Raw genomic sequence first — 40,607 nt, 5'->3', positions numbered from 1 at the left:
TCCTTCGAATCGGACGAAGCTTGCCTGTCAGGAATCAACCCGGTCTGAATTGTCAGGACTCAGCCCGGTTCATACCCTCGTGGACCCCCACCCCCAACCCCTCCCCGCAAGGGGGAGGGGAGCGCACCGTCGGCGTGCGAATTCGGTTGCCACGCTACGCACTCGGGCGAGTTGGGCCTCCCCCATACACCAACGGCCGGGATCGCTCCCGGCCGCCGCAACAAACATCACGCCCGCCTCACCTCAGCCGAGGTTGAGCTCCTTGAAGAAGTCGTTGCCCTTGTCGTCGATGATGATGAAGGCGGGGAAGTCGACGACCTCGATGCGCCAGATGGCTTCCATGCCCAGCTCGGGATATTCGACGACCTCGACCTTCTTGATGCAGTGCTCGGCGAGGTTCGCCGCCGCGCCGCCGATCGAGCCGAGATAGAAGCCGCCGTGCTTCTTGCAGGCCTCGCGCACGGCCGGCGCGCGGTTGCCCTTGGCGACCATCACCATCGAGCCGCCGGCCGCCTGGAACTGGTCAACGAAGGAATCCATGCGGCCCGCGGTGGTCGGGCCGAACGCGCCGGAGGCGTAGCCGTCCGGAGTCTTGGCCGGACCGGCGTAATACACCGGATGGTTCTTGAAGTAGTCCGGCAGCGGCTCGCCACGGTCGAGGCGCTCGCGCAGCTTGGCATGGGCGGCATCGCGCGCCACGATCATGGTGCCGGTCAGGGACAACCGCGTCTTGATCGGGTTCTTCGACAGAGTGGCGAGGATGTCCTTCATCGGCTGGTTGAGGTCGATCTTGACGACCTCGCCGCCGAGCGCCTGCTCGACCTCCGGCAAATACTGCGCCGGATGATGCTCGAGCTCCTCGAGATAGACGCCGTCCTTGGTGATCTTGCCGAGCACCTGGCGGTCGGCCGAGCAGGACACGCCGAGACCGATCGGCAAGCTCGCGCCGTGACGCGGCATGCGGATGACGCGGACGTCGTGGCAGAAATACTTGCCGCCGAACTGCGCGCCGACGCCGAGCGACTGCGTCATCTTGTGGATTTCCTGCTCCATCTCGAGATCGCGGAAGGCGTTGCCGTCCGGGGAGCCCTGCGTCGGCAGCGCGTCGAGATAACGGGCGGAGGCGAGCTTCACCGTCTTCATGCACAATTCAGCCGAGGTGCCGCCGATCACGATGGCGAGGTGATAGGGCGGGCATGCCGCGGTGCCGAGCGTCAGGATCTTCTCCTTCAGGAACGCCAGCAGCCGGTCCTTGGTCAGCACCGAGGGCGTCGCCTGGAACAGGAAACTCTTGTTGGCCGAGCCGCCGCCCTTGGCCATGAACATGAACTTGTAGGCGTCCTCGCCCTCGGCGTAGATCTCGGTCTGCGCCGGCATGTTGTTGGCGGTGTTCTTCTCTTCATACATCGACAGCGGCGCGACCTGCGAGTAGCGCAGGTTCCGGCGCAAGTATGCGTCGCGCGCGCCTTGGCTCAGCGCGGCCTCGTCGTCACCGTCGGTGATGACGTTGCAGCCCTTCTTGCCCATGATGATCGCGGTGCCAGTATCCTGGCACATCGGCAGCACGCCGCCGGCGGAGATGTTGGCATTCTTCAGGAAGTCGAGCGCGACGAACTTGTCGTTCGGGCTGGCCTCCGGATCCTCCAGGATGCTGCGCAGCTGCTTCAGATGGCCGGGGCGCAGGAAATGGTTGATCTCGCCGAACGCGGCCTCGGACAGCGTCCGCAACGCGTCGCGCGACACCACCAGCATGTCGCGGCCCAAGACCTTCTCGACCCGCACGCCCTCGGCCGTGATCTTCTTGTAGGGCGTGGTGTCCGGACCCAGCGGAAACAGCGGCGTGTGCTTGTAGGGCGGGACGGGCTTGGACTGGTCGGGGAAGGCGGTGGGCGCGTTCATGGAAGACTCGTGGGTTGAAGGGCCGGAAAACGCCTGTCCGAGGCACCCGGCGATAGAGCCGTTCTAAGCCCTTTTTGGGGAAAAGAAAGCGGCCGGACTGCGGATGGCGCCCATGCGGCTGGTCCGCAGCGGGGGGTGGTCCAGCGAGCCCAGGCGGGGGGCTTGACAAGGCTGATAGCCTGCAAGGCGAGAGCTGATCGAGACACGCTTCGACATCACATCGCGGAGGATCACCATGGCGACTTTTGTCCTCATTCCCGGCGGCTGGCGCGGCGGCTGGTGGTATGCCCCGCTCGCGGCGCGTCTCTGCCAGGCCGGTCATGCAGCCCATGCGATCACCCTGAGCGGGCTCGAGGAGACGCCTGCCCCGGGCGCGCACATCAACCTCGAGACACATATCGCTGACGTGCTGGAGTTGTTGGCGGTCAAAGATCTCTCAGGTGTCATTCTCTGCGCGCACAGCTATGGCGGCATGGTGGCCTCGGGAGTCGCGGATCGCGCGCCAGAGCGGCTTGCCGCGCTGATCTACCTGGATGCGTTCGCGTCGGACGATGGTCAGGCCTGGTGGGACCTTGCCGGGGACGACTATCGACGGCTGGTGATCGCGCAGGCCGGACATGACGGGCTCACGGTGCTGCCGCGCGACGGTGTCGATCCCCGGTGCCGGCCGCATCCGCTCGGCACTTTCGTGCAGCGGCTTCGTCTGACGCGCCCTCATCCCGAGCTGCCGCGCGTCTTCGTCTACGCGACCGGTTGGAGCGCGACACCGTTTACGGCGCAGTACGAGCGTCTGCGCAGTGATCCCGCCTGGACCGTGCGCACCGTCGCCTGCGCCCACGACGTGGTGAATTTGGCGCCTGATGAAACGTTCGAGGTGCTGATCGAGACAGCCCGGCAGATCGCCTCGGCGTGAAGCCGCCGCGGTTCGACGCCGTCACGAGCGAACGGCGAAATGAATTGAACCAGGGCAGCACCCTGCTAAACCTAAAGCTGTTGATCCATCCATTTGCGCCTGAGGTATCATGAAAAAGGGTCTGTTCGTTGCAGTCACTTTCGTCCTAAGCCTCGCGACCATGCTCCCCGGCAGCGCCGGTGCGGTCGGTCCAGGTTATTTGTGCGGCGGCCTTAACGGCAACACCTGCAATTTCGGCCTGTTCTGCGACCTCCCGGCCGACCATTGTGGCCAGGGGTTCGTCCTAAGGGGCGTTTGCCGGGTGAAGCCGCGGGCCTGCCCTCGCATCTACAGGCCGGTCTGCGGCTGCAATTACCAAACCTATAATAGCGACTGTCAACGCCTGGCCGCCGGCGTAGAGCTGATGCGTCAGGGCCGCTGCTTATTCCAATAGACCGATCGCGCCGCTTTCGCCGACATCTGACTGCGTCTCTCGACTCGTGTCACACGCGCGATGATCTTGTGCGGAGGCAGCGCATCGGCGCTTGCGTGATCTCCTCACGCCGGGTTCAATGGCGCGGGGGGAATTCGAAATGTGTTCGTATCATTGCTCGTTCGGCCGGGCGGTCCTGTTCGCCATCGTGTTTGCTCTGGGCGCGGCTCTGCTGCCGCAGTCCGCGCGCGCCGATCGCTGTGACGACCTCGCCAAGGAATTGAGGAACGGCATCGACGGCATCAAGATCGGACAGACCGCGGCGGGCACGGTCTATCTCGCCCATCCCAAGGCGCGCGAGCTCACGCTCGGCTGCTCGTCTAAGAACTTCAGCAATCAATTGTTCGGAAAAACCGACCGCAAGCCGCCGCCGGCCTTCATCGACCTGATGGCGAGCGCGGCGGCGATCGTGTTCACCTTGCCGAAGGACGACATGCAGCGCGGCGTCACACGCTGTTACCGCCGGCTCGGGATCTTCCGCGGCGACGACGTCGCCAGCCGCTACCGCCGGCTCGACATGCGTTGCGCCCGGACCAAGACCGAGTCCTCGATCACGATCAGCCGCAGCAAGGACCAATAGGCCGGGGTGACGCGATAGCCCTGTCGTTTCTGCGCCGGCGGCAGCGACCCGTTCACTATTCGCCGCGCCACCGACAGTTGCTGACAATTCGAGCGATCTGGTTGACGAAGTTTTCGTCAGGGATGGCCACGCTCATCGCAACACCAAGCGAGGAGCTGGACCATGTCCGTTTCGAGCGTTTCGTCGTCATCGCCGCCGCCCTCACCGCCGCCGGTCTCGACCGAGACGACCAAGCCGCAGACCCAAGACACGCAGACCCGGAATCAGACGCAGCAGAGCCAGGCCTTCAAGCCCGACAAGACCGGCGACGAAGCGGCCGCGGAGAAGCAAGCCTCCCGTCCGCCGCTGCCGCCCGGCCAGGGCACCCGCGTCGACATTCTCGCCTGACGATCCCACACCCTCAGGCCAACTTCGTATAGCGGCGGCGCCTCAGGCATCCGCCGCTATACGTGTGATGGCATCGCCGATCCGACTCCACCCCTGTCCCATGATGTCGAACTGAAACTTGTTGCCCGGGAAGACGAAGCCGTCATGGACCATCCGCAGATGCGTGCCGCCCTCGACCGGCGTCAACGTCCAGGTCACGACGCTGTCGAGCCGTAAGCCGTAGGCCGGGTTGGAGTCCGAACCGCCCTTCCAGGAATAGCTGAGCAGATGCGGCGGCTCACAGGCGAGCACCTCGCAATGAACGACGCCATCCCAGTCGCCCACCGGCTTGGTGCGGAAGGTGAAGCGATGCCCGGTGGCCGCGACGAAGTCGTTCGGCATCAACCATTTCGCGATCAGGTCGCTCGTGGTCAGCGTGCGCCAGATCTTGTCGGGCGAATGGGGCAGATGCTTCTCCACCACGATCGCATGCGTCTCACCCATCACGCGGTCTCCTTCAACAGTGCCTCGAGGCCGGCAATACGCTCATGCCAGAATGCGCGGTAATGACCGAGCCAGTCGACCAGCGGCGCCAGCCCTTTTGGCGCGACGCTATAATAGTTGTGGCGGCCGTCGCGCCGTTCGCTGACCAGCCCGGCGTCGCGCAGCGCCTTGAGATGCTGTGAGATCGCCGGCTGCGACACGCGCGAGCCCTGCACCAGGCCGGTGGCCGCCACCTCCCCCTCTCGCGCGATGCGCTCGAACACGGCCCGCCGCGTCGGGTCGGCAAGCGTCTTCATGACGGATGTCAGCTGGGCTTCGACGATCATGCCAGATATATAAGCCAATGCTTATACATCGTCAAGCGCGGCGCCGCGAAGCCTCGCCTTCACGCATCCAGCGCCTTGTAGTGGCGGAAGATGCCGTCCTCGTTGAAGGCGATGCGGCGCTCGCTGGCGAGATAGGCTGAGATGTTCGGCCGGCTGGCGACGCGGTCATGCAGCGCGACGAGGCTCGGGATGTTGCGCTCGAACGCCATCATGCGCTTCGGGAACGCGTAGCGCAGGCCGGCGACGATCTGGAACAGCGATAGGTCGACATAAGTGAGCCTGCGCCCGGTGACGTAGGCGCCACCGCTTTTCGACAGGAGCTGCTCGAAATAGCCGAGGAATTTCGGCACCCGCTCGCCCCAGAATTCGGCGGTGCGCTTCCTGGCCGGCGCACGTTGGTCCTCGTAGTACAGCGTCGGCCCCAGCGGATGATGCGTGTCGTGGATCTCGACGACGAAGTCGGTCACGGTGAGCTGCAATTGATGCACCCAGAGCTGGCCGGCTTCGGCCTTGGGCGCAAGGCCATGGCGGCTGCCGAGAAACAGCAGGATGTTGGCGGTCTGGCCGATGACGCGGCGGCCCGCTCTCAGGAACGGTGGCGCGAAGGGCGGCGTGTCGCTGTCCGCCTCCATCATCGCCGTCATCGCACCGATGCCGTCCTCGCGCGCGACGTCGCGATAGGCGGCGCCCGCCTCCTCCAGCGCGAGACGCACATATTCGCCGCGGCCCTGGATCATGGGCCAATAGTACAGCTCGTAACGCATGGGCCATCCTCGCAGTGATGCGCCCACACGTTCGGCTCGGACGACGCAACGGACGCAGTGTTAGTTCGCCGCGAAGCAGTATAGCAGCCCGTCACCGCCCGTGCGCTTCAGATCGGCCTGGGAACAGCCGCCATCGGGCCCGCGAGAGATGGGAATTGTTCCACAAGCAAAGGCGCCGCGGATTGCTCCGCGGCGCCTGATGAGGGTCTCAAGTCAGGCTCAGCTGACCTGCTGGATTCCCGATAGCTGCCAATCGGCGCCGGCGTGGCGCAGGAAGGTCCAGATCTCGGTGACCTCCTGCGGCTGGTCGGAGCCGTCGACCACCCGGCCCGAGGCGCGCTCGATGGTCTTGTCGGCCAAAGTGAAGCGCATCGCGACCGTGGCGTAGTCCGCGCCATTCTCGCGCCAGGCTTCGGCGAGGTCACCCTGCAGCAGCTTCACGGCGCTGACCTTGTTGACCACGCCGCGGGCCTGGTTCTGCTCGAGATCGCGCTCGAAATACGAGGCCATCTCCGGCGTCGACAGCAGCCGCAGGCGGCCGACATCCTCGTTCGACCAGGCGGACTGGATCTCGCCGAGCAGCCGCTCGAACGCCTCGTAGTCGGCGGGCAGGATCTGCAGCGGCGGCGTGTTGCTGCCACCGCCGAAGCCACCGAAACCACCAAGGCCGCTCAGGCCCGAGCGGAGGCTCGGCTGGCCGTCGGTGGGCGACGGCGCCGGGCCGGCGGCATAGGCCGGCTGGTTGCGGCGCTGCCACCAGGCCATCGCCATGCGCACCAGGAACACCACCAGCAGGACCTGGAGGATCAGACCGATGATCGAGGCGAAGCCGCCGAGGCCGGAGAAGAGCCCGCCGCCGAACAGCATGCCGAACAGGCCGGCACCGAGGAAGCCGGCAGCGAGGCCGCCGAGCAGGCCACCCGCGCGGCCACCGAACAGCCCGCCACGCGCGGGCGCGGCCGTGTTGAAGCCGCCGGGCTGGCCCGGCTGGGTGATGGTGCGGTTGAACTGCGACGCCGATCCCGGCGCCGTCGAGGTGGGAGGTGGCGCGGAGAAGGTGCGCGTGCCGCGGGAGCCCGAGCTGGAGCCGCCGCCGATCCGGGCGTCGGCCGCCGAGACGGCGAGCACCGTCGGCAGCGCCAGTGAAAGGGCCACGGCCATCGCCTTGAGGAGGCCGCTTTTGCGCTGCATGAAGCTCATCTGTGTTTCCCATAACTCCCCGGAATGGGGATGCCCGTAAGATGGGCACAACCGGCGAAAAGGGAAGGCGGCACGAGGCCGCGCGGCTGCGGCGCTGGGTCGCGGGATGAAGGCGCTCGGCCGCCTTGCCAAGGAACTTCCCAAGGAACTTCCCAAGGAACTCCGGTAACCTATTGCGGCGCCATGGTTTCCTTGACCGCCGCCACGAGCTGGCTGAGCGTGAAGGGCTTTGGCAGGAACGCGAACTGCTGGTTCTCCGGCAGGCTCTTCTCGAACGCATCCTCGGCATAGCCCGAGACGAAGATGATCTTGATCTCCGGATTGCGCTCGCGCATCGCTTTAAGCAGCGTCGGCCCGTCCATCTCCGGCATCACCACGTCGGACACCACGAGATCGAGCACGCCATCGCACTCCTCCAGCGCCTCCATCGCCTCGACGCCATTCGACGCCTCGATGACGCTGTAGCCGCGCGAGCGCAGGCCGCGCGCGTTCAGCGCCCGCAGGCCCTCCTCGTCCTCGACCAGCAGGATGGTGCCCTGCCCGGTCAGGTCGGCGCGCGGCTTCGACGCTTCCGCTGCGGCCGGCTCCTTGGCGGCGCCGTTGACCGCGTGCGGCTCGGCCTGGACCTCCGGAACGACGATGTGCCGCGGCAGGAAGATCTGGAACGAGGTCCCCTTGCCGACCTCGCTGTCGACATAGATGAAGCCGCCGGTCTGCTTGATGATGCCGTAAACGGTCGACAGCCCGAGGCCGGTGCCCTTGCCAACCTCCTTGGTCGAGAAGAACGGCTCGAAGATCTTTTCGCGGATCTCGGCCGGAATGCCGGTGCCGGTGTCGCTGATCTCGATGCGGACGTAGTCGGCGACCGGCATGCCCTTGTAGGCGGCCTGCGCGACCTCGTCGGCCGAGACGTTGGCGGTGCGCACCGAGAGCTTGCCGCCGTCGGGCATCGCATCGCGGGCATTGACCGCGAGATTGACGACCACCTGCTCGAACTGCGAGACGTCGACCTTGACCGGCCACAGGTCGCGGCCATGCACGAGGTCGAGCTTGACCTTCTCGCCGATCAGCCGGCGCAGCAGCATCGTCAGGTCGGACAGCGCGTCGCCGAGGTCGAGCACCTGCGGCCGCAGGGTCTGGCGGCGCGAGAACGCCAGCAGCTGCCGCACCAGGGTGGCGGCGCGGGTCGCGTTCTGCTTGATCTGCATGATGTCCTGGAACGACGGGTCGGTCGGCTTGTGCGCGTTCAGCAGGAAATCGTTGGCCATCATGATGGCCGAGAGCACGTTGTTGAAGTCGTGGGCGATGCCGCCGGCGAGCTGGCCGACCATCTCCATCTTCTGCGACTGGTTGATCTGGTTCTCCAGCGCGCGGCGCTCGGTGGTCTCGAGCAGATAGACGATCGCTGCTTCCGTCTCGCGCTCGTCCTCGTCGACGGCGGTGACGAAGAACTGGCCGAAGCGCTCCTTCGCGCCCTCCAGCATCACCTCGACCGGCGGAATGTCCGCCTGCCCTTCCGAGGCCTGGTTGATCGCAGCGATCAGGAGATGCCGGTCGCGCTGGCTGACGGTGCGGAAGATCGATTTCGCCGCGGCCACATCGCCGCTGACGCTCTGCGCCAGCTTGGCATAGCGCGCATTGGCCCTTACGACGGCGCCGCCGCGGTCGACGGTCGCGATCGCCATCGGCGTGTGGTCGAAGAAGCGCATGAAGCGCACCTCGGCGGCGCGCTCCGGATCCGAGCGCTCGTCGCGGGCGCGGCTGATGACCAGGGTGCGCGACGACCCGGGCTTGCCGTCGGCGCCGAAGGCGAGCTTGTGATAGAGCCGCGCCGGCATGGTCTTGCCGCCGCGCATCTTCAGGTCGATGTCGAACACCTCGGTGCGGACCTCGCCGGGCACCGCGACGATCGAGGTCAGCAAGGACGCGCCGTCGCCAGAGACGACGTCGGCGAGCTTCAGGCCGCCGGAGCCGATCTCGGCGAGATCGTAGTCGAGCCAGTTGGCGAGCGTGGCGTTGACGTAGACGAGGCTGCCTTCGGGATTGACTGAGAAGAAGCCGCACGGCGCATGGTCGAGATATTCGATCGCATGCTGCAGCTCCTGGAACACGTCCTCCTGGCGCTCGCGATCCCTGGTGATGTCGGCGATCGACCACACCGCGTAGCGGGCATGGCGCTTGGTCTGGCCGAGCGGGCGCACGCGCATCCGCAGCCAGCGCCCCTGCGCGCCTTCGGCCGCAGTGATGCGTACCTCCTCCTGCTGCCGCTTGCCCTCGCGCGCCGCCTTGAGCAGGCGGAACACCGCTTCGGAGACATCGGGATTGCCGATGAAGACACGCTCGACGGGACGCGCTTCCTGCGCGGTCGCCGCTCCCGTCATGTTGAGATAGGCGGCGTTGGCGTAGACGACATGGCCGCGCGGATCGGTCACCGCGAGGCCATCGAAGGCGTGATCGGCGATCGCGCCCATCACCGGATCGTCGGTCGCCTTGTCGGCGAAGCGGACGATGCCGGCGGCGAACGCGAACAGATTGAACAGGCCGACGGTGGCAAGCAGCGACAGCAGCCCGAGAATGTAGGGCTGCGCCTGGGCGCGGCCGATCGTCATCAACGCGATCGCGACCGCGACGAGACCGAACGCCACCAGCAGGATCAGCAGAATGCTGCCGCTGCGGCGCGGCCGCTCCGGCAGGCCCACCTGATCCTGTAACCCATCGTTGTCGGAATCGGCGCTCATGGCTCGGGGACGCGACCTGTCGGCTGGGAGCCCCAGCCCGTTCGCGCGGCTCCCCCTTCCACCTGCCTGAATCGACGGGTCAAGCGCAAGCCCGTCAAGCCGATATTCCATGATTTATCCGTATTTTGCGGTCCGTCCGGGGACCGAATCGGTTGTCATCGCGGGCGCCCCGAGAGGTTGCGCCGCAGCCCCATCACGTAGCCGATGATCTCAGCGACGGCGTGATAATGTTCCACCGGGATCTCCTCGTCGATCTCGACCGTGGCGTAGAGCGCGCGCGCCAGCGGCACGTTCTCGACGATCGGGATGTCGTGCGCCTTGGCGACCTCCCGGATCTTGAAGGCGATGTTGTCGACGCCCTTGGCGACGCAGACCGGGGCCGACATGCCGCGCTCGTAGGACAGCGCGACCGAGTAGTGGGTCGGGTTGGTGATGATCACGGAGGCCTTTGGAACCGCAGCCATCATGCGCTTCTTCATGCGCTGCTGCCGGATCTGCCGGATGCGTCCCTTGACGTGCGGGTCGCCTTCCGACTGCTTGAACTCCTCCTTCATCTCCTGCACCGACATCTTCTGCCGCTCGTACCATTGCCGATACTGGAACAGGTAGTCGCCGATCGCGACCAGGGCGAGCAGCGCGACCACCGAGCCCATCAGATGCGTGGTCAGCGACATCGTAACGCCGAGCAGCTCGCTGACGTCCATGTGCAGCAGCGATTCGAGGCGCAGCCGCTCCGGCCACAGGATCATGACCATGACCGTGCCGAGCAGCACGAGCTTGAAGAGACCCTTGGCGAAGTTGGCCGCGGCCTGCTTGCCGAACAGGCGTTTGGCGCCGGCCAGCGGCGAGATCTTGCTCAGGCTCGGCTTCATCGGCTCGCCCGACCAGACCAGGCGATGCTGCATCATGTTGCCGGCGATCGCCGCCAGCATCACCATCAGGATCGGCACGCCGATCGCCGCGATCACGGCGAACGACAGGCTGCGCGCCAGCGCCAGCAGGCCGGCGCCGTCGGTGTGGATCATCCAGGAATTGGCGATCAGGTTGCGCATCGGCACCAGCACCGCGGTGCCGATCGAGCCCGAGAAGGTCGACATCACCAAGGTCGCGGAGGCGATCACGAACCAGGTGTTGAGCTCCTGACTCTTGACGACGTCGCCGCGCTCGAGCGCCTGGTCCAGCCGCTTTTGCGTCGGGTCTTCTGTTTTGTCTTCGGAATCGGCCTCATCGGACATCGATCGGCCCCCTCACCGCGGCATCATCTCGTGCATGACGCCTTCGAAATAGCCGAGAAACGTTCCCATCATCGCGGTCAGGACCAGCGCGAAGATCAGGAAGCCGATCAGGATCGAGAGCGGCGCACCGACGAAATAGACCTGCATCTGCGGCATCAGCCGCGCCAGCACGCCGAGCCCGATGTTGAAGACCAGCCCGAACACCAGGAACGGCGCCGATAATTGCAGGCCGATCTTGAACGCCGTGGCAAAGGCCTTGGTCGCCAGCGAGGCGACGTCGCCGCTCGGGATCAATTCGCCCGGCGCGAAGATCTTGTAGCTGTCGCTGAGCGCCGCGATCACCAGGTGATGGCTGTCGGTCGAGAACAGCAGGGTCACGCCGAGCATGGTGAGGAAGTTGCCGATCAGGACGCCCTGCTGGCCCTGCGTCGGATCGACCGCGGTGACGAAACCGAGCCCCATCTGCTGCGCGATCACGGAGCCCGCGACCTGCAGCGCCGACAGCGTCACCCGCGCCGTCGCGCCGAGCACGATGCCGATCACGATCTCGTGCACCATCATCACCAAGAGCGGCGACAACGCCTGCAGGTCGACCTGATAGGCCTGACGGTGCAGCGGCAGCACGATCATCGTGAGCAGCAGCGCGGTCGCGAGCTTGATGCGGACGGGGATGTTGACCTCGCCGAGGCCCGGCAGCAGCATCACCATCGCGCCGACGCGCGCGAAGGCCAGCATGAACACGGCGGCCAGCGCCGGAAGGAAGGAAATATCGATGCGCATCGTCCGCCGTCACGGCCCTTTCGACCGCATGCTGGTGCGGCACGACGGTCTTTGAAGAGACAGCCTGCGACGAGACAGCTTGCGAAGAGTTCGCCCGAAAGGCCGCCAGCTCACGGCCGAAAGCAGCAGCGCCCCCCGCACTGCTCCTCGCGACCGCTCGCAGCGCCCTCACGCAGGCTAGCCCTGCTGCCCCGGACATTGCCTCATCCGCCGATGATTCGCGACGAGATCCGCATCATGTGCGAATGCAGCGCATCGGCCATGAACGGCAGCGCCAGCAGCAGCGTCACGAAGATCGCAATGATCTTCGGCACGAACACCAGAGTCTGCTCCTGGATCTGCGTCAGCGCCTGAAACAGGGAGACGACCACGCCGACGACGAGGCCGACCACCATCAGCGGCGAGGAGACCAGCACGATGGTCCAGATCGCATCGCGCGCCACATCGAGCGTTTCAGCTCCCGTCATGTCCTGTCGTTCCTCACTGTCGATCGGTTCCGGTCCGGCACCCGCCTCATCGCGCATCGCGCGCAGTCGCGGCAGACGGCAAATCCTGATGCGTTACGAGTTGCGCCTAGATCGTCATCTTCATCACGTCTTCATAGGCCTGGATCACGCGGTCGCGCACCGACACCAGCGTCGACACCGCGACATCGGTTTCGGCGACCGCCGTGACGACATCCATGACGTTCGCCTTGCCCGCGGCCATCGCGACCGCCTGACTGTCCGACTTGCGTCCGGCCTCCATCACGCTGCCGATCGCATCCTTCAGCACCGCGCTGAATGACGGACCACCCTTGTCGGCGCCGTTGCCGCTGCCTAGCACGTCGCGCACGCGCCCGAGGCTGCCGAAGGCACCGCTCGAGCCGCCGGCGTCGAGCACGCGGGCGGAATTCGCATAGGCATTAGCTGCGGAGATTGGGGAGGCCATGACTTTCGTTCCTGTCCTAGGTCTTCAGAATGTCGAGTGTGCGTTGGATCATGCGGCGCGTGGCGCCGATGATGTTCAAATTCGCCTCGTAAGACCGCTGTGCATCGCGCATGTCGGTCATCTCGATGAGCGGATTGACGTTGGGGTACTTGACATTGCCGGACGCGTCCGCGGCCGGGTTACTGGGGTCGTATTTGACGCGGAACGACGATTGATCGGGCACCACCTTGCCGAGTGCCACCACCTTGGCGTCAAGCGCACGGTCGAGCGCCGAGGTGAATGTCGGGACCTTGCGGCGATACGGATCGCCACCCGCTTTGGCGGCGGTCGAATCGGCATTGGCGATGTTCTCGGAAATGACGCGCATACGCCCCGCCTGCGCACGCAGGCCGGAGGTCGCAATGCTCATCGAGCGCAGGAAATCGCTGGAGTCGTTTGCCATGCTTGTCGGTCTCCGTCCTCAACTCCGGCTCAGGCCTTGCCGATCGCCGTCTTCAACAGATGCAGGCTCTTGCCGTACAACGAGGTTGCCGCGGCATAGTCCATCTGGTTGGCGGAGACCTTCAGCATCTCCTCTTCGAGGCTCACCGCGTTGCCGGCGGGCCTCGTCTGAAATCCGGCCTTGCGGTTCTGGTCGAAGCTCGCGCTCTCGCCCGACGACGGTGCGATGTGCGCGGTGCTGGTCCGGGTCAGCGACAGCGGCGCAAAGCCGCCGACCGCCTGGCCGGTTGAATCGAACTTCGGCTCAACCAGATCCTTCGGCTTGAAGTTGGGCGTATCCGAATTGGACACGTTCTCCGACAGCACGCGCTGGCGCTCCTGGTGCCATTGCATCTTGGTCCGCAACGCCGACAACACGGGGAGATCGTTGATGGACATGGCGCTGCTCGGTTATGTCCGGCTACCGGACGGTTTGGGTAGGTAGAAATTGCCGTGCATATGGTTAACAAGGAGTTAAGAAACGGTGCGATGCCCACCGGGACATTCCCGGGGTTTTGACGATTTCTTAGGAAAGTGCCGGGGTCCCAGCCGACCGATGCATCATTACGGGACGGCGCGGCTCGCCAAGAAGTCGTTTTGGCCCGGCCGATTCATGGGTTATTAAGAGGCCGAGCGGCAGTTCCTGCCGTCATGCGTTAACAGGTTGGTTCCGGTTCTGAAGCTCCGTTCGCTGCCGGCGATGCGTTGGACAGACGAGAGACTTCGAAAGGACGCGGTATTTGCCGGGGACAGAGATGCAGGCACTGACGTTCTTTTTTGCATTCGTGGCGGTGCTGGCGCTGATCGGCCTCGCCGCGTGGCTGGTCCGTCGATTCGCGGGCAATCGTCTCGGCACCAACCCGAATCGCGGCCGCATGCCCCGGCTTGCCGTGATCGATGCCGCCGCCGTCGATGGCCGCCGCCGTCTCGTGCTCGTGCGCCGTGACAACATAGAGCATCTTTTGATGATCGGCGGGCCGACCGACATCGTGGTCGAATCCAACATCGTGCGCGCCATGCCGGCGCGCGAGCAATTGCCGCAGCGGCCGGGCATCAATGAAGAACGGCCAGCGGCGCGCATCGCGCCGCTGCCGGATGCGCCGTCCTGGGCCGACAACGAGCCGAAGACCGAGGCTGCCGAGCCGCAGATGCCGGAGCCGCCGCAGCGCCCGATGCGGCCGTCGTTCATCGATGAGGTTCGCCGCACGGGGCCGGCTGCTGCTGAGCGGCGTGAGCCGGCACCGGCGTTCCCGCCGGAATCACCGCTCCCTCCGCGCCGTCCCGATCCCCGCCAGGACCTCCGGGCGGACGTCCGTGGAGAGCCGCGCGGCGGCGACGAAGCCCGCCCGGAGCCGCGCCCCGAGCGGGCGCCCCGCGGTGAACCGGTGATGCCGCGCCCGCTGCGCCCCGCCGAGCCGCAACGGCCGGCCGAGGCGCCGCGCCCCTCCGAGGGGCCCCGGCTGCCGCCGGTGCGGAGCGCTGAACGCGCTGCCGAGCGCGTCGAACGCGTGGCGGCGCCGCCGCTGCCGCCGATTGCGCAGATGCCACCGCCACCGCCACCGCCGCCGGTTGCGCCGCCGCCCGTAGCGGCCGATCAGAGCGCCGAAGCCAATCTGGCCGAGATGGCGCAACGGCTCGAGGCCGCGCTGCGGCGTCCATCGGCCGATCCGTCGGCTGCTCCAGCCTCGGGTCCCCGGGCGGCCGCACGCAGCGAGCCGGCTCCGGCGCAAGCCGCGCCGGTCAAGACCAGCTTCGAGAATCTGGAGGACGAGATGGCCTCGCTGCTCGGACGTCCGAAGTCGTCTCAGTGAGATCGCTGCTTCCCCCGCGTAGAGTTGTCTTCATCGCTGTTCTGACTGCCGCCGGTTTACTGGCGGGACGAGCTGCTGCGCAGGACATCAGCATCAATCTCGGCGCCGGCGGTGGCGGCGTCACCGAACGCGCGGTCCAACTGATCGCGCTGCTCACGGTGCTGTCGATCGCGCCGTCGATCCTGATCATGATGACGTCGTTCACGCGCATCGTGGTCGTGCTGTCGCTGCTACGCACGGCGATGGGCACTGCGACCGCCCCGCCCAACTCGGTCATCATCGCGCTTGCGATGTTCCTCACGGCGTTCGTGATGGGCCCGGTGCTGCAGAAATCCTATGATGACGGCATCCGGCCCCTGGTGGAAAACCAGATCGGCGTCGAGGACGCGCTGCAGCGCGCCTCGGTGCCGCTGCGCGGCTTCATGCAGAAGAACGTGCGCGAGAAGGACCTGAAGCTGTTCATGGACCTCTCCGGCGAGCCGCCGCCGGCGACGCCCGACGACCTGTCGCTGCGCATCCTGGTGCCGGCCTTCATGATCTCCGAGCTCAAGCGCGCCTTCGAGATCGGTTTCCTGCTGTTCCTGCCCTTCCTGATCATCGACCTCGTGGTCGCCTCGGTCTTGATGTCGATGGGCATGATGATGCTGCCGCCGGTCGTGGTGTCGCTGCCGTTCAAGCTGATCTTCTTCGTGCTGGTCGACGGCTGGTCGCTGGTGGCCGGCAGCCTGGTGCAGAGCTACGGCGGGTAGGTTTCACCTGTCATGATGCGCGAGAGGCAGTAGGCTCGTGTCTCCCATTGACGCGTACCCTCGATCAGTTCGCCCGGATTGGGCTTGCGACGGGGCGCGATGTGGAGGAGCCGCGCAACTCGACGCGAGCTCGCTGTATGATGTGCCAGCCACCGCTCAAACCAAGCGCGGCCATGATCGCCGCCACAATGAGATCCGGCCACGCCGTGCCGGTGCCGAACACACCGGCTGCGGCCGCGAGTACGGCGATGTTGCCGAGCGCATCGTTCCGGGAGCAGATCCAGACCGACCTCATATTCGCGTCGCCGACGCGGAAACGGTAGAGCATGACGGCCACGCCTGCATTGGCGACAAGAGCGAGCATGCCGACGACCCCCATCGTCCTCGCCTCCGGGAGGGTGCCTGCAATTGCGTGCCAGACAGTGGAGGCAAGGACAAGGACGCCAAGCAGGACGAGCGACCAGCCCTTCAGAAGGGCGGCGCGTGCTCGCCAGGTCAACGCGAGTCCCGCCACTCCGAGGCTGATCGCATAGTTGGCCGTATCACCGAGGAAGTCGATTGCGTCCGCCTGCAGCGAGGCCGACCCGGCCGCCACGCCTGCTGCGATCTCGGCCAAAAACATGGCTCCATTGATGGCCAACGCAATCCAGAGCGCACGACGCCAGCGGGGGCTGTCCAGTTCCCTCGGAGGGGAAGACGAACAGCAGTCATCATGACAACCAGCCATATCGTCGCCTCTTACAAGATGATGCGACGTCCTATATGGACCCTGTAGCCACTACAGGGTCAAGCCATGTCACGACTGACCATCGGAGACCTCGCGAAGCGGACCGGCACCAAGGTCGAAACGATCCGGTATTATGAGCGGATCGGTCTGCTACCGGTTCCGGCGAGAACCGAGGGCAACTACCGAGCCTATGACAACGACCAACTGGGGCGACTGAGCTTCATTCGGCGTGCCCGCGATTTGGGCTTCTCCATCGACCAAGTCCGTGACCTGCTGGATCTCGCCGATCAGCGAGACCGCTCGTGCGAAGCGGTTGACGTCATCGCAGGCCAACACCTGGCAGAGATCGAACGCAAGATCTCAGACCTCGTGGCGCTGCGTGACGAACTTGCCGATGTCATAGGGCGCTGCAAGCACGGCACCGTTGCCGACTGCCGCATCATCGAAGCGCTTGCGCCGCATCGCTCTGACTGAACGAACAAGACAATTACCGATCCACTGGCTTCGCAAAGCAGTCTCGAACTTTCGTCTTGGCGCGCTTCGGACGGATTCAGAATCGCTCACCCCACGACATCGTACTGCTTGCTCAGCTCGTCGCTGATCTTCACCAGCGTCGACATGCTCTCCGGATAGCCGGGGCGCGTCGCCGTGCCGGGATCGGCCTTGGCGCAGAGCTCCCATTTGGTGCCCCAGCGGAGCACCGAGATCGCCATGCCGTCGCGACAACCGACCCGCGCCTTCAGCTCCGCCTTGGCCATCGCGATGAGCTCGGCTTCGGTCTTGGTCGGCTTCGTCATGTCGCCAGGTCCTCCGGCTCCACGCCTTGACGCACGACGTCATCGACCCGCGATCGCCTGCTTGACGCCCTGGATGCGCGGCAAGGCGCCGGTCGCCTCCGACGGGGCCTTCGCAGCATCCTTGGCGCCGTCCGGTCCTTTGCCGGTGGCATCCGGGAAGCGCGCCCGCATGTCGCGCAGGAAGCCGTCGAGCGTATCGACACTCGACGCCATCTTCGCGATCTGGGCAAACTCGGCGCTGGAGCCGCTCGCCGGCTTGCTGGCGACGTCGAATGCGATCTTGTCGGCCTCGCCGGTCATCAGCGGCGCATATTTCTCGCGGAAGCGGGCGAGGCCGATGGCGTCGTCGGCGAGCGCATAGCCGACCACGGCGCGCAGGATGTCGCCGCGCTCAGCCGGATTGAGCGGGCGGAAATCGCGCCAGCGATCGCCGTAATAGAGCTCGATCTGCTCGGACGCCTCGCGCCAGCGCCGCGACGCCCAGTAGATGTCGGAGCGCAGCCGGATCGCCTCGCGGCCGCTGATGTTGCTGATGATGTCCAGTCCGAGGTCGTAACGCCCGATGTCGCTGTTGGCGCGGGCTTCCAGCAGCAGCCGCTGCTGGCGCAGCTCGCCCGCGAGATCGGCGATGCGCGTGGTGCGCAGCGCCTCGATGGCGCGTTCAGGCTTGCGGTTGGTGAGATAGACCATGGCGAGACGCGCGGCGACCTGGGCGCGCGCCGCGCCTTCGAGGCGGTGGTCGACCTGGTATTGCAGAAGCTCGGCGGCCTGATCGAGCAGATCGATGCCGACCAAGCGGTCGGCGAGCTTGCGGATCATCTCGTCGCCGCGGCGGCCGATCGGCGTCAGCTCGCGAAACCCGTAGAAGATGCTGAGCGCATCGACCGGTGGCAGCTCGTCGGCCTTGCCGTTCAGGAACAACTGCGAGAACAGGCGGGAGGCTGCATCCTGGGCCTGCCGCGCCAAATCGGAGTTGGGCATCAGGCGGGTGGCCTGACGCGCGGCCTCGAGCGAGTCCGCATAGCGCCCCGCCTCCTCGTAGAGCTGCGCCATCATCTGCAACGTCTGCACCTCGATGGCGTCGCCGCGCCAGATCGCCTGCAAGGTCTCCAGCTCCTTCAGCGCGTCCGGCGGCTTGATCTCGCCGCGCTTCTGCAGAAGCTTGATCTCCAGCAGCTTGGCCTCCGCGGCCGCAAGGCGGTCGTCGGAATTGACGGCGAAGCGATAGTCGTCGAGCGCATCCTTCTCCTGCGCCATCGCCTCGGCGAGCCGGCCGCGCAGCACGGCGATGTCGGGCTTCATGTCCGCGGGCACGCCGATCACGTCGAGCTCGGCGCGCCGCTTGGCGGCGCCGGCGAAATCCTTGATCTCGAGCGCCGACTTCATCGCATCCGCGATCACGACGCGCTGCAGGTCGAGCGGCAGCGAGGCGATGGCGAATTCGACGTTCTTCAGCTTCTCGCGCGCGTCGGCAAACTTGCCCTGGCGGGCGAAGGCGAGGCCCTTCCACATCTGCGAATCGAAATTATTGCCGATCGACGGAGTGGCGAGATCCTTGAGTCCCTGGTCCGGCCGGCCCATCAGGATGCTCGCCACCGCGTGGATCATCAGCATGGCGGTCTCGTCGGTGCGCGGGTCGGCGTCGGAGATCATCAGATTGGTGACGCCGCGCGCTTCCGGATACATCGCTCGCGCCATGTAGAAGCGCGCCAGCGCCAGCCGCGTCTGCGCCCGCCGCTCCGGCTCGGCGTTCGCCGCGGCCTTGATCAGCAGATCCTCGCGCGGCACGAACGGCTGGGTCTGGTTCTGCTGCCATTCGTCGATGTCGAACATCGGCCGTACGGCGGTCGGCGCCCGCTCCGGCGAGAAGCCGATCGACGACAGGGTCAGCCCGCCCGGCCGGCCCAGGATCACCTTGTCAGGCGCGATCTCTACGGCGACGTCATCCGAATTCGGACGCACCGCGATGCCGTGGATCGAATCGAGCAGCGACAGGTCGACGAAATCCTGGCGCTTGATGAAGCCGCGGATCGGCGGCGGCGCCGTCACGACCAGCAGCGTGTCGCCGGCATCCGGGTCGGTCAGCCGGTGCAGCATGCCAGCTCCGGGATTGGCGAGCGGCACCATGACATTGGCGAGCGCGGGATCGGTGACGTTGCGCATCACCATCAGCGGCTGCTGATTGGTCAGGCCCTTGTCGGCGAATGACAGGGTCCAGCTGCGCCCGCCATCGTCGCTGCCGAGCGAATGCATCTGCGGGCGGTTGAGGCGGATCCGGATCGCCTGCCCCTTGTCGAGCGGCGTCCTGTTGACCTCGCCGATGATCGCGCCGCCCTTGGCGCGGATGGGCTCGACGTCGACGGGCTTGGTCGAATCGAACACCATCCATACCGTGTCGCCGCGGCGGAACAGCGCCGCCGGCGTGACCTGGCCGAAGCCGAAGGTGAGCCGCAGGCCCTCACTGTCGCGCAGGGCCTCCAGGGTGGCGGCTCCATTAGCTGCCTTCTCGGCCGGCTTGGTTTCGGCGGCCTTGGTTTCGGCAGACTTGATCTCGGCAGACTTGATCTCGGCAGACTTGGTCTCGATAGGCTTGGCGGCTTCGGCTTTGCCCGCCTCCGACTTCATCGCCTCGGACTTCGCTGGCTCGGATTTGGCTGCTTCGGATTTGACAGCTTCAGGCGCAGCAGCTTCAGGCTTGGGGGCCTCGGGCGCGGCTTCGGCCTTCGCGGCGGCCGGCGCGGCAGCAGCCGCTGCCGACGGCGCAGGCTCGGCTGCGAGCTCGGTGGCTGGCGCCGCGACCGCAGGCGCCGGCTTGGTCTCCGTCTTTATCTCCTTGGCGATGGTGTCGGAGGTCGGCGGCACGATCTCGGGCTGCGCAGCCTGCTTCGGCTTGTCGCCATTGGGTTTGCTGCCGCTGGGCTTCTCGGCCGCGGCCGCCTTGGCGCCCGGCAGCGTGTCCGAGGAGACTGCGGAGACCTTCTTGTCCGGCTGCTGATAGGCGACGTCGATGTTGTAGTTCTTCTCCTCGCGGAAGGCGCGAACGTCGACCTCGCCGACCAGGCCGAGCTCGACGACGGTCCTGCTGCCGTCGATGCGCTGGTTGATCGCGGCGACGTTCGGCGGCGCGACGAGCTTGGCGTCGGCGAGATCGAAGGACAGCGGCGCGGTGAAGAACAGCGAGAGCTTCTGGTCGTTGAGCACCGAGGAGATGCCGACACCGTCGGGGATCTCGAACACGAAGCGCACGAAGGTGGGCTGCACCAGCGCGCGCACGCGGATCGGCGGCCGCTTCTTCGATTCCGCCTCGGCGCGCTGCAGCCGCAGCGCCCGTTCGGCGGCGCGCGCTCGCTCGGCGAGCTCGCGCACGACCTCGGCCGGCAGCGGCGGCGGCGGGCCGGTCCAGCTGTCGGGCAACAGATCGATGAAGACGCGTTCGCCCGCGGTCATGGTGTTGACGCGGACCTTGCGCGACAGCGAGAGCCGCAGCGCCGAGCCGTCGGGGTCGCCGCGGGCCGATGAGATGTAGTCGGGCGCCGCATCCACCCAGCGGTCGATCGGAATGGTGGCGGCGCGATCGAACCTGATCAGCAGAATCGAGCCGGCGGTAGTGACGTCGGCGCTGATGTCCTCGGAGAATTTCAGCACCAGCCGCGCATAGCCGTCCTGAGCCGACAGGCTGGCCTCGCCCGGCACCGGCGCAGCGCCTGCCGCGACCGTGGACAGCACCAGGCCGATGACGATGGCCGACAGCAGCGCAAGGCCAGCGCGCGCCCGTGCGCGGGCCTTCGACCGCAATCCAATGGGAGTCGTGCGCGCCATGGTCACAAGCTTCCGGTTCGACATCCGCAACTTGACGGATACGCCTGCCCCGCCACGCCGGAAATCTAGGTGCCGGCGTTTAAGGGCGCATTAAACATGCGGCTCAATTGCTCTTCACAGGCACGATCTTGCCTTCGATCTTCGGCAGCTCGGCGCTGGTCTCGGGCCTGTCGGCGCCGGCCCGGCGCGCCAGCTCGACGGTGAGCCGTTCGGCCGCCTCCGGCGTCATCAGTCCGAGAATGTCGGACATCTTGCGTGGCGCGATCTGCGAGGCGATCTCGATCAGCACCGACATCTCGAGCCGGTCGAACACCTTGGCGGCATCCTTCGGCTTCATGCCCTCGTACATCGTGACGATGCTCTTGAAGCGGGCGTTGTCGGCCTCGGTCTTGGCGGCCTGCGCGCCGGAGATGCGGCCCTCGATCGCCTTCATCTCCTCGGTCTTGGACTGGATGCGCTGCTCGGCGGCGCGCAACAGGCTCTCGCGGATGTCGATCTCGCGCGCACGCGCGTCAAGCTCCTGGCGACGCGACTGCAGCCGCTCGAGGATCGCCTTCTCCGCCGGCGACACCTGCTGCTGGTTCTCCTCGGGCTTGATCACCACGCCCTCGGGCTTGGTGTCCGGAGCGGCGGGCTTGGGCGCCTCCTCCTTCTTCTCCTTCGGCGCGCCATGCGTGGAGCCGGTGACGATGTCATTGTCCTCGCGGCCCGGATAGCCCAGGTTCTCCTGGGCCCATGACCGCTTGGTCGGGTGAGGATCATAGTCGAAAACGTAGCCGCCATCGATCACGAGGCCGGCCACCTTCAGGACCGCAAGACAGGCCACCGCGATCAGGACGACGGGAATGACGCGGATGTTACGAAACGCATTCATGCGGCAAGGCCACCAGTCCTTCGACGTTCGGAGAATGCCTGGGCCGCGGCGGCAACCGCCTTGGCACCGGAGACGCGCACCGGCTCGGTCGTGATCGCCGGCACCGGCGCAGGTGCAGGCTCCGGCGCGGCTTCAGGCGAGGTGATGGGTCGCGCGGCGCTGGCGATGCGCGACAGCCGGCGCACCACGCCGTCGCTCTCGGCGAGCTGCTTGCGCAACTGGTCGGACATCTGCGTCGCGGCGGCGAGCTGATTGCCGAGATTGTCGTTGACGTCGCGCACGGCGAGCTTGAGGCCGCCGATCGCCCGCTCGGCGATCTCGGTCGCGGTGATCAGCTCCGCGATCACGGCTTTGAGCGAATGCTCATCCGCCTTCAGCCGCTTCAGCCTGGAATTCAGCAGCATGCAATAGCCGATGGTCAGCACCAAAAGGACCGCCACCAGGCTTTCGATGATCAATCCGAGGGAGTGGTTCATTGGGCCTCCATCAACTTGTTCTGGCCTTCGGAGCCTTCGAACATCGCAAGGGTCGTATTCGGCTTGCGCAAATTCTTGGTGACACGGATCGCGACGCGGTCGCCGACCCGGCCCATCCGCCCCTCCGTCAGCATGGTGCTGCCGCAGCGGACCGCGACCAGCGCATCGGGACGGATGTCGAGCGGCAGGGTGTCGCCGACCTTCAGCTTCATGAGCTGCTTCAGCGGCACGTCGGCCTCGTAGAGCACGGCGTCGACGGCGATCTCGGCCTTGGTGATCTCGGTGGCGAAGTGGCCTTCCCAGACGGGATCGCGGCCGAACTTCTCACCCATGAACATCTGCAACAGCACCGGCCGGATCGGCTCGATCGTCGCATAGGGCAGCAGCAGCTCGATGTTGCCGCCGCGATCTTCCATGTCGATCCGCAGCTTCACCAGGATCGCGGCGTTGGCGGGCCGGCTGATCGCGGCGAAGCGCGGATTGGTCTCGAGCCGGTCGATGGTGAAGCGCACCGGCGACAGCGGCCGGAACGCCTGCTCGGCATCGCTCAGCACTACCTCGATCAGGCGCTTGACCAAGTTGGTCTCGATCGTCGTGTAGGGGCGGCCCTCGACGCGGAGCTGGGTGTTGCCGCGGCGGCCGCCGAGCAGCACGTCGATGATCGAATAGATCAGGGTCGAGTCGACGGTGGCGAGCCCGAAATTCTCCCACTCCTCCGCCTTGAACACGCTGAGCACGGCGGGCAGCGGGATCGAGTTCATGTAGTCGCCGAAGCGCACCGAGGTGATGCGGTCGAGCGAGACTTCGACGTTGTCGGAGGTGAAGTTGCGCAAGGAGGTCGTCATCAGCCGCACCAGACGGTCGAAGACGATTTCGAGCATCGGCAGACGCTCGTAGGAAACCATCGCCGAATCGATGATGGCGCGAATGCCGGAATGGTCGTCGAGGCTGACCTCACCGGCGGTGAAGCCGAGGAGATTGTCGATCTCCTCCTGCGACAGCACTCGCTCGCCGCCGTTCTTGGTGGCGCCGAAATCGCGGCTGCCGTCCTCGACCATCGCGGCCCATTGCAGGGCCATCGATTCGGTGAGTTCATTGGCTGCTGCGGCTTCCGCGGCCTCTGTGGGATCCTCCGAGTCGAGCGAGGCTTCCCATTGCGCGGCTATCGCATCTTGGTCGACTTGATCGTTGCCCGCCATGATCGTTGAGCTTCTTTGCCTTACTGGACCACGATTTCCTTGAACAACACCGCGTTGACCTGGTTCGGCGCCAGCGCGACGTTGACCCGCTTGGTGAGCTCCTCCTTGAGCCTGAACAGGCCCGCCGAGCCGTTGAGGTCGCTCGGCCGGAGCTCGCGCAGATAGGTCTGGAAGATGTCGGTGACGCGCGGCAGCGTCGGCTTGATCGTCTCGACCTGCTTCTCCTCCTTCACCTCCAGCACGATCTTCACTTTCAGATATTGGACGCGATCGCCGGGATTGCCGACCAGGTTGACGAGAAGGTCCGGCACCTCGACGAAGGCCGGCGGCTTCGGCGGCGGCGCCGCCTCGGCGTGATGCTCGTCGTTCTTGTGGCTGAAGAAGAAGAAATAGGCCGCACCACCGACGCCGAGCAGCGCCAGCGCGCCGACGACCATGATGATCAGCTTGAGCTTGCTCTTCGGCGAGCCTGCTTGCTCCTCGCCTTCGCCTGCTCCGGCGTCGTTCTCGGCCATGGCTTTCGGATCCTTCCGGAAAATCGAGCCGATGCCGCCAGAAAGCTTAATGACGCGAAACCAACGCTCCCAGCGCATCTGCGCTTTGTTGAGGGAACGCTACGGTAACAATGGTTAACGGAAGCTTTCTTTTGCCGAGGCGGTGGGAAAAACTTGCCGGGCAATTATGGTTAGCGAGACGTTGTTGCCGGGCGTTCTGAACCCGGGCTTAAATCCAAATCGTTGATTTATCGATAGATTCAGATTTGGCACGGCTTTCGCTGTACCCCTTGCGAACCCGCCGGCTTGGGAGAGCTGAACGGTTCGTTGAAGACCCGGTCGAGACCGCCTTGGGAGAGGTGCCGCGAACGGGATTCGTTAAGAGGGGAGATCGACCGGTGGAGAATGCGCTTCTCATCGGATTGTCGCGGCAGATGGTGCTGGAGCGGCAGCTCGACGTCGTTGCCAACAACGTCGCCAACGTCAACACCAACGGCTTCAAGGCCGATCAGCAGCTGTTCGAGGAGTATCTCTCCTCCGGCGCGCATGAAGACAATTTTCCGGGCGCCGCCCGCAGGGTGTCCTATGTCCAGGACCGCGGCACCTATCGCGACTTCTCGCAGGGCTCGATGCAGCGCACCGGCAACGCGCTCGACGTCGCCGTCACGGGCGACGGCTTCCTGACGGTGCAGACCGCGGCCGGCGAGCGCTACACCCGCGACGGCAACCTGCACATGAACAATCTCGGCCAGCTCGTCACCTCCGCCGGTGACCTAGTGCTCGGCACCGGCGGTCCGATCGTGTTTCAGCCGACCGACCACGACATCAACATCTCGCCCGACGGCACCGTGACGGTGGTCGAGGGCGTCAACCGCACCGACTCGATCCGCGGCAAGCTGCGCATCGTCAACTTCGCCGACCCGCAGGCCGCGCAGAAGCAGGGCAACAACCTCTACGCCGCCGCCGCCGGCGCCATCCCGCAGCAGGACACCAAGTCGACCATCCAGCAGGGCTACATCGAGAAGTCGAACGTCAGCGCGGTCGGCGAGATGAGCAAGATGGTCGAAGTGATGCGCGCCTACACCCAGGTCGCCAACATGCTGCAGGTCCAGAGCGACCTGCGCAAGAACGCGATCGAGAAACTCGCCGACGTTCCGGCCTGACAGATCTTGAAGGAGACGTGACATGCAGGCGCTTCACACCGCTGCGACCGGAATGGCGGCACAGGAACTCAACGTTCAGGTGATCTCCAACAACATCGCCAACCTGCGCACCACCGGCTTCAAGAAGCAGACGGTGGCGTTCCAGGACCTGATCTACGAGCATATGCGCCGCGTCGGCGCGCAGTCCTCCGACCAGGGCACGATCCTGCCCGTCGGCATCGACATCGGCGGCGGCGTCAAGACCGTCGGCACGCCGCGCTCGATGACGCAGGGCACGCTGTCGCAGACCGGCAACGATCTCGACCTCGCGATCTCGGGCGAGGGCTTCTTCAAGGTGCTGATGCCCGACGGCACCTTCCAATACACCCGCGACGGCACCTTCCAGATGGACAATCAGGGCCGCATCGTCACCGCGCAGGGCAACCCGGTGCAGCCGACGATCACGATCCCGCAGAACGCCTCGGGCATCACCGTCAACGCGCAGGGCCAGGTCTCCGTGACGCTGCCGGGCTCGACCACCTCGAACATCATCGGCCAGCTCCAGGTCACCCGTTTCATCAACAAGGCCGGCCTGCAGCCGGTCGGCAACAACCAGTTCACCGACACGCCGTCGTCGGGCGCACCGCAGGACGGCGTCGCCAACCAGGATGGCCTCGGCAGCATCACCCAGGGCAGCCTGGAGCAGGCCAACGTCGATGTCGTCAGCGAGATGAGCGAGCTGATCGCCGCCCAGCGCGCCTATGAGATGAACGCCAAGGTCATTTCGGCCGCCGACCAGATGCTGCAATCGACCACTGCGCTGTTCCGCTGAGGTTCGAAGGGAGATCGCCATCATGACCCGCACCGTCCGTCCCTTCCTGCTCGCAGCCGCCCTGCTCGCCTCGACCGCGCTGTCGGCGCTGGCCGGCGAGGCCGACGACCAGATCAAGGCGCCCGTGCTGCGCTCCACCGTCAACGTCACCGGCGACATCGTGCGCGTCGGCGACCTGATCGACAATGCGGGCGTCGCGGCCAATATCGCCGTCTACCGCGCGCCCGATCTCGGCACGACCGGCGTGCTGCCGGCCGCGCAGGTGATCGCGACCCTGCGCACCCACCAGGTCATCGGCGTCGAGGTCCGCGACATCAAGGAGGTTGCGGTCACGCGGCTGGCCCGCGCCATCGACGCCAAGGAGATCAGCACGGCAGTGGCCCAGGCGCTCGATCACCGCAACGGACTTGGCGATGCCGCGAACCTCAGCATCAGCTTCGACCAGCCGGTGCAGGATCTCAAATTCGAGGCCTCGACGTCAGGCACGCTGGCGCCGACCAGCGCCCGCTTCGACCCCCGCAGCGGCCGCTTCGACATCACCTTCGAGCTCGGCCATGCCAATGGCGCGAGCCCGACCAAGCTGCGCTACACCGGCACGGCGATCGAGACCGTCGAGGCCGTGGTGCTGACCCGCAACATCGATCGCAACGAGATGATCCGCTCAGGCGACCTGCAGACCGAGCGGCGGCCGCGCGCCGAGCTCGGCGGCGGCGAGCCTGCCTCGCGCGAGCTCGCAGTGGGCATGCAGATGCGCCGCGCGGTGCGCGCGGGTCAGGCGCTGAAGACCACCGACCTCGCCAAGCCCGACCTCGTGCAGCGCGACCAGGCGGTCACGCTGATCTACCAGACCGCCGGCATCTATCTCACCACGCGCGGCAAGGCGCTGGAGTCGGGCACCGAAGGCGACGTCGTCAGCGTGCTCAATCTGCAGTCCAAGCGCACCGTGACCGGCCGCGTCTCGGGTCGCGGCCAGGTCTCCGTCGACATCGCCGTCGCCAAGCCGGCGCAGACCTCCGAAGCCGACATCGCCGCGCCCGTCGCCGTCGCCAGCCGCCTTCCCACCTCCGCCACCCCGAAAGCCGAGTAAGTTTCATGTCGAAGTTCAAGTTTGATGATCGGGGCGTCTCGAGCCTGCGCCGGGTCGCGCTGATCTCGGTCTCCTTCGCGGTGCTGTCGATCGCCGGCGGATGCTCCTCGATCGACCGTCTCAGCCAGATCGGCGAGCGGCCGAAGCTGACGGAGATCGACAACCCGACCACGCAGCCGGGCTACAAGCCGGTGCAGATGCCGATGCCCAAGCCCGAGACGGTGTCCTACGCGCCGAACTCGCTGTGGCGCAACGGCTCGCGCGCCTTCTTCAAGGACCAGCGCGCCCGTCAGGTCGGCGACCTCCTGACCGTCACGGTCAGCATCTCCGACAAGGCCAATTTCGCCAACGAGACCCAGCGCAGCCGCACCAACAAGGAGGATTCGGGCATCACCGACTTCATCGGCGCGAAGACGCTCGGCGTGCAGGCGCAGAAGGTGCTGCCCGGCCGCATCCTGACCGCCGACGGCACCTCGTCCTCCGACGGCAAGGGCACCATCCAGCGCTCGGAATCCCTGACCACCAGCGTCGCCGCGGTGGTGACGCAGGTGCTGCCGAACGGCAACCTCGTCGTCGAAGGCAAGCAGGAGATCCGGGTCAACTACGAGATCCGCGAGCTGATCGTGGCCGGCATCGTGCGGCCCGAGGACATCCAGAGCGACAACACCATCGACTCCACCAAGATCGCCCAGGCCCGTATCTCCTACGGCGGCCGCGGCCAGATCTCCGACGTCCAGCAGCCGCGCTACGGCCAGCAGGTGATGGACATCCTGCTGCCGTTCTGAGGCGAAGATCACATCGAAAGGCCGGGCGGATCCAACCACGCCCGGTCGCCGCGAAAGCTCCGACCTGAATGTCTTGGGTCGGCAATCGGACAAGGATGAAGAGACACGATGAAAATCCCTCCCCGGAGGGTCAGACAAGGACTTGGCCGAGCGCGACACTGGTCATGAGATGATCCGCAGCCGCCGCCCTTTTCTGAAAGCGAGCTCCCACATTGCCCAATGCGAACCTAGGCGCAGCGGGCGATGTATACACGGCCTCCGGTAGCTCCCCTGCCGGAGGCCGTGTTCGTTTACTTGCCTAGACAAGTGTCGTTCACTTGGCGATCAACTGAGAGCCTGCTCAGCATTTTCCCTGTTGCAGAACGTACCAAAAATGGTACATTTCAATGAAACGGCTACCGGCGTTCTTCTACGCGCTGCCATCCGGCCGCGAACCCGTCCGGGACTGGCTCAAGGAATTGCCTGCCGAGGATCGTCGGATCCTCGGCGAGGATATCAAGGATGTCGAGTTTGCTTGGCCGATCGGGCTTCCTCTGTGTCGGCCATTGAGTCATGGACTGTGGGAGGTTCGCAGCAGCCTCACGCAGGGCCGGATCGCCCGTGTGATCTTTTGCTTGCGAGACGGCCGGATGATCCTGCTCCATGCCTTCATCAAGAAGAGTCAGAAGACTCCGGCATCCGATATCGAATTGGCCGTCAAACGCATGAGAGACATTTCGTGATGCGCGCACCTAAGACTGCCGGCAAGGTCGGCTCTGCCTTCGACGACTTTCTGAAGGAGGACGGTCTCTACGAGACCGTGACGGCGCGCGCGATCAAGCGCGTGCTGGTACGGCAGCTCGAGGAGCTAATGAAGCGCGAGGCGATCTCCAAGACCGAGCTGGCGGCCCGCATGGAGACCAGCCGCGCCCAGCTCGACCGGCTGCTCGATCCCGACAATGAATCCGTCACGCTCGGCACGCTGGCGCGCGCCGCCAGAGCCGTAGGCCGTCATCTGCGCATGGAGCTCGTCTAGCTGGAGCGGAGCAACGCCCCGCTCAGAGATCGGCAGGTCTTCCTCGACGCGGGATCACATGAACGTCGCCTCGACCACACCGAGGCCGTCCAGCTCCATCCGTACCCGGTCGCCCGCGCTCAACCATATCGTCTTGACCAGGCTGCCGGTCAGGACGAGCTGTCCGGCCTCGAGCCCGTCACCACCGGCGGCGAGATGATTGGCAAGCCAGGCCAGCGCGTGGACCGGATGTCCCAGCACATCCGCACCGGTGCCCTCGCCGACCAGGGTGCCGTTGACGATGGCACGGCCCTGCACCGCGGCCAAGTCCGCTACGGCAGCGCGCGGGAGCGCCGGGCCGAGGACGCAGCCGGCAGCAAAGAAATCGTCGGCGACGAGCGTCGGCGCCCCCAGCGTCTGCCATTGCACATAACGATCGTCGACGATCTCGATCGCCGCATGACAGTCGCCGATCGCCTCGACGACACGATCCATGGTGAACGGCGCGTCCAACGGCAGCAGGTCGTGCTTGAGCCGCACGGCGATCTCGCATTCGACGCCCACGCGGACGAAGTCGGCCGTGCGCAATCCGACCCCCGTCTGGTGAACGCCGCGCGCGAACACCCCGCCGGAACAGGGATGCGGAATGCCAAGATAGTCCTGCATCACCTTGCTGGTGCAGCCGATCTTGTAGCCGGCGAAGTCACCGGCCTGTTCGGCGAGCAGCCAATGGACTTCACGCTGGATCTCGTAGCCGGCAGCTTCATCCTTCGGCTGAAGCTGCGGCGGCAGAGCGCCCAAGGGCGCCCGCCGCTTGCGGGCATCTACAATCAGTTGCGCAGCGGCAAGGATCTCGTCTGCTCCCATGGCCCTTCAACTCCCCTGGCCCGCGGCCCGAACCGGCATCGCAGGATTTATGGTGAACGGATTGTTTATTAACGAGATTTTGGCTCCCATCTCAGCTTCATCAACAATTTGAGACGGCGCGGCCACGGGCGCAAGCAGCACTTTCAACCGACCAGCCGCCCATAACCAGTACCTCGCTCATCGGAATTGCCGTCTCTGCGCCGATATCCCGGACGTGGGTATGGCAGAGCGCGATGGCGAGGCCATGTGAGGCCATGTCAGGACCAGCCGAGCGGCGCTTCGCGCGCTGACGCTCAACTCGCCTCGCCCGTTGCGGCCATCGAGCTCTCGTCACGTGTCGTGAGCCAGGGCAGCTCGAACTGGCAGGTCAGCCCGCTCTCGGCAAATGTGCGCTGCAGATGCCTGACCGTGCGGGTCAGCAGCCGGCTGCCGAAGCCGACCACCGGAGGCTCGCGCGCCGGCGGGCCGCCGCTCTCCTGCCAACGGACATGCAGCGCGTCCTGGGCCAACGACCAGCTGACATCGACGTGACCGTTGGGCGTGGTGAGCGCGCCATATTTGCTGGCGTTGCAGGCCATCTCGTGGATGACGAGAGCCAGCTGCGTCGTCAGCTCGACCGGGACCAGGATGGAGGGGCCGCTGGTGGCGAGTTGATCCGGTGTGCTGGCGAACGGCGCGACCTGACTCCTGATGAGGGCGGCGAGATCGGCGCCCTGCCAGTCGTTCTCGGCAAGGCTCGTGTGCGCCGTCGCCAGCGCATGCAGGCGTGACGTGAAGTCGCGGACCTTGGCGTCGTGCCGCGGCAGCAGCTGATGCGCCAGCGATTGCACCACGGCGAGGCTGTTCTTGACGCGATGGGCCAGCTCATGCACGAGCAGCTCGCGCTTGCGGTCGGCTTCCTTCGCGGCGGTGACGTCGATGTTGACGCCGATCATGTACGGATCGCCGCCGCCCTCGCCGCCCAACATGCGGGCGCGCGCCTCGATCCACCGGATCGAGCCGTCGGGCAGCGCCACTCGCCACTCCGAATCGAGCTCCCCGGTGATCAGCGCCTGCTTGTTGTCCTGGTCGGCACGCGCCTGGTCCTCGGGATGCACCAGCGCCAGCCAGGCGTCATAGGTCCCTGGGAACGTGCCCGGCGCAAGCCCATAGAGTTCTTCGATCTCGTCGGACCAGTGGCTGGCGCCGGATCTGCCGTCCCAGGTAAAGGTGCCAAGCCGTCCATATTTCGCGGCGAGTTTGAGCTGCCCGGCCGTGCGCGACGCATCGTCCCTGGCTTGGGCGAGCATCCCGAAATTCTCCTGGATGACGCGCGCACTCTCCGCCTGCGCCTTTTCGGCCGCAGCCAGTCGGGCGTTGAGCGCCCGAACCTCCGGAGGATCGGAGGGCGCGGCCTCGCCTGGGATGGCGCTCTTGACGGCGATGCTTTCGAGCGGCCGGGCGATGCTTCGGCCGATGCCGGCCGCCAGCAGCAGCGCCAGGGCACAGATCGTCGTTGCCACGATGGTTGCGGTCTGCACCGTCGAGGAGATCGCCTGGGCGAAAGCCGCCTGCTTGATGCCGACCCCGACAGTCCAGTCGCTCAGCTGGGGACGCGCATTGGCGTTGATGACACGATCGCCCTCGATCGACGGAAACTCCGCGATCCCCTCGGCCTTGGCAGTCGCCCGCCAGCCGGCCGACGCCGGCTGCCCGATCGTGGTGGCGTTCTTCGGAATGCGCGAGATGTAGCGGCCCTGGCCGTCCATGATGCCGACCAGCCAGTCGGCCGGCAGTTGCTGCTGGGCCAGCAGCCGGGTGTAGTTCGCGGCCGGCATGGCGATCGACAGGCAACGGAACGGCTTGCCATCCTTGACGACGGGGACATCGACGGTCGCCACCCACGCGCCGGAATTGGGACCGGTGAAGATGTCGGAGATCGATGGCCTTCCTGACTGAAAAGCGCGCTCCTGCGAGTGCCGGCCTTCGGGCGTGCGCTCGCCGAGCGGCTTGCCCGGCGTCGCCCCGGTGTTGAGCAGGATGCGGCCGCTCGCGTCCGACACGATGATCCAGCCTTCGCCGCTGACCGCACCGACGCGGCGCGCCTCCGCCTCGAAGTCGCTGAGATCGGCCGCGCTGAGATCAGGAGACTTGGCCAGCACCTCGGCGAGCGCGATATAGCGCCGCAATTCGGCGTCGACAGCTCCGGAGATCGTCTGCGCGGCATAGGACAGGCCGTGCCGAATCGAGGCGTCGGCGGATTGCGCCATCGACACGATGACATAGGCAATCAGTCCGACGCAGGGCAGGAACAGAATGCCGGCCAGCAGAAGGAGGCGTCCCTTGATGCTCAGGGCGCCGTAGGAGCGCTGCATCGTCGCCAGCGCGCCTCTGGCTATGTCCGGCTCGCCCATGATTCCCCGCGGCGTTCCGAGATGGAACCGCAGTTAATTCAGCAGGCGCGAAAAAGTTCCTGACGTTCGGAAAACCAAAGGCGCTTGCGCTCGCTCCCGCACAGCCTGTGCGGATCGCACAAGCACCGTCTCAGCCGTCAACAGATACTGCGGCCGCACCCGGCAGGCGGCCGCAATCCCCGCTCGTTCAGGTCAGCGTCGCGACCTACTCGTCGCGATAGACCTTTTCACGCTTCTCGTGGCGTTCCTGCGCTTCCACCGACAGCGTCGCAATGGGCCGGGCCTCGAGCCGCTTCAGCGAAATCGGCTCACCGGTCTCCTCGCAATAGCCGTAGGTGTTGTCCTCGATGCGCTGGAGCGCCGCGTCGATCTTGGAGATCAGCTTGCGCTGGCGGTCACGGGCGCGAAGCTCGATCGCCCGGTCGGTCTCCGACGACGCTCGGTCGGCGAGGTCCGGATGGTTCACGTTCTCCTCCTGCAGAGCCTGCAGGGTGAGCTTCGATTCGCGCAGGATCTCCTCCTTCCATGCCAGCAGCTTGGCGCGGAAATAGTCGCGCTGGCGTTCGTTCATGAAAGGCTCTTTTTCGGAAGGTTTGTAGTTCTTCAACTTTTCCAAGGTCAGCCCATCTGTACGTGCTGGCGCCGGTTTCGGCACCGGCGGACGGAATACGCCCGTTCGCGGCCGCGTTATATAGCGGCCTCATGTGACAGACAATATTTCGATCGGCACGGGCGCCCCGCCGTTCGGGCCGTTGCACAGGCAAATTCGGCCGCAGCCGGCGGGACGCCGTGGACGGCCTCAGTAACCGACCGTGAAACGGGCCCGCCGGTGCGCCGGACGCTCGATTTCGTCGGCCATCGCGGCCGCGAAGTCCTCGAAGGTGATGAAACTCTTGCCGTCGGCATCGACCAGCAACTGGTCCGTTCCGAGCCGGAACTTGGCCGTGCGGGCGCCGAAATCGATCATCGCCGAGGGCGACAGGAAGGTCCAGTCGAGCTCCTTCTCCTGGCGCAGACGATCGAGGAACGCGGCGCCCTTCTCCGCTTCGGCCTTGTAGGCGGCCGGAAAGCCGGGCGTCGTCACCAGCCGCACACCCGGCGCGACCTCGAGCGAGCCGGCGCCGCCGACCACGAGGTAACGTGATACGCCGGAGTCCTTGGCCGCCCCGATCAGGGTCTCGACATCGCTGGCCGAGAAATGGATCGCGCTGATCGCGACGTCATGGCCGGCCCAGAGCTTTGCCAGCGCGGCGCGGTCGTTGGCATCGCCCCGCACCGCCTTGACGTTGGCGTGACCGGCGATCTTCTCCGGGTTGCGGGCGATGCCGGTGACCTGGTGGCCGCGGCTGGCCAGCTCGGCGGTAATGCGGGACCCGGCACGGCCGGACGCGCCGGCGACGGCGATCTTCATGGGAGGCTCCTATGTTCGAGATCACGAGGTCGGATCCGAGATCTGGACGAAGCCGCCTCGGTATCCGATAGTGACTAGATAGCGGAACGAATGCTGGTGTTAAGAGCGCACTTTAAGATCACCTGGTCACGCCGGAGTAACCGATGAGAGCCGCGAACGTCTATTCGGCCGACTGCCCAACGCGACAGATCCTCGATCGCGTCGGCGACAAATGGGCCGTGCTGATCCTGATCCTGCTGCGCAACGAACCGTTGCGCTTCAATCAGTTGCGGCGGTCGATCGAAGGGATTTCGCAGAAGATGCTGTCCCAGGTGCTGAAGAGCCTGGAGCGCGATGGCCTGGTGCGGCGGCGCGCGATCGCGACCGTTCCGGTCACCGTCGAATATTCGATCACGCCGCTCGGGCTGACGCTCGCCGCCGCGGTCGATCCGCTGCGCGACTGGGCCGAGCGCCATCTCAAGGAGGTCACCGCCGCGCAGCGGCGCTACGACGCGCAACAGCCGTCGAAGGCGGCTTGAACGCGCGAAGCGTCTCAGCTCCGCCCGGCCTTGGCGAGCTCGACCTCGACGCGCAGCTCGATCTCGGAGAGGATCGCATCCAGTCCCGGGTCGCCCGAGGTCTGCTTCAGGTCGGCCGCGGCATCGCGCAGCCGCAGCGCCATCGCGGTGTCGAGCTTGCCGGACAGCAGCGTCAGCTTGAGATCATCGAGCACGTCGAGCGCGCGCTTGCCGCGCTGGACCGAGCGCTTGCGGCGCTCCGCCGGCTCCTCCTCGATACCCTGCAGCGCCAGCAGCGCATCGATGTTCGCGGTCTGCTTGGGCGCGAGCGTCGCGCGCGTGTCCTGCGTGGTGCCGACGTCAGGCAGCTTGAAGCCGCTGGACGAGGTCTTCCGCGTGGAGCTGGTCGACGAGCCCAGGGTCGTGCCGTTCGGTCCGTAGATGCGCATCGATGGCTCCCGCAAGCTTCGCGTGTCGAGCGGGAGATTGGCTCCGCCGTGGTTAACGGTGCGTAAACGGCCCGGCAAATTCTGCCGGGGCGGCAGCTTCGTTCCCCCGGAGTCCCCCTGGACCGCGGCAAAGCTTCGAGTCGATTTCACACTCTTTCAATGAGTTAGCCCGGAGCATCGCCGTGGCACGACGCTCGCATAGTTAACGTCGATCATGCGGTCATGGGAGTGGCCGAGTGATCGCTTGAAGAGTTCGAGGGGAGCATAGGATGCGACGCGTCCGAACCACGCGCCTGTTTCAGGTCGCCTGCGCCGCCGTGCTGGCGCTGGCATCTACCGTCATGTCTGCGAACGCGACCTCGCGGATCAAGGATCTCGCCAATATCGAGGGCGTGCGCCAGAACCAGTTGATCGGCTATGGCCTCGTGGTCGGCCTCAACGGCACCGGCGACACGCTGAACAACATCCCCTTCACCAAGCAGTCGCTGCAGGCGATGCTCGAGCGCATGGGCGTCAACATCCGCGGCGCCACCATCCGCACCGGCAACGTCGCCGCTGTCATGGTCACTGGCAACCTGCCGCCATTCGCGACGCAAGGCACGCGCATGGACGTCACGGTGTCCGCGCTCGGCGACGCCAAGAACCTGCAGGGCGGCACCCTGCTCGTCACCCCCCTGCTCGGCGCCGACGGCAACGTCTATGCGGTGGCGCAGGGCTCGCTCGCGATCTCCGGCTTCCAGGCCGAGGGCGAGGCCGCCAAGATCGTGCGCGGCGTGCCGACGGTCGGCCGCATCGCCAATGGCGCCATCATCGAGCGCGAGATCGAGTTCGCCCTGAACCGGCTGCCGAACGTGCGGCTCGCCCTGCGCAACGCCGACTTCACCACCGCAAAGCGCATCGCCGCCGCCATCAACGATTTCCTCGGCGTCAAGACCGCCGAGCCGATCGACCCTTCGACGGTGCAGCTCAGCGTTCCCGCCGAGTTCAAGGGCAACGTCGTCGCCTTCCTGACCGAGATCGAGCAGTTGCAGGTCGATCCTGATCTCGCCGCCAAGATCGTCATCGACGAGCGCTCCGGCATCATCGTGATGGGCCGCGACGTGCGCGTGGCGACCGTCGCCGTGGCGCAAGGCAACCTCACCGTCACGATCTCCGAAAGTCCGCAGGTCAGCCAGCCCAATCCACTGTCGCGCGGCCGCACCGTGGTCACACCGCGCACCAGCGTCGGTGTCACCGAGGAAGGCAAGAAGTTCGCGGTCGTCAAGGACGGTGTGTCCTTGCAGCAGCTGGTCGACGGCCTCAACGGCCTCGGCATCGGTCCCCGCGACCTGATCAGCATCCTGCAGGCCATCAAGGCGGCGGGTGCGATCGAAGCCGACATCGAGGTGATGTGATGGCGACGTCCTTCATCGACTCCTATCATGGCCGCGTCGCTCTCAACATGCCGACGGCCGCGGCCGTCACCGCGCCGCGCACCGATCTCGATCTCGCCGAGGCCCTGACGAAGGTCTCGCCCAAGGCGCAGGCCAGGGCCAAGGCGACGGCGACCGACTTCGAAGCAATGTTCCTCAACAGCATGTTTTCGCAGATGACCAGCGGCGTGAAGGGCGAAGGGCCGTTCGGCGACACGCCCGGCACCGGCGTCTGGCGCTCGATGCTGACGGAGCAATATTCCAAGAACTTCGCCAAGGCCGGCGGCGTCGGCATCTCCAACGACGTCTTCCGCACTCTCATCCTGCAACAGGCCGGCAGCAGCACCGGCGCCAACGGCAAAGCGTAGATGTTCGCGTGACAAGCGCGTGGGCGGCAAACGCTCACGCCGAAGGGAGTTATGAAATGACCGCACAGGGCCAAGCGAAGAAGACGACCTACGCCGCCGCCACCAGCGCCGCAGAGGCACGCGCGCTCGCCGACGAGATGGTGAGCGTCATGAGCGAGCTGATCGCGGTCATCGAGCAGGAGACCGAGCTAGTTCGCGCCGGCAAGCTGCGCGAAGGCATGGCGTTCGGCCCGAAGAAGACCGAGCTGTCCCGCCACTACGTCACGACCGTGGGCCGCCTCAAGGCGAGCCAGGAGTTCATGAAGCAGACCGCGCCGGAGCTGCTCGCCACCCTGCACCGTCACCACGACACCTTCCGCGCCCTGCTGCAGGTGAACCTGACCGTGCTGGCGACTGCGCACGCGATCTCGGAAAAGATCGTGCGCGGCGTCAATGCCGAGGTTCAGCGCAAGAACATCCCCAGCACGTATACCGCCGGCGGCCGCCGCGCCGCCCCGGGCGCACGGCACCTCACCCCGCTCGCCGTCAGCCGGACGCTCTGAGCCTCACCACCGGCACCCCCCACTGCATTGCAGCGCCGCGCCGCCTCGAGGGCTGCGCGGCCGTCGCCGTTTTAACGCTCGGATAAGCTTAAAAGGCCCTGGCGAATCACAACGCGCCGTTCATCCTATTTCCTAACATAACGTTGATTGGTCATCGGCATAGTTGCAAGCGGGATGGGTTGGGAATTGACTCGATGGCCATGAGGAGGCTGCCATGAGTTCCGATTTCAGCGTAAGAGCGGTAGGGACGCCAGCGTCCGTTCCGATAATTCCGCCGTCGAGCCAGGCGGTGGTGAGCGCTGTTCCAACGGACCTTCCTCCCAGCCAGACCGTGACCGCGGCCGAGCCTGGCGCCTCCGTGCGCAACGACGTCCCGGTCAACGTCGCGAACGATCTGTCGGTGTCGCGGCAGGCCTATTACGATCGCGCCGCTGCCGCCCTGGTGTTCCAGGTGGTCAACCGCAAGACCGATCAGGTCGTGACCCAATATCCGGATGAGGCCGTGCTGCGCCGCCGGGCCTACTTCAACACGCTCGACCTTCAGAAGGATATGCAGAAGGCGGACGTGCCGCGCGTCGTGGCGACCGATCGCACCGCCTGAGCCCCCACGGGGCCTACCGCTTCATTCCGCCGCCGCCTGCACGCCGCCCCACCGGGCGGCGTTGCCGTATCGAGCGGCGCAGCTTTGGCGGATCAACTGCTCCGGGTCGCGTAGGCGGTGTCGAGATAGGTCTGGCCCGAGGCGGCGTCGGTGACCACGTTCTTGATCTGGGCCTTGCCGTTGCCGGTCAGCGTGAACTTCGTATCGCCGATCCCCAACGCATTATCCCTGATCAGCACGTCCTGATACTTGTTCACGCCCTCGCCCTGGTAGCGAACCTTGGCGTGAAAGCCCTTTACGTTGGAGACCGAGACCGTGAACGACTTCCCGTTGGCATATTTTCCGCTCCAGCCGCCCTGATAGAGCGTCGGATCGACGGCCACGTATTTGCTGTTGCTTCGCGCCGCACTGAGCAGGTTCGACTTGTAGGACGCAGACAGGATGCTGGTGATATCGGTCATGACGACGCGCCACCCGCCCCTGTCCCCGACGGTCAGCTCCGCCCGGACAATCCCGCGGCGATGTGGCAGTTGATGTCGATCAGCGACTTGAGCTTCGCCGGATCCGGATCCATCTGCATCTCGATCGTCTGCTTCATCACGAACACGCCGATGTTGGCGATGTTCTGGCGGATGTCGAGCGGATTCGGATTGTCGTCCGCCTCCATCGCGCTCATGAAGATCGTCCACAAGCGACGATTGAAGAGCAGAGCCTTGTACATGTTGCGATCAGGGCCGCTCCAATTGGCCTGGACTTCCTGCAGCTGCCGTGCCGCTTTCAACAGAGCCTGAGCTTCGATCTCCCGTGGTGATGCCGTCGTCTGCGACGTGCGGGCATAGGCTTGAGCGGCATATGACATCAACTACTCCGGACTGACGCAGGGACACGACCAAACTGCTCAGGTTTTGTACTTTGCGTGCCTTTAAAATATGGTTAGCGGCCGTTAGCGGAATTCGTTTCGTAGCGTCACGGAGCACCGCAAATCGCCTTGTTTGGTGCACCTCTTAATTTCTTGCGAACGCGATGATTCAAAATGTCCGGACGAGGATCGTACGTTGTTCATCACGCCTCGGCGGCGCGAACTACACGAACAACGGCGCCTTCACGCAGCTCACCCACCGACATCGAACGGAGACCCGCGCTGCCACGCACGGCATAGCCAAAAGCAGAAGCGGCGGGCATGGCCCGCCGCTTCGATGAGATATCATTCCAGCGCGTTCGCGCTCAGCGCAGGAGCTGCAGCACGCTCGCCTGCGACTGATTGGCCAGCGCTAGCGCCGAGACCGCGATCGACTGGCGGGTCGACAGCGCCTGGCTGTTGGCCGCCTCCTCGTTGGTGTCGGCCAAGGTCAGGTTCGACGAGCCGGTCTGCAGCACGTTGATCAGGTTCTTGTTGAAGTCCTGACGGATCTGCACGATCGAGAGGTTCGAACCGAGCGACGACGCTTCAGAGCGGATCGCAGTCGATGCACTGTTCAAGGTCGTGAGCACCTTGTTGGCCGAGTTGCTGTCGAGGAAGTCGCTTCCGACCACCAGCGCCGATAGGCCGAGACCGGTGCTGTTGAAGGTCACGCCGGTGATGTTCAGCGTGGACCGTCCGGTCTCGTTGAACACCAACTTGAGCGTGTCGCCGTTGAGCAGGTTGATGCCGTTGAACGAGGCGTCCTGCGCCGTGGTGTTGATCTGCGCCAGGACGTTGTTGTACTGCGCGATCAGGCCGGCACGCGTCGTCTGGGAGTTGGTGTCGGCCACCGGGGTCGATGCCGTCACGCCGTTAAAGGCCATGCTGGCCGCGGTCGAAGAGCCGGCGACCGCGCCGATCGTCGACGATGCCGCTTCGTTGGTGGTGAGGATCGTAAGCTGACCCGTCGTGCTCAGGCTGGCCTGCAGGTTGTTGGTCGCGAGAGCCGTATTGAGCTGTGCCAGCGTCGAGATCTGCGAAGCACCTGTGCCGAACGTTATGTTCGTTGCGACGCCGCCCCCTGTCGAGGCAATTGTCAGCGTCTGTCCTGTCAAGGCTGGCGGATTTCGTGTGGTCGTGCCGGCGGTCAATCCGAGCTTGGCCAGGGCCGTGCCCGATACTGTCAGATCCTGCGCCGTGCCTGTCGCCAGCTGGATCTTGCCCGCTGCCACCGTGGACGGCGTTGCGGTGGCTCCGGTCACCGAATCGATGGCAGCCAGGAGGTTGCTGACGGTGTCGCCGACGCCGATGTTGGTACCGGCCGAGACCGAGCCGGCCACGAAGGTGAACACGACACCGTTGACCACGAGCGTATCGCCGGTGGTGACGCTGCTCGCCAGGTCGTTCGAGGTCGAGCTCGCCGTACCCGACAGCCTGGTGGATCCGGTGATCGCAACGGCCGAGCTGAGGTTGTCGTTGTTGACCGCGCTGCCGGTCACGAAATTGTTCGAGGAGCTGCCGAGCAGGTTGTTCGCCGTCGCCCCTGAGATGACCGCGGAGGTCACGCTCGACTTGGTGGTGTACCCCGTCGGGGCCTGGAGGACCTGGCTTGCGATCGACTTGGCGCTATCGACGAGCTTCTGAAGCGAGGTGAGACCGGTATTCGCAGCCTGGAGAACCTGGACACCGTTGCCGATGCTGTCGAGCAGATTCGCAATGTCGCTCGCGCGGTTGTTGAGCGATTGCGAGGTGAAGAATTCGGTGGGGTTATCGAGCGCCGTGTTGACCTTGTTGCCGGTGGCCAGGTTGTTTTGAGTCGTGGCCAGCAGCGATGCGGTGTTTTGCAGCGCCAGCAGGTTTTGGCGAACCGAAGCCGAGAGAACGATACCGGACATATGTGTGAAACCTTCCTAGTTATTCACCAGGAGGTTCTAGTCCAGCCACTTTTAAAACATGGTTAATGGCGCTTTAAATTTCTTGCTTAACGACTGGTTGCGATCCTGGGCTCCACTCGCGTCCGGTTCCGTGCCAGTATTGATACGGGCCGGACGGCCAAACCAGGCGAAAAAAAGCGGCGGGGTTTCCCCCGCCGCGTTGGTTGTCGAGATGCGATGCCTGCGGATCAGCGCAGCAGCTGCAGCACGCTCGCCTGCGACTGGTTGGCGAGCGACAGCGCGGACACCGCGATCGACT

At 65.6% G+C, this 40,607-nt stretch carries 46 protein-coding genes and 1 pseudogene; 18 read left to right on the top strand and 29 right to left on the bottom strand.

The genetic code is table 11. The features are described 5' to 3' along the window. Window positions 1-243 precede the first annotated feature (243 nt). Entirely contained in the window at window positions 244-1,899 is a 1,656-nt protein-coding gene (locus QX124_RS31430; RefSeq protein WP_315738752.1) for a fumarate hydratase, read from the bottom strand. A gap of 235 nt (window positions 1,900-2,134) precedes the next feature. Between QX124_RS31430 and QX124_RS31425 the strand changes: the two genes are divergently transcribed. The 4 genes from QX124_RS31425 (at window position 2,135) to QX124_RS31410 (ending at window position 4,251) form a co-directional block, all read left to right on the top strand. Continuing rightward, complete coding sequence (locus QX124_RS31425; RefSeq protein WP_315799260.1) at window positions 2,135-2,812, top strand: alpha/beta hydrolase; 678 nt, start codon at window positions 2,135-2,137, stop codon at window positions 2,810-2,812. Window positions 2,813-2,921: 109 nt separating this feature from the next. Beyond that, window positions 2,922-3,245 carry a hypothetical protein gene (locus QX124_RS31420; RefSeq protein WP_315799259.1) on the top strand — a complete coding sequence of 108 codons (324 nt, stop codon included), beginning with the start codon at window positions 2,922-2,924 and terminating at the stop codon, window positions 3,243-3,245. Between the two features lie 139 nt (window positions 3,246-3,384). Then, window positions 3,385-3,864: a hypothetical protein gene (locus QX124_RS31415; protein ID WP_315799258.1), complete on the top strand. Its 480-nt coding sequence runs from the start codon at window positions 3,385-3,387 to the stop codon at window positions 3,862-3,864. Window positions 3,865-4,026: 162 nt separating this feature from the next. Next, window positions 4,027-4,251 carry a hypothetical protein gene (locus tag QX124_RS31410; protein ID WP_315738755.1) on the top strand — a complete coding sequence of 75 codons (225 nt, stop codon included), beginning with the start codon at window positions 4,027-4,029 and terminating at the stop codon, window positions 4,249-4,251. A gap of 42 nt (window positions 4,252-4,293) precedes the next feature. Here QX124_RS31410 and QX124_RS31405 read toward each other — a convergent pair whose 3' ends face one another. The 12 genes and pseudogenes from QX124_RS31405 to flgB all read right to left on the bottom strand — a co-directional run bounded on the left by QX124_RS31405 (window position 4,294) and on the right by flgB (window position 13,586). After that, entirely contained in the window at window positions 4,294-4,734 is a 441-nt protein-coding gene (locus tag QX124_RS31405; RefSeq protein WP_315756547.1) for an SRPBCC domain-containing protein, read from the bottom strand. Continuing rightward, entirely contained in the window at window positions 4,734-5,060 is a 327-nt protein-coding gene (locus tag QX124_RS31400; RefSeq protein ID WP_315799261.1) for a metalloregulator ArsR/SmtB family transcription factor, read from the bottom strand. The genes QX124_RS31405 and QX124_RS31400 overlap by 1 nt, the downstream gene beginning before the upstream one ends. A gap of 59 nt (window positions 5,061-5,119) precedes the next feature. Further along, window positions 5,120-5,824, bottom strand: a complete 705-nt coding sequence (locus QX124_RS31395; protein WP_315778484.1) for a glutathione S-transferase — start codon at window positions 5,822-5,824, stop codon at window positions 5,120-5,122. Between the two features lie 60 nt (window positions 5,825-5,884). Beyond that, window positions 5,885-5,987, bottom strand: a pseudogene (locus QX124_RS31390) (lectin); the annotation flags it as partial. Between the two features lie 56 nt (window positions 5,988-6,043). Beyond that, complete coding sequence (locus QX124_RS31385) at window positions 6,044-7,015, bottom strand: Tim44 domain-containing protein (protein ID WP_315778488.1); 972 nt, start codon at window positions 7,013-7,015, stop codon at window positions 6,044-6,046. A 179-nt stretch (window positions 7,016-7,194) separates the two neighbouring features. Continuing rightward, complete coding sequence (cckA, locus tag QX124_RS31380) at window positions 7,195-9,762, bottom strand: cell cycle histidine kinase CckA (protein ID WP_315799257.1); 2,568 nt, start codon at window positions 9,760-9,762, stop codon at window positions 7,195-7,197. Window positions 9,763-9,917: 155 nt separating this feature from the next. Beyond that, window positions 9,918-10,997, bottom strand: coding sequence for a flagellar biosynthesis protein FlhB (gene flhB, locus QX124_RS31375; RefSeq protein WP_315738759.1), 1,080 nt, complete (start codon window positions 10,995-10,997; stop codon window positions 9,918-9,920). A 12-nt stretch (window positions 10,998-11,009) separates the two neighbouring features. Further along, window positions 11,010-11,777: a flagellar biosynthetic protein FliR gene (gene fliR / locus QX124_RS31370; protein WP_315738760.1), complete on the bottom strand. Its 768-nt coding sequence runs from the start codon at window positions 11,775-11,777 to the stop codon at window positions 11,010-11,012. A 203-nt stretch (window positions 11,778-11,980) separates the two neighbouring features. Then, window positions 11,981-12,244 (bottom strand): flagellar biosynthesis protein FliQ, encoded by a 264-nt coding sequence (gene fliQ / locus QX124_RS31365; protein WP_008965881.1) that lies wholly within the window; start codon window positions 12,242-12,244, stop codon window positions 11,981-11,983. A gap of 106 nt (window positions 12,245-12,350) precedes the next feature. Beyond that, entirely contained in the window at window positions 12,351-12,707 is a 357-nt protein-coding gene (gene fliE, locus QX124_RS31360) for a flagellar hook-basal body complex protein FliE (protein ID WP_315738761.1), read from the bottom strand. A 16-nt stretch (window positions 12,708-12,723) separates the two neighbouring features. Continuing rightward, window positions 12,724-13,149 carry a flagellar basal body rod protein FlgC gene (flgC, locus tag QX124_RS31355; protein WP_315716023.1) on the bottom strand — a complete coding sequence of 142 codons (426 nt, stop codon included), beginning with the start codon at window positions 13,147-13,149 and terminating at the stop codon, window positions 12,724-12,726. Between the two features lie 29 nt (window positions 13,150-13,178). After that, a complete protein-coding gene (gene flgB, locus QX124_RS31350; protein ID WP_315756551.1) occupies window positions 13,179-13,586 on the bottom strand; it encodes a flagellar basal body rod protein FlgB in 408 nt (135 codons plus the stop codon). 356 nt (window positions 13,587-13,942) lie between these two features. On the opposite strand from flgB, the gene QX124_RS31345 reads away from it, so the two are divergent. Both QX124_RS31345 and fliP read left to right on the top strand, forming a co-directional pair. Beyond that, complete coding sequence (locus QX124_RS31345; protein WP_315799256.1) at window positions 13,943-14,998, top strand: flagellar biosynthetic protein FliO; 1,056 nt, start codon at window positions 13,943-13,945, stop codon at window positions 14,996-14,998. Continuing rightward, window positions 14,995-15,747 carry a flagellar type III secretion system pore protein FliP gene (gene fliP, locus QX124_RS31340; RefSeq protein ID WP_315799255.1) on the top strand — a complete coding sequence of 251 codons (753 nt, stop codon included), beginning with the start codon at window positions 14,995-14,997 and terminating at the stop codon, window positions 15,745-15,747. The genes QX124_RS31345 and fliP overlap by 4 nt, the downstream gene beginning before the upstream one ends. 64 nt (window positions 15,748-15,811) lie before the next feature. Here fliP and QX124_RS31335 read toward each other — a convergent pair whose 3' ends face one another. Then, a complete protein-coding gene (locus QX124_RS31335; protein WP_315799254.1) occupies window positions 15,812-16,474 on the bottom strand; it encodes a cation transporter in 663 nt (220 codons plus the stop codon). A 66-nt stretch (window positions 16,475-16,540) separates the two neighbouring features. Here QX124_RS31335 and QX124_RS31330 point away from each other — a divergent pair, with 66 nt between their 5' ends. Next, the gene (locus QX124_RS31330; RefSeq protein WP_315756555.1) at window positions 16,541-16,948 is read left to right on the top strand and encodes a helix-turn-helix domain-containing protein; all 408 of its coding nucleotides are present in this window, start codon (window positions 16,541-16,543) and stop codon (window positions 16,946-16,948) included. Window positions 16,949-17,034: 86 nt separating this feature from the next. On the opposite strand, the gene QX124_RS31325 is transcribed toward QX124_RS31330, so the two are convergent. The 6 genes from QX124_RS31325 to fliL all read right to left on the bottom strand — a co-directional run bounded on the left by QX124_RS31325 (window position 17,035) and on the right by fliL (window position 24,154). Next, window positions 17,035-17,271: a hypothetical protein gene (locus QX124_RS31325; RefSeq protein WP_315799253.1), complete on the bottom strand. Its 237-nt coding sequence runs from the start codon at window positions 17,269-17,271 to the stop codon at window positions 17,035-17,037. A 39-nt stretch (window positions 17,272-17,310) separates the two neighbouring features. Continuing rightward, complete coding sequence (locus tag QX124_RS31320; protein ID WP_315799252.1) at window positions 17,311-21,090, bottom strand: tetratricopeptide repeat protein; 3,780 nt, start codon at window positions 21,088-21,090, stop codon at window positions 17,311-17,313. 103 nt (window positions 21,091-21,193) lie between these two features. After that, the gene (locus tag QX124_RS31315) at window positions 21,194-21,964 is read right to left on the bottom strand and encodes a flagellar protein FlbB (protein ID WP_315716017.1); all 771 of its coding nucleotides are present in this window, start codon (window positions 21,962-21,964) and stop codon (window positions 21,194-21,196) included. After that, window positions 21,961-22,440, bottom strand: coding sequence for a DUF6468 domain-containing protein (locus tag QX124_RS31310; protein ID WP_315716016.1), 480 nt, complete (start codon window positions 22,438-22,440; stop codon window positions 21,961-21,963). The genes QX124_RS31315 and QX124_RS31310 overlap by 4 nt, the downstream gene beginning before the upstream one ends. Next, window positions 22,437-23,639 (bottom strand): flagellar motor switch protein FliM, encoded by a 1,203-nt coding sequence (fliM, locus tag QX124_RS31305; protein ID WP_315738772.1) that lies wholly within the window; start codon window positions 23,637-23,639, stop codon window positions 22,437-22,439. The genes QX124_RS31310 and fliM overlap by 4 nt, the downstream gene beginning before the upstream one ends. Window positions 23,640-23,659: 20 nt before the next feature. Continuing rightward, complete coding sequence (gene fliL / locus QX124_RS31300; protein ID WP_315738773.1) at window positions 23,660-24,154, bottom strand: flagellar basal body-associated protein FliL; 495 nt, start codon at window positions 24,152-24,154, stop codon at window positions 23,660-23,662. A gap of 377 nt (window positions 24,155-24,531) precedes the next feature. Here fliL and flgF point away from each other — a divergent pair, with 377 nt between their 5' ends. The 6 genes from flgF (at window position 24,532) to QX124_RS31270 (ending at window position 28,994) form a co-directional block, all read left to right on the top strand. Next, the gene (gene flgF, locus QX124_RS31295) at window positions 24,532-25,296 is read left to right on the top strand and encodes a flagellar basal-body rod protein FlgF (RefSeq protein ID WP_315778478.1); all 765 of its coding nucleotides are present in this window, start codon (window positions 24,532-24,534) and stop codon (window positions 25,294-25,296) included. Between the two features lie 22 nt (window positions 25,297-25,318). Then, window positions 25,319-26,107, top strand: a complete 789-nt coding sequence (gene flgG, locus QX124_RS31290) for a flagellar basal-body rod protein FlgG (RefSeq protein ID WP_315738775.1) — start codon at window positions 25,319-25,321, stop codon at window positions 26,105-26,107. Between the two features lie 19 nt (window positions 26,108-26,126). Next, window positions 26,127-27,194 (top strand): flagellar basal body P-ring formation chaperone FlgA, encoded by a 1,068-nt coding sequence (gene flgA, locus QX124_RS31285; protein ID WP_315739125.1) that lies wholly within the window; start codon window positions 26,127-26,129, stop codon window positions 27,192-27,194. Window positions 27,195-27,199: 5 nt separating this feature from the next. Then, window positions 27,200-27,979, top strand: a complete 780-nt coding sequence (flgH, locus tag QX124_RS31280; protein WP_315716010.1) for a flagellar basal body L-ring protein FlgH — start codon at window positions 27,200-27,202, stop codon at window positions 27,977-27,979. A gap of 386 nt (window positions 27,980-28,365) precedes the next feature. Beyond that, complete coding sequence (locus QX124_RS31275) at window positions 28,366-28,701, top strand: type II toxin-antitoxin system RelE/ParE family toxin (RefSeq protein ID WP_315738779.1); 336 nt, start codon at window positions 28,366-28,368, stop codon at window positions 28,699-28,701. Continuing rightward, window positions 28,701-28,994: a helix-turn-helix transcriptional regulator gene (locus QX124_RS31270; RefSeq protein WP_315738781.1), complete on the top strand. Its 294-nt coding sequence runs from the start codon at window positions 28,701-28,703 to the stop codon at window positions 28,992-28,994. Before QX124_RS31275 ends, QX124_RS31270 begins: the two co-directional genes overlap by 1 nt. A gap of 54 nt (window positions 28,995-29,048) precedes the next feature. Here QX124_RS31270 and QX124_RS31265 read toward each other — a convergent pair whose 3' ends face one another. The 4 genes from QX124_RS31265 to QX124_RS31250 form a co-directional block, all read right to left on the bottom strand. After that, window positions 29,049-29,840 carry a 2-keto-4-pentenoate hydratase gene (locus tag QX124_RS31265; RefSeq protein ID WP_315786435.1) on the bottom strand — a complete coding sequence of 264 codons (792 nt, stop codon included), beginning with the start codon at window positions 29,838-29,840 and terminating at the stop codon, window positions 29,049-29,051. A gap of 293 nt (window positions 29,841-30,133) precedes the next feature. Further along, complete coding sequence (locus tag QX124_RS31260) at window positions 30,134-32,233, bottom strand: sensor histidine kinase (RefSeq protein WP_315799251.1); 2,100 nt, start codon at window positions 32,231-32,233, stop codon at window positions 30,134-30,136. Between the two features lie 205 nt (window positions 32,234-32,438). Next, a complete protein-coding gene (gene dksA, locus QX124_RS31255) occupies window positions 32,439-32,804 on the bottom strand; it encodes an RNA polymerase-binding protein DksA (RefSeq protein ID WP_170323279.1) in 366 nt (121 codons plus the stop codon). Window positions 32,805-33,032: 228 nt separating this feature from the next. Continuing rightward, window positions 33,033-33,644 carry an NAD(P)-dependent oxidoreductase gene (locus QX124_RS31250; RefSeq protein ID WP_315799250.1) on the bottom strand — a complete coding sequence of 204 codons (612 nt, stop codon included), beginning with the start codon at window positions 33,642-33,644 and terminating at the stop codon, window positions 33,033-33,035. A gap of 143 nt (window positions 33,645-33,787) precedes the next feature. Between QX124_RS31250 and QX124_RS31245 the strand changes: the two genes are divergently transcribed. After that, window positions 33,788-34,162: a helix-turn-helix domain-containing protein gene (locus QX124_RS31245; RefSeq protein WP_315716006.1), complete on the top strand. Its 375-nt coding sequence runs from the start codon at window positions 33,788-33,790 to the stop codon at window positions 34,160-34,162. A gap of 14 nt (window positions 34,163-34,176) precedes the next feature. On the opposite strand, the gene QX124_RS31240 is transcribed toward QX124_RS31245, so the two are convergent. Next, window positions 34,177-34,590, bottom strand: coding sequence for a flagellar assembly protein FliX (locus QX124_RS31240; protein ID WP_315738785.1), 414 nt, complete (start codon window positions 34,588-34,590; stop codon window positions 34,177-34,179). Window positions 34,591-34,859: 269 nt separating this feature from the next. Between QX124_RS31240 and QX124_RS31235 the strand changes: the two genes are divergently transcribed. From QX124_RS31235 to QX124_RS31220, 4 genes are all read left to right on the top strand, one after another. Further along, entirely contained in the window at window positions 34,860-35,984 is a 1,125-nt protein-coding gene (locus QX124_RS31235) for a flagellar basal body P-ring protein FlgI (protein ID WP_315738786.1), read from the top strand. After that, complete coding sequence (flgJ, locus tag QX124_RS31230) at window positions 35,984-36,370, top strand: flagellar assembly peptidoglycan hydrolase FlgJ (protein WP_315738788.1); 387 nt, start codon at window positions 35,984-35,986, stop codon at window positions 36,368-36,370. Before QX124_RS31235 ends, flgJ begins: the two co-directional genes overlap by 1 nt. Window positions 36,371-36,426: 56 nt before the next feature. Further along, complete coding sequence (locus tag QX124_RS31225; RefSeq protein WP_315738789.1) at window positions 36,427-36,912, top strand: hypothetical protein; 486 nt, start codon at window positions 36,427-36,429, stop codon at window positions 36,910-36,912. 214 nt (window positions 36,913-37,126) lie between these two features. Continuing rightward, complete coding sequence (locus tag QX124_RS31220) at window positions 37,127-37,513, top strand: hypothetical protein (RefSeq protein WP_315738790.1); 387 nt, start codon at window positions 37,127-37,129, stop codon at window positions 37,511-37,513. Between the two features lie 92 nt (window positions 37,514-37,605). On the opposite strand, the gene QX124_RS31215 is transcribed toward QX124_RS31220, so the two are convergent. From QX124_RS31215 to QX124_RS31200, 4 genes are all read right to left on the bottom strand, one after another. Beyond that, window positions 37,606-37,974: a hypothetical protein gene (locus QX124_RS31215; RefSeq protein ID WP_315738791.1), complete on the bottom strand. Its 369-nt coding sequence runs from the start codon at window positions 37,972-37,974 to the stop codon at window positions 37,606-37,608. 32 nt (window positions 37,975-38,006) lie between these two features. Continuing rightward, window positions 38,007-38,372, bottom strand: coding sequence for a flagellar biosynthesis regulator FlaF (gene flaF, locus QX124_RS31210; RefSeq protein WP_315738793.1), 366 nt, complete (start codon window positions 38,370-38,372; stop codon window positions 38,007-38,009). 365 nt (window positions 38,373-38,737) lie between these two features. Then, entirely contained in the window at window positions 38,738-40,309 is a 1,572-nt protein-coding gene (locus tag QX124_RS31205; protein WP_315738794.1) for a flagellin, read from the bottom strand. A gap of 51 nt (window positions 40,310-40,360) precedes the next feature. Then, the coding region (locus tag QX124_RS31200; RefSeq protein WP_315799249.1) for a hypothetical protein at window positions 40,361-40,607 on the bottom strand (247 nt) is incomplete at its 5' end.

Source organism: Bradyrhizobium sp. SZCCHNRI3043, assembly GCF_032377735.1.
GTDB lineage: Bacteria > Pseudomonadota > Alphaproteobacteria > Rhizobiales > Xanthobacteraceae > Bradyrhizobium.
The sequence above is the reverse complement of the archived record's forward strand: the minus strand, read 5'-3'. Positions and strand labels throughout refer to the sequence as shown.

What these genes read in the sequence shown, in the direction of transcription:
- QX124_RS31430 (WP_315738752.1), bottom strand. Translation starts at nt 1,899, where the DNA reads ATGAACGCGCCCACCGCCTTCCCCGACCAGTCCAAGCCCGTCCCGCCC.
- QX124_RS31425 (WP_315799260.1), top strand. Translation starts at nt 2,135, where the DNA reads ATGGCGACTTTTGTCCTCATTCCCGGCGGCTGGCGCGGCGGCTGGTGG.
- QX124_RS31420 (WP_315799259.1), top strand. Translation starts at nt 2,922, where the DNA reads ATGAAAAAGGGTCTGTTCGTTGCAGTCACTTTCGTCCTAAGCCTCGCG.
- QX124_RS31415 (WP_315799258.1), top strand. Translation starts at nt 3,385, where the DNA reads ATGTGTTCGTATCATTGCTCGTTCGGCCGGGCGGTCCTGTTCGCCATC.
- QX124_RS31410 (WP_315738755.1), top strand. Translation starts at nt 4,027, where the DNA reads ATGTCCGTTTCGAGCGTTTCGTCGTCATCGCCGCCGCCCTCACCGCCG.
- QX124_RS31405 (WP_315756547.1), bottom strand. Translation starts at nt 4,734, where the DNA reads ATGGGTGAGACGCATGCGATCGTGGTGGAGAAGCATCTGCCCCATTCG.
- QX124_RS31400 (WP_315799261.1), bottom strand. Translation starts at nt 5,060, where the DNA reads ATGATCGTCGAAGCCCAGCTGACATCCGTCATGAAGACGCTTGCCGAC.
- QX124_RS31395 (WP_315778484.1), bottom strand. Translation starts at nt 5,824, where the DNA reads ATGCGTTACGAGCTGTACTATTGGCCCATGATCCAGGGCCGCGGCGAA.
- QX124_RS31385 (WP_315778488.1), bottom strand. Translation starts at nt 7,015, where the DNA reads ATGCAGCGCAAAAGCGGCCTCCTCAAGGCGATGGCCGTGGCCCTTTCA.
- cckA (WP_315799257.1), bottom strand. Translation starts at nt 9,762, where the DNA reads ATGAGCGCCGATTCCGACAACGATGGGTTACAGGATCAGGTGGGCCTG.
- flhB (WP_315738759.1), bottom strand. Translation starts at nt 10,997, where the DNA reads ATGTCCGATGAGGCCGATTCCGAAGACAAAACAGAAGACCCGACGCAA.
- fliR (WP_315738760.1), bottom strand. Translation starts at nt 11,777, where the DNA reads ATGCGCATCGATATTTCCTTCCTTCCGGCGCTGGCCGCCGTGTTCATG.
- fliQ (WP_008965881.1), bottom strand. Translation starts at nt 12,244, where the DNA reads ATGACGGGAGCTGAAACGCTCGATGTGGCGCGCGATGCGATCTGGACC.
- fliE (WP_315738761.1), bottom strand. Translation starts at nt 12,707, where the DNA reads ATGGCCTCCCCAATCTCCGCAGCTAATGCCTATGCGAATTCCGCCCGC.
- flgC (WP_315716023.1), bottom strand. Translation starts at nt 13,149, where the DNA reads ATGGCAAACGACTCCAGCGATTTCCTGCGCTCGATGAGCATTGCGACC.
- flgB (WP_315756551.1), bottom strand. Translation starts at nt 13,586, where the DNA reads ATGTCCATCAACGATCTCCCCGTGTTGTCGGCGTTGCGGACCAAGATG.
- QX124_RS31345 (WP_315799256.1), top strand. Translation starts at nt 13,943, where the DNA reads ATGCAGGCACTGACGTTCTTTTTTGCATTCGTGGCGGTGCTGGCGCTG.
- QX124_RS31335 (WP_315799254.1), bottom strand. Translation starts at nt 16,474, where the DNA reads ATGGCTGGTTGTCATGATGACTGCTGTTCGTCTTCCCCTCCGAGGGAA.
- QX124_RS31330 (WP_315756555.1), top strand. Translation starts at nt 16,541, where the DNA reads ATGTCACGACTGACCATCGGAGACCTCGCGAAGCGGACCGGCACCAAG.
- QX124_RS31325 (WP_315799253.1), bottom strand. Translation starts at nt 17,271, where the DNA reads ATGACGAAGCCGACCAAGACCGAAGCCGAGCTCATCGCGATGGCCAAG.
- QX124_RS31320 (WP_315799252.1), bottom strand. Translation starts at nt 21,090, where the DNA reads ATGGCGCGCACGACTCCCATTGGATTGCGGTCGAAGGCCCGCGCACGG.
- QX124_RS31315 (WP_315716017.1), bottom strand. Translation starts at nt 21,964, where the DNA reads ATGAATGCGTTTCGTAACATCCGCGTCATTCCCGTCGTCCTGATCGCG.
- QX124_RS31310 (WP_315716016.1), bottom strand. Translation starts at nt 22,440, where the DNA reads ATGAACCACTCCCTCGGATTGATCATCGAAAGCCTGGTGGCGGTCCTT.
- fliM (WP_315738772.1), bottom strand. Translation starts at nt 23,639, where the DNA reads ATGGCGGGCAACGATCAAGTCGACCAAGATGCGATAGCCGCGCAATGG.
- fliL (WP_315738773.1), bottom strand. Translation starts at nt 24,154, where the DNA reads ATGGCCGAGAACGACGCCGGAGCAGGCGAAGGCGAGGAGCAAGCAGGC.
- flgG (WP_315738775.1), top strand. Translation starts at nt 25,319, where the DNA reads ATGCAGGCGCTTCACACCGCTGCGACCGGAATGGCGGCACAGGAACTC.
- flgH (WP_315716010.1), top strand. Translation starts at nt 27,200, where the DNA reads ATGTCGAAGTTCAAGTTTGATGATCGGGGCGTCTCGAGCCTGCGCCGG.
- QX124_RS31275 (WP_315738779.1), top strand. Translation starts at nt 28,366, where the DNA reads ATGAAACGGCTACCGGCGTTCTTCTACGCGCTGCCATCCGGCCGCGAA.
- QX124_RS31270 (WP_315738781.1), top strand. Translation starts at nt 28,701, where the DNA reads ATGCGCGCACCTAAGACTGCCGGCAAGGTCGGCTCTGCCTTCGACGAC.
- QX124_RS31265 (WP_315786435.1), bottom strand. Translation starts at nt 29,840, where the DNA reads ATGGGAGCAGACGAGATCCTTGCCGCTGCGCAACTGATTGTAGATGCC.
- QX124_RS31260 (WP_315799251.1), bottom strand. Translation starts at nt 32,233, where the DNA reads ATGGGCGAGCCGGACATAGCCAGAGGCGCGCTGGCGACGATGCAGCGC.
- dksA (WP_170323279.1), bottom strand. Translation starts at nt 32,804, where the DNA reads ATGAACGAACGCCAGCGCGACTATTTCCGCGCCAAGCTGCTGGCATGG.
- QX124_RS31250 (WP_315799250.1), bottom strand. Translation starts at nt 33,644, where the DNA reads ATGAAGATCGCCGTCGCCGGCGCGTCCGGCCGTGCCGGGTCCCGCATT.
- QX124_RS31245 (WP_315716006.1), top strand. Translation starts at nt 33,788, where the DNA reads ATGAGAGCCGCGAACGTCTATTCGGCCGACTGCCCAACGCGACAGATC.
- QX124_RS31240 (WP_315738785.1), bottom strand. Translation starts at nt 34,590, where the DNA reads ATGCGCATCTACGGACCGAACGGCACGACCCTGGGCTCGTCGACCAGC.
- QX124_RS31235 (WP_315738786.1), top strand. Translation starts at nt 34,860, where the DNA reads ATGCGACGCGTCCGAACCACGCGCCTGTTTCAGGTCGCCTGCGCCGCC.
- flgJ (WP_315738788.1), top strand. Translation starts at nt 35,984, where the DNA reads ATGGCGACGTCCTTCATCGACTCCTATCATGGCCGCGTCGCTCTCAAC.
- QX124_RS31225 (WP_315738789.1), top strand. Translation starts at nt 36,427, where the DNA reads ATGACCGCACAGGGCCAAGCGAAGAAGACGACCTACGCCGCCGCCACC.
- QX124_RS31220 (WP_315738790.1), top strand. Translation starts at nt 37,127, where the DNA reads ATGAGTTCCGATTTCAGCGTAAGAGCGGTAGGGACGCCAGCGTCCGTT.
- QX124_RS31215 (WP_315738791.1), bottom strand. Translation starts at nt 37,974, where the DNA reads ATGACCGATATCACCAGCATCCTGTCTGCGTCCTACAAGTCGAACCTG.
- flaF (WP_315738793.1), bottom strand. Translation starts at nt 38,372, where the DNA reads ATGTCATATGCCGCTCAAGCCTATGCCCGCACGTCGCAGACGACGGCA.
- QX124_RS31205 (WP_315738794.1), bottom strand. Translation starts at nt 40,309, where the DNA reads ATGTCCGGTATCGTTCTCTCGGCTTCGGTTCGCCAAAACCTGCTGGCG.